The organism is Methylobacterium sp. AC433, assembly GCF_979253015.1.
This window is the reverse complement of the sequence record NZ_CEEDBN010000002.1, coordinates 330,820-387,202: the sequence shown is the minus strand read 5'-3', so window position 1 is coordinate 387,202 and position 56,383 is coordinate 330,820. Positions and strand designations below refer to the sequence as shown.

The following is a 56,383-nucleotide window of genomic DNA, read 5'->3' as shown; positions in this document are numbered from 1 at the left end:
CCGCCTACGACCGCGCGAAGGCGACGCTCGTCGCGGCGCGCACCCAGGTCGGCGCCCTGGCCGCCCAGAAGGCGGGCGCCGAGGCCAGCCTCGCCACCGGCAAGGCGCAGGTGGCGCAGGCCGAGCTCAACCTCGGCTACACCACCGTGACGGCGGCCCAGCCGGGCCGGGTCGTGCAGCTCTCGGGCGCCAAGGGTCAGTTCGCCCAGGCCGGGCAGACGCTGTCGACCTTCGTGCCCGACGACATCTGGGTGATCGCGAACTACAAGGAGACGCAGATCACCGACATGCGGCCGGGCCAGCACGCCGACATCGAGATCGACGCCTACCCGGAGCGCAAGATCACCGGGCACGTGGATTCCGTGCAGCCCGGCTCCGGCACCGCCTTCAGCCTGCTCCCGGCCCAGAACGCCACCGGCAACTACGTGAAGGTGGTCCAGCGCATCCCGGTGAAGATCGTCGTCGACCAGTGGCCGACCGACGTCGCCATCGGACCCGGCATGTCGATCGTGCCCCGGGTCCACGTCCGGTGAGCGCCTCTGCGGCGGGGGCGGGGGACGCGCAGGGCGCCTCCGCGAAGGCGCCGGGCGGGCACAATCCCTGGGCCATCGCCCTCGTCGTCTCGCTGGCGACCTTCATGGAGGTGCTCGACACCACCATCGCCAACGTGGCCCTGCGCTACATCTCAGGCGGCCTCGCGGTCGGCCCCGACGAGGCCGCCTGGGTGGTGACGAGTTACCTCGTCGCCAACGCCATCGTGCTCACGGCCTCGAGCTTCCTCGCCAAGCGATTCGGTCGCAAGGCCTTCTTCATGTGGAGCATCGCGCTCTTCACCGTGGCCTCGGTGCTGTGCGGCTTCGCCTGGAACCTCGAATCGCTCCTGGTCTTCCGGGTCCTCCAGGGCCTGGGCGGTGGCGGCATGGCGCCGCTGGCCCAGTCGATCCTGGCCGATTCGTTTCCGCCGGCGAAGCGGGGCCAGGCCTTCGCCCTCTACGGCCTCGCCGTGGTGGTGGCGCCCGTGATCGGGCCGACCCTCGGCGGCTGGCTCTCCGACAACGTCTCCTGGCACTGGTGCTTCCTCATCAACGGCCCGATCGGCCTGCTCGCGCTCGGACTGATGCACGTGCTGCTGGAGGATCCGCCGGGAGCGGTGGCGGAGCGCCGGCGCCTGCGCCGCGAGGGCGTGCGCTTCGACCTGATCGGCTTCCTCCTCGTCGCCACCTTCCTCGGGTCGCTCGAGGTCGTCCTCGACGAGGGCCAGCGCAAGGACTGGTTCGGCTCGACCTTCATCATCGTGTTCGCGGTGATCTGCGTCGTCGCCTTCGTGGCGATGATCCCCTGGGAGCTGACCCGGAAGAACCCGGTGGTGGATCTCCGGCTCCTGGGCAGCCGCCAGTTCGGGGCGTGCTTCCTCGTGATGATGGCCACCGGCGCGATCCTGATCGCCACGACGCAGTTCGTGCCGCAGCTGGTGCAGGAATATTACGGCTACACCGCCACGCTGGCGGGCCTCGTCCTGGCGCCGGGGGGCCTCGTCACCGTCTTCATGATGCTGGTGATCGGCCGCATCTCGGGCAAGGTCCAGCCGAAATACCTGATCGCTCTCGGCGCCGCGATCGTCTCCGCGGCGATGTACGACCTCACCCGGCTCTACGGCGACACCAGCTTCTGGTTCTTCGCCTGGTCGCGCATCTACATCGGCATCGGCCTGCCGATGATCTTCATCTCCATCACCGCGGCCTCCTACGAGGGCATCGACAAGTCGCAGACCGACCAGGCCTCGGCGCTGATCAACGTCGCCCGCAACGTCGGCGGCTCGATGGGCGTGTGCCTCGCCCAGAACGTGCTGGCCTACCGGCAGCAATTCCACCAGAGCCGGCTCGGCGAGAGCATCTCCAGCGCCAACCCGAACTACCAGGAGACCCTGCGGGCGGCGACGCAGTACTTCCAGGCCCATGGGGCGTCCGGCGTCGAGGCGCAGAACCAGGCCATGGCCTGGATCGGCCAGCAGCTCCAGACCCAGGTGGCGTACTGGGGCTACATCGACGTGTTCTGGTCGCTCTGCCTCGTCTCGGGGGCGGCGGTGCCGCTCGCGATGATCCTCAGCAAGGTCAAGCTCGGCGGCGGCGCGCCGGCCGGGCACTGAGTCACTCGGCCGGGGTGGTCGCCTCGGTGACCTGGACGCGCCCGGCCTGCGCCGGGACGGGGGCCGCGTCGGTCCCGATCTCCGTGAGGGTGACCTCCGACTTCAGCTCCGGCGCCGCGAGGGCGGCGACGCCCTCGTACCTGTCGAGGCGGCGGTCGATCATCCCGCCGATCTTCTCGCGGACCTCGGCGACGGTGAGGCTGCGGCGGCCCTTGCCGGCCTTCTCGGTGAACAGGCCGCGGTTCGCCTTGGCCGCGGCCTTGAAGACCTGCTTGGCGACCTGGCCCGGCTTCTCGGCGGTGAGCTCGAGGAAGCGGCCGGCGCTGGCGGTGCCGAGGAAATGCGCGAAGTAGAGCTCGGCGGTGGAGAGGTCCCGGCCGATGCGCTGCTCGATCCGGCCCTTGTCGCGGTTGATGAGCTCGCCCGCCATCAGGGCGGCCACGTAGGGGTCCTGGCGCAGGCGGAGCACGCGGGTGCGCATCGCCTCGTCGGCGATCGTGATGGCGCTGCCGCGCCCCTTCACCGCTCCGGCTTCCTCGGCGAGGCCGTGACGGGCGCCGTAGGTGCGGATGAGTTCGAGCCAGGTGCCCGACAGGAACTGGAACAGGCCCTCGGCGGAGGAGGTGGACGCCTTCACCGTGGTGGAGAAGCTCGACTCCTTGTCGGCCAGCGCCATCATGTAGACCGGGTCGACGCCCGTCTCGGTGGCGGCGCGAAGAATGGTGTCGACGATCTCGCGCGGGACGGCCATGTCGCCGAAGCGCAGGCGCTCGGCGCCGGAGGCGTCGCGGCTCGGGGCGAGGGAGGCGAGGTCGCTCTCGATGAGCGACAGGGTCGCGGGCTCCTGCTCGACCACCGGAACCCCGGCCCAGTCGGACGCGTTAGGGACCTCGGGGATAGGCGCGGACTGATCCCGGACGAGCGCCTGCGCCGTCAGGGCGCGCTCGTCGATCCGGTCATGGGCCGCCGCGGCGGGCGCCAGGGCGTTCTGCGGCAGGGCGCCGCCCAGGAGCGCGCCCGTCACGAGGGTCGCGAGGGTGCGGCGGCGAAGGGTGGCGAAGGTCCGGCGCGTCCGGCGCTCGGTCCGTGGCAGCCACGCCACGGTCTGGTCTACGTCGAAGGTCTCGTTGGGCACGAGACGGCTCACGTCGTCGGCGCAGAGCGCCGGCTCCGGGAAAACCCCCATCATTGGTCCTTGTTCGTGCCGCTGCCTTCGTCGGGCGCGGCTTCGTTGTCGTTCAGCGAGGGGACGTCTCGCCGGTCGCTGTGACCAGAATGGGACAGCTCCGTGATTCAACGATGGCAGGCTTAACGATGGGTTAAGCCATTGTATTTACGAAATTTTAACGCTTCGTTCGGACGCCGTTCAGGCGCACCGCGTCAAAAAGGCGTTCTGGCCAGGGTTGGAACGCAACCCCGGAAGCCCAGTTAGTGAGGGCTGAGCGGAACGGCCCCCAGGTTGGGACAGGCACCCGTTCGCCTGAAGAAGGAAGCCGTTTTCCAATGAGCATGCAGACCGGTCGCCGAGTCGGCGTTGCGTTCGTTGGCATGGGAGGCGCTGTCGCCACCACCGCCATCGCAGGCATCGAGATGATCAAATCCGGCTCGAACCGCCTCGATGGCCTGCCCCTCGCGGGCGTCTCCGTCCCGGGCATGGCCGATTACAAGGACCTCGTGTTCGGCGGATGGGACCTGAACGACGATGACCTCGGCTCCGCCGCCACCGGTCACGGCGTCCTCACCGCCCAGGACATCGAGAACGGCGCCCAGGTCCTGAAGGGCATCAAGCCCTGGCCGGCCGTCGGCAGCGCCAAGTTCTGCAAGAACATCGAGGGTGCCAACCGCATCGTCGCCAAGGACCACCGCGAGGCGGTCTCGGTCATCGCCAACGACCTCCGGCGCTTCAAGGCCGAGAGCAACCTCGACGAAGTCGTGGTGATCAACCTCGCCTCCACCGAGCGCTGGCCCAACCTCTCCGACCCGACCCTGAACTCGACGGCCGCCTTCGAGAAGGGGCTGGACAGCAGCGACGAGTCGATCAGCCCGGCGATGCTCTACGCCTATGCGGCGATCAAGAGCGGCGTGCCCTACGCGAACTTCACCCCGAGCGTGGCCGCCGACGTGCCGGCCCTGCTGGAACTCGCCAAGGAGATGAACGTCCCCGTGGCGGGCAAGGACGGCAAGACCGGCCAGACCATGATGAAGACGGTGCTGGCCCCGGCGCTCAAGGCCCGCGCCCTGCACGTGGATGGCTGGTTCTCGACCAACATCCTCGGCAACCGCGACGGACTCGCCCTGAACGACAAGGACTCGCTTCAGTCCAAGCTGAACACCAAGGGCACGGTGCTCGACTCGATCCTCGGCTACCCGGTCGAGGACCATCTCGTGCACATCCACTATTACCGGCCGCGCGGTGACGACAAGGAAGCCTGGGACAACATCGACGTCACCGGGTTCCTGGGTCAGCGGATGCAGATCAAGGTCAACTTCCTCTGCAAGGACTCGATCCTGGCCGCCCCCCTCGTCATCGAGATCGCCCGCGTCCTCGATCTGGCCAAGAAGCGCGGCGACGGCGGCCCCCAGGAGCAGCTCTCGAGCTTCTTCAAGGCCCCGATGGTGAAGAACGGCCACGGCCCCGAGCACGATTTCGGCAAGCAGCAGACCATGCTGCTCGATTGGCTCGGCGGCACGCACTGATGTCGTCGCGGACGGAGGGCGCCGGTCCCGCGGCCCCGCTGGCGCTTCGCGCCCTCCTCGTCGAGGTCAACGACCTCAAGCGCGTGCACTCCGCCGGGCGGACCGGCTCCATCGCCGAGCGCCTGTTCGCGCAGGGCTGGGGTGCCCTCACCGGGGGTGCCGCGCCCGAGGCCGTCGCCCTCGACATCACCGCCAAGGCGCTCGCCGCCGCCCGCCTCTGCGATCTCGACGCCGCGTTCCTAGCCGCCGCCGGGCTCGACGAGCGGACGACGGTCGACATCCTGGTCTCGGGCTTCGATGCCGTCACCGACAGCGTCGAGCCCAGTCTGCGGGACCGGTTGCGGGCGGCCCTGCGCCGGCCGGCGACGTTCGTGCACGGTCCCCTGCCCGGCTTCGTGGCCGCCCTGGCGCATCAGCCCCGCGCGGGCGTCACCTGCCCCGGCAAGCCCCGGATCCTGCTGGAGCCGCCGGAGAACCACGCCGAGCATTGCCTGATGGTGGCGGTCTACGGCGTCGTGCTCAGCCCGTTCTACCGGGCCGATCCGACCCTGGTCTTCCTCGCCGCCATGGCGCACCACTTCCACAACGCGGCCATGCCGGATGCCGGCTTCACAGGCGAGATGCTGCTCGGCGACCACCTCCTGCCGATCATGGCGCGCACCACGCAATGGGCCCTCGACGAGCTCGATCCGGCCCTGCGCGAGACGGTGGAGCGGGCACGCGCCGTCCTGCCCGACGACGCCACGGCGGAGGGCCGGGCCTTCCATGCCGCCGACTGCATCGACCGCGTGCTCCAGATCGCCCAGCACCTGCGGGCCGCGACCCTGACCATGGGCACCGTCCTCGACGAGATGGAGCTCGTGCATGCGGGCCCGGTGAAGGGCTTCCACGACCGCGTGCTCAAGGACATGCAGATCCCGTGAACTCACCTCGCGACCGCGCGGGCGCCCCGTCATGATCCCCTTCGATCTTCGCTCGCCGGAGACCGGCGAGCCCCTCAAGGCCGACACCGCGCACTCGCTCCGCGAGGCCCAGAGCGGTGCGCGCTGGCCGGTGATCGACGGCATTCCCTACCTGCGGACCAACCGCGCCGACCTCGTCGCGCAGACGCTCAAGCTGCTGGATTCCGGCCAGGCGGATCTCGCCCTCGAAGGGCTCCTCGCCGACCAGGACGATTGGTGGACCGGCCCGCCGGCCGACCCCCTCGCGCTGCACGAACTCGTGCGCGAGCGGGACAGGCGCACGCTGCGCGACGCGGTCCGGCTTCTCGGCTGGGGCCGGGTCGGCGACTACTTCCTGCATCGCTGGACCGATCCGACGTTCCTGGCCGGCCTCACCCTCCTCGAGGCGCACTGGAACGACCCGATCTGCGTCTTCGAGTTCGCCTGCGGCATCGGCCACTACCTGCGCGAATTCCAGATGCGCGGCGTCAAGGTGGCGGGCGTGGACGTCGTCTTCGCCAAGCTCTGGGTCGCCCGGCACTGGGTGGTCGGCAAATCGGCGCAGCTCGTCTGCTTCGACGCCAACTCGCCCCATTGGCCGATCCCGGACGCGCCGATCGACCTCGTCGTCTGCAACGACGCCTTCTACTTCCTCGACCGCAAGGCCGAGGTGCTGGAAAACCTGCGCCAGAACGCCGGCGACGACGGCTGGCTCGCCCTCAGCCACATCCACAACAGCGACTGCCCGGGCTTCTCGGCGGGGCGTGCCGTCTCGGCGGCCGAGATCGACGAGCTCTTCCCCGACGGCCTCGTCTACGACGACGACGACCTGACCAGGGCGATGCTGGACCGGCGCGCGCCCTCCCCCCGCAAGCCCCTGGATCTGACGCGCTGCGAGGCCTTCTCGGTGGTGGCGGGTCCCGGCATGCGCCCGGCCCCCCGCCCCGTGATCGACGGCATCACCGTGCCGCGCCCCGGCCGGATGCTCCGTCTCAACCCGCTCTACGTCGCCGAGGGGAATGACCGGCACGCGATCCGCTGGCCGTCCGAGCGATACGAGGCGGAATATGCGGGGCGGGCCACCTATCCGCCCACCTTCACCGGGCCGGGCACCCTGGACTGGAAGGGCGACCTCGACGCGCCCGAGGCCGACCGGGTCCGCGACCGGACCTATGTCGACCTGCCGGAGCGCTGGTGATGGCCCCGCCGGATCGGGCGCCCGTCGCCTGGGGCATCGTCGGCTACGGCTGGGTCGCACGCGACTACATGGCGCCGGGCATCCGCGCGGCGGGGCACCGGCTGGTCGCCGTCGCCGATCCGGGCGAGGCCTCGCGCGCGGCGGCGCAGGCCGAGGGCGCCCGGGCCTATGCGCGGCTCGCCGACCTCGTGAACGACCCGGAGGTCGAGGCGGTCTACGTCGCCACGCCGAACCACCTGCACCGGGAGGCGATCGAGGCGCTGGCCGGCTCCGGCAAGGCGATCCTGTGCGAGAAGCCGATGGCGGCCTCCCTCGACGATGCCGAGGCGATGGTGGCGGCCCTGGCGCGCGGCGACACCTTCTACGGCACCGCCTTCGACCAGCGCCATCATCCGGCCCACCGGGCCATGCGGGCCTTCATCCGCGCGGGCGGGCTCGGCACCGTCACGGCGATCCGCATCGTCTATGCCTGCTGGCTGCCGCGCACCTGGACCTCGTTCAGCGGCCAGGACAACTGGCGGATCGATCCGGCCAAGGCCGGCGGCGGCGCCCTGATGGATCTCGCGCCGCACGGCCTCGACCTCGTCGACTTCCTCCTCGACGAATCGATCCACGATCTCGCCGCCCTGACCCAGACCCGGGCGCAGGACTACGCCGTCGACGACGGCGCCCTCCTGATCGGCCGCACGCCCTCCGGCATCCTCGCCAACCTGCACGTCGCCTACAATTGCCCGGACGCCCTGCCGCGGCGGCGCCTCGAAGTGACCGGCACGAAGGGCCTGCTCACGGCGGTCGACACGATGGGCCAGGTGGCCGGCGGCACCCTGTCGTTCACCGACGGGTCAACCGGCATATCGGACACTCTGCCCTTCGACGGGGAGGCCTCGCCCTTCCTCGAACAGGTGAAGGCCTTCGGCTCGGCGCTGCGCCGGCCGGCGGAGCGCGACGCCTACAGCGCGACGCGCGACCTTCACACCATGCGCTTGCTGGCCCGCGCCTACGCCGCGTTGCCCTGAGGAACGGAACACCACGACCGTGAACGAGCAGGACCAGGACGACCGCGCCCGCCACAGCCGGATCAAGGCGCCGCGCGCCTACACCCACGGCGCCCCCCGCCGGATCGAGGGCCTGCCGGCCGCCCTACCCGAGCCGGTGCGCGCCTATCTCGACATCCTGCCGGAGGGCCGCATCGTCGGCTTCCCCCTGGCGCCCCTCGACCGCACCGGCATCCCGGTCTGGTTCGTGTCCCTGTTCCTCGACGACCCGTTCTTCGTCGGCGCCATGCCGAGCGGGATCGGCTACGGCGCCACGGACGACGAGGCCATCATCGGCGCGGTGGCGGAGATCGCCGAGAACCTGATGCCGTCCCTCGCGGTGATGCCGCGCAGGAAGGAGCGCGCCAGCTACGACGACCTCGTGCGGGTCTACGGCGCCGGCGCGGTCGCCGATCCGCTGACGCTCTGCCTGCCGGCCGGCAGCCCGGTGGACCGCGCCACCACCCTCGAATGGACGCCGGCCATCCGCGCCCGCACCGGCGAGACGGTGCTCATGCCGCTCGACATCGCCGCCACCGACTATTTCGAGCTGTCGGAGGGCTACAAGCCCTTCACCAACCTCATCACCAACGGTCTCGGCGCCGGGCCGGACGTGGACTTCGCCCTGGGCCACGGCCTGCTCGAACTCCTGCAGCGGGACGGCAACGGCCTGCTGTTCCGCGCCCTCGACCAGGGGGTGACGCTCGACCTCTCGGAGGGGCTCGGCCCCGAGACGCGCGGCATGCTCGACCGGCTGGACTCCCTCGGGATCAAGGCCCTGCCGAAATTCGCCACCGACCAGTTCGGCCTGACCAACCTCTACGTCGTCGGCTACGACCGCAATCTCGCCGACACGCCGGTGCCGATCGCGCTCTCGGCCTGCGGCGAGGCCTGCGACCCGGACCGCGAGCGGGCGCTGCGCAAGGCGCTCCTCGAATTCCAGGCCGCCCGCGTGCGCAAGGCCTTCGGCCATGGCCCGCTGGCCTTCGCCGAGCGGGTCACGCCCCCGGGCTACGTCAAGGCCTTCATCGACAAGGCGCTGCCGAGCCTCGATCTCGAGGAGAGCCGCGCCCTGAAGGCGATGCTCGAATGGATCGTGCAGCCGCCGGAGGGCATCGCCGCCACCTTGCGCGACACGGTCTATTCCGAGCGCTCCACCAAGCGGTTCACCGACCTGCCGACCACGGCGGCGGCGGACGGCCATGCCCGCGGCCGGATCGCCCGCGAGCGCCTGGAGCAGGCCGGCTTCGACGTCCTCTACGTCGATTGCTCGCCGCCCGGCGGCCGCGTCGGCGTGGTCAAGGCGATCGTGCCGGGGCTCGAGGTCGAGACCATGAGCTATCACCGCATCGGCGAGCGCAATGCGCGCAAGCTCATCGAGCGCGATCACCCCCTGATCCGATTCGGCGAAGCGACCGACACCCTGAAGCCCGTGCGCCTCACCCCCGAGGCGATCGAGCGCTTCGGCGGGCAGCCGCTGTTCGACACCGCGCTCGCCGACCGGATCGTCGGCTCGCACTACCCGCTCTACCGCGAGCCGGAATCGCACCACGCGCCGTTCCGTCTGGCGCAGCAGGGACGCGCCGCATGAGCCTGCGCTTCGCCTACAACACCAACGGCACCGCCAACCACCGCCTCGACGACGCGATCGACCTCATCGCGGAGGCCGGCTACCAGGGCGTGGCGCTGACCCTCGACATCCACCACCTCGACCCCTTCGCCGAGAACTGGCTGCAGGAGGCGCAGCGGGTGTCGAGCCGGCTGCAGCGCCTGGGCCTCGGCTCGGTGATCGAGACCGGCGCGCGCTTCCTCCTCGACCCCAAGGCCAAGCACGAGCCGACCCTGGTGAGCGGCGACGCCTCCGGCCGGGTCCGCCGGATCGGCTTCCTCAAGCGGGCGATCGACATCGCGGCGATCCTGCATTCCGAGGCGGTCTCGTTCTGGGCCGGCGTGCCGAAGCCCGGCATCGATGCCGGGGAGGCCCGGGGCTGGCTGCGCGAGGGGCTGACCGAAATCGTCGCCTACGCCGCCGAGCAGAAGGTGGTCGCCTGCCTGGAGCCCGAGCCCGGCATGCTGATCGAGACCCTGGACGACTACGCCGCCCTCGACATGCCCGGCCTGAAGCTCGCCCTCGACACCGGCCACTGCCTCGTCACCGGCGAGCGCGACCCGGCCGATGCGGTCGCCGAATTCGCCGACCGCATCGGCACCGTGGCCATCGAGGACATGGCGCGGGGCGTCCACATCCACCTGCCCTTCGGCGAGGGCGACATGGACGTGCCGGGCGTGCTCGCCGCCCTCGACGCGATCCGGTTCGACCGGCTGGTCTGCGTCGAGCTCTCGCGCGAGAGCCACCGGGCCGACCTGATGGTGCCGGCCTCGCTGAGATACCTGCGCGACTGCCGCAATCCGAACCCGGGAGCCTCCGCGTGAGGATCTGCTTCGTCTCGCGCCGCTACTTCCCGGCGATCTCCGGCATGAGCGTCTATGCGCAGAACCTCCTGCGCGAGCTCGTCGAGGCCGGCCACGACGTGACGATGATCTCCCAGTACCGCGGCGACGCCTTCGGCACCCGCGTCTACGGCGGCGGCCCGCCGCCCGCCGTGCCGGGCGTCACCGTCATCGGCCTGGAGCAGCTCGGCGAGCAGGAGAGCGGCGATTTCGAGCGCGACATCGACACGATGGTGGCGACGATCGAGGCCGAGCACGCCCGGAAGCCCTTCGACCTCCTGCACGCGCAGTACGGCTATCCCACGGGCTGGGCGACGCTGCTGGCCTCGCGCCGGATCGGCGTGCCGAACGTGGTCTCGATCCAGGGCGGCGACGGCCACTGGGTCGGCTCGTGCTGCGAGACGCACCGAGTCGCCATGTGCGAGGTGCTGGCCCATGCCAACGCCCTGCTGATCGGCGGCGCCTCCTTCGTCGAGGAGGTCTGCGACCGGCTCGGCTCGGACCCGGCGCGCTTCACCATCGTGCCGGGCGCCGTCGACACCGCCCGCTTCACCCCCGGGCCCGGCGACCATCCCGGCCCGGTGCGGCTGTTCTACCACGGCCGGGTCGACCGCCGGAAAGGCGTGCTCGACTTCATCGACGCCCTCGCGCTGCTGCGCGCCCGCGCCATCCCGTTCGCGGCCATCATCTCCGGCATCGGGCCGGACGTGGATTCGTCGAAGGCCCGCGCGGCGGAACTGAACTTCGCGGAGGCCGAGATCCGCTTCACCGGCTACGCCGACTACGACACCGTGCCGGACCTCTACCGGGCGGCGGACGTCTTCGTGTCGCCGACCTACGCGGAAGGGTTCTCCAACACCATCCTGGAGGCGATGGCGGCCGGCCTCGCCGTGGTCTCGACCCACTCGGTCGGCGTCTCCGACTGCCTGCGTGACGGCGAGAACGGCCTCCTGGTCCAGCCGGGCGACGTGCCGGCCCTGGCCGACGCCCTCGCCCGGGTGATCGAGGACGTGCCCCTGCGGCGGCGCCTCGCCGCGGACGGCCTGGCCGAGTGCCGCCGGGTCTATTCCTGGCGCGCGGTCGGCCGGCAGATCATGGACGTCTACGCCGCCGTGGCCCCGGTGCGGCCCGCCACCGACTTCCCGACGGTGCTGCCGCACGATCCGTCCTGCCGCTTCCGCGCCGAACCGCATCTGCTCTGAGCCGATGCCGACCGCGCTCGCCCTGTCGCCCCATCTCGACGACGCCGCCTTTTCCTGCGGCGGCCTCCTCCACGCCCTCGGCGCGGCGGGCTGGGACGTGGCGACCGCCACGGTGTTCGCCGGCTCGGTGGCGAACCCGACCGGCTTCGCCCTCGCCTGCCAGACCGACAAGGGGCTGGGACCCGAGGTCGACTACATGGATCTGCGCCGGGCCGAGGATGCGGCGGCGATCGGGGCCCTCGGGCTGGCGCCCCCGCGCCACCTGCCCTTCCGCGAGGCGCCCCATCGCGGCTACGCCTCGGCAGCCGAGCTCTTTCGCGATGTCCGGGCCGATGACGGGATCGTGCCCGACCTCACCGGCGCGTTCCGGGCGCTCCTGTCCGAGACGGCGCCCGACCTGATCCTGGCGCCCCAGGCCATCGGCGGCCATGTCGACCACGTCCAGGTGGTGCGCGCCCTCGATGCGGCCGGACCCACGGCGCCGATCCTGTGGTGGCGCGACTTTCCCTACACCGTGCGCGACCAGAGCCCGAAGGAGCCCCTGCGCGCGCGCTTCGCCGACCTGCCGGAGGCGGAGATCCGCTGCGGCCCCGAGGGGCGCGCGGCCAAGGCCGCGGCCTGCGCCGCCTACGCGACGCAGCTCGGATTCCAGTTCGGCGGCCCGGAGGGCCTCGCCCGGCGCCTGGCGCAGGAGGGCGGCGTCGAGCGCTTCCGCCGGCAGGGCAGCCTGCCGGACAGCCTGGGCCGCCGCTTCGCCGATGCCGGCTGAGGCGCCGCCCGCCGAACCGAAGAGCCTGCGCGACCCGGGCGTCCTCGTCGCGCGCAAGGCCCTGCTGGACGATCCCCACATCGCTCCGATCCGCGCCCTCGCCCGGCAGATCGCGCAGGCCAGCGGCGCCGAGGTTCCCGATCCCGATCCCCTCGACGGCGGCATCGAGGCCCGCCTGCTGCTCCTCTTGGAGACACCGGGGCCGAGCATCCGCGGCACCGGCTTCGTCTCGCGCGACAACCCCACGGGGACCGCCGCCAACCTGTTCCGCTTCCTCGCCGAGGCCGGGATCGCCCGCCGCGACAGCCTGATCTGGAACACGATCCCGTGGGTGATCCACGCGCCCGGCGCCTTGAACCGCGCCCCGCGCCGGTCCGAGGTGACGCAGGCTTTGCCCTGCCTGGCACCGCTCCTCGCCTGCCTGCCGCGGCTCCGGGTCGTCGTGCTGTCCGGGCGGGTCGCCGGCCTGGCGCGGAATGCGCTGGAGACCCTGCGGCCGGACCTCACGGTGATCGCGGTGCCGCATCCGAGCCCGACCTATGTCTGCACCGCGCCGAGCGTCGCCGAGCGCATCCGGGCGGGCCTGGGCGAGGCGCAGGCTTGCATCGCCGGTGGGCATTGCGCCTCTCTCGCTGGCAATTGCCGGCCGATGCTCCTAAATGCGGGCGACGGGCCGTGGTCCGGCACAAGCTCGGGTTGACCCATGCCGCCGATGCGGCCGTGCGCGGGGAGCCCAGCGGAGGCGGACGCCGACACGATGAACTTTGCGAGACAGCAGAAGCAGATCGAGACGGCCGAGGCGCTCGCGCCCGAGGCGTCTCCGATCGACGCGGCGGAGGCGGCACCGCCGAAATCCGGCCTGCGCGGACGCTACGCCTGGCTCGGCACCATCGCCAGCCTCGCCATCCTGGCCGGCTCGCTCTTCGTCCTGTGGAAGCTGGTCCAGACCGTCACCTGGGCCGAGATGCACGCCGCCTTCACCGGCGCCTCGGCCGAACAGCTCACCTTCGCCTTCCTGTTCGTGGGGCTGAGCTACCTCTTCCTCACCTGCTACGACGCCCTGGCGCTCCGGCAGCTGAAGCTGAAGGTGCCCTATCGAACGACGGCCCTGGCCTCGTTCACCAGCTACGCCGTCAGCTTCACCCTCGGTTTCCCCCTCCTGACGGCCGGGACGATCCGCTACTGGATCTACTCCGGCAAGGGCCTGGGACCGGCCAAGATCGCTGCCCTGACGGTGATCGCCGGCTTCACCTTCTGGCTTGGGATGGGCGTGGTCCTCGGCCTCAGCCTCATCGTCGAGGCGGGCCAGCTCGCCGCCCTCACCTTCACCAGCATCGCCTTGAACCAGGGCGTCGGCTTCGGGGCGCTCCTCGCCGTCGTGGCCTACCTGCTCTGGGTCTCGCTGAAGCGCCGCCACGTGCGGGTGAAGAGCTGGCGGCTCGAACTGCCCGGCGCCTCGGTCTCCCTGAGCCAGATGGTGGTGGGCATCGGCGACGTCTGCGCGGCGGCGGCCACGCTCTACGTGCTCCTGCCGGCGGGCATCTCCATCGGCTTCACCACCTTCGTGGCGATCTACGTCCTGGCGGCCATGCTGGGCATCGCCTCGAACGCGCCGGGCGGCATCGGGGTGTTCGAGGCGACGATCCTGCTCGCGCTGTCGAGCCTGCCCCGCGACCAGGTGCTCGGATCGCTGCTGCTGTTCCGGGTCTGCTACTACCTCGTGCCCTTTGTCATCGCACTGGTCATGTTGACCGTGTACGAGGTCGTCAAGCGCAGCCGGGGCGCCAGGACCTCGGGCGCGCCGTAGAGCCGGGAGGGTTCGCATGGCACGGGGCGCGCGCCGATCATCCTGGACCGCCGCCGCCGTCGCGACCCTGGGCCTCGGCGTGTTCGCCGCCGGCCGGGGCACCCTCGACGGCCCGATGATCGCGGCCTCCCTCGTCGTCCTCTGCCTCGGCGGCCTCATCGGCAGCCTCGGCCGCACCCGCATCGTGCGCACGCCCGAGAGCCCCGGGACCAGCCGCCACTCGGTGGCGGAGGCCTTGCTCGCCCACATTCCCGACCCCGTCATCCTGGTCGATCGCCGCGCGGTGGTGATCGAGGTGAACCCCGCGGCCCGCGCCCTGCTGCCGGCCCTGAAGCTGCGCCACCCGCTCTCCTTCGCCCTGCGCGCACCGGACGTCCTCGACGGGATCGAGGAAGTGCTGCGCACCGGCGCCGCGCTCAAGACCCTCTACACCACGCGCGTGCCCACCGAGCGCGCCTTCGAGGTGCAGATCGGCGCCCTGCCGATGCCGGACGGGGTCGTGGGCGGGCAGCCCAACGTCGTCCTGTTCCTGCGCGACCTCACCTCGGCGCGGCGCCTGGAGGCGATGCGGGTCGATTTCGTTGCCAATGCCAGCCACGAGCTGCGCACGCCGCTGGCTTCGCTCCTCGGCTTCATCGAGACGCTGCAGGGCCCGGCCCGCAACGATCCGCCGGCGCGCGAGCGCTTCCTCGGCATCATGAAGACCCAGGCGCAGCGGATGGCGCGCCTCGTGGACGACCTCCTGTCCCTGTCGCGGATCGAGCTGCGCGAGCACGTCCCGCCGACGCGGCCCGTCGACCTGACCCGGATCGCGCGGCAGATGGTGGACACGCAGGGGCCGCTGGCCCGCGACCGCGGGGTCGCCCTGAGCGTCGCGGCCGAGGGCGCCTTTCCCGTCCTCGGCGAGCGCGACGAGCTGCTGCGCGTGGTCGAGAACCTGATCGAGAACGCGGTGAAGTACGGCGGCAGCGGGGGGCGCGTGGAGGTCGCGCTTCGCCGCCAGACCGATGCCGCGAGCGGGCGGGCGGGCGTCGAACTCGCCGTGCGCGACTACGGGCCGGGCATCGCGGCCGAGCACATCCCGCGCCTGACCGAGCGGTTCTACCGGGTCGACGTCGCCTCGAGCCGCGACCAGGGCGGGACCGGCCTCGGCCTCGCCATCGTCAAGCACATCGTCAACCGGCACCGGGGCCGCCTGATCATCGAGAGCGTGCCCGACGAGGGCACCACCGTGCGGGCGATCTTTCCGGAATTCGAGACCACCGAGACCCGGGAAGCCCTGGCCGAGCCGGCGTGACGGCGGGCCGCTACCGGAACGGCGGCTCGTCGAAGCTGCGCAGCTTGCGCGAATGCAGGCCGTGGCGTTCGGCGCGCAGGTTGTCGAGGGCGGCGAGCCCGATGAGCAGGTGCTCGGCCACCGCGCGCTCGTAGAACGCGTTGGCCGCGCCCGGCAGCTTGATCTCACCGTGGAGCGGCTTGTCGGAGACGCAGAGCAGGGTGCCGTAGGGCACCCGCAGGCGGTAGCCCTGGGCCGCGATGGTGCCGCTCTCCATGTCGACGCCGATGGCGCGGGAGAGGTTGATGCGCCGCCGCTCCTGGCTGAAGCGGAGCTCCCAGTTGCGGTCGTCGTAGGTGACGACCGTGCCCGTCCGGAGCCGGCGCTTGAGGGCCTCGCTCTTCTCGCCGGTGACGTGGGCGGCCGCCGCCTGGAGGGCGAGCTGCACCTCGGCCAGCGCCGGCACCGGCACGTCGGGGGGCACCAACTCGTCGAGGATGCGGTCGCGGCGCAGGTAGCCGTGGGCGAGGACGTAGTCGCCGATGGTCTGCGACTGGCGCAGGCCGCCGCAATGGCCGACCATCAGCCAGCAATGCGGGCGCAGGACCGCGAGGTGGTCGGTGATCGTCTTCGCGTTGGAGGGACCGACGCCGATGTTCACCAGGGTGGTGCCCTGCTGGCTGCCGTCGGGTCCGCGCGCCACGAGGTGGTAGGCCGGCATCTGGTACTTGTGCCAGGGCGAGGCGGCGATCAGCGCCGCCGGATCGACGGTGGCGGCATCCGCCCGCGAGACGGTGACGCCGCCCGGAAGGATCATCCGCTCGAAGCCTTCGTCGCCGCGCTTCAGGCGCTCGAGGCCGTGGCGGATGAAGCCGTCGACGTAGCGATGGTAGTTCGTCAGCAGGATCCAGGGCTGCACGTCGCCCCAGTCGCTGCCCGTGTAGTGCACGAGGCGGCGCAGCGAGTAGTCGGTGCGGATCCCGTCGAAGAGGGCGAGCGGGCGCGGCGCGTCGGGCACGTCGTGCCAGAGCCCGTCCGCGATCTCGTCGCCCACCACCGAGAGCAGCGGCACGGGGAAGTAGGTGGCGAGGTCCCGCGGGGTGACGCCGCTGCGTCCGAGATCGGCGCCCGGCTCGATGACGTAGGGATAGGGGATCTCCTGGGCGCTGAGGCCGACCTCGAGGGTGACGGCGTAGTCCCGCACCAGGGGGCGCAGCTGCTCCAGCAGGTAGCCGCGGAAATGCGCGGGCTGGGTCACGGTGGTGGCGTAGGCCCCCGGCGCCTGGAGCTTGGCCGTGGCCCGCGAGACCTGCGGCATCGGCCCGGCGGGCTGGTAGGTGACGCGCAGCTCCGGATAGCGGAACTGCAGCCGCTCCGTCGCGTCCGGCGGCGGCCCGCCGTCGAGGTAGCGCGCGAGGGCCGAACGCAGCGCCTCGATCGCCCCCGCATGCAGGGCCGCCAGGCGGTCCACGGCGGTCTCGGGGTCGGAGACGGACTCCATCGGTCGCAACTCGTCGCGGATCACGGTGCCTCCTGGCCAAGTCCTCTGTCCCCAGCGTCTTACACCTCGGGAACCGGAGAGGCGAACCCGTGCGATCGGGGGCGTCCGGGGAGTCGCGCGGCGCCGGCCCTCCCGAATTCCCTGTCGGAATTGTCCCTCGGTTCCGATCCAGCCATTCCACTGCGCCTATGATTCCCTTAACATATGCGAGGCATCCATTCCGTCCCACGAAAACGAAGACTGGGTCCACGGACTGGCATAAGCGACGACGACAGGGGAAACACAGCGTCGATGCTCACCGTCATGGGTTGTTTCATTGCCGAGAATGACCCGTGGCTGATGGCGCTTGCCGCGATCATTTGCATCCTGGCCGCGACGTCTACGATCGCGCTCCTGCATCACGCGCGGCAGACTCGGGTCGGCTGGCGCGGCGGATGGGTCGCGGTCGCGGCGGTCGCCGGCGGCTCGGGCATCTGGGCCACGCATTTCCTCAGCATGCTGGCCTTCGATCCCGGCCTCGTCGCGGCCTACGCGGTCGGCCTGACCGTGCTGTCGCTGGTGCTCGCCATCCTGGTGAGCGGGGCCGGCCTCGCGACCGCGGTGTTCTGGGGCGCCCGCGGCGCCCCGCTGGCGGGCGGCGCCATCGTCGGGCTCGGCATCGCGGCGATGCACTACACCGGCATGGCGGCCTACCAGGTCGCCGGCCGCATGGACTGGCATCCCGGCCTGGTCGCGCTCTCCATCGTCGCCGGCATCGGGCTCGCCATGGCCGCCCTCGGGGTTGGGCTGACCAGCCGGCGGGCGCCCGGCCGCATCGTCGGCGCGGCCCTCCTCGCCGGTGCGATCTGGGCCCACCATGTCCTCGGCATGACCGCCCTGACGATGGTGCCGGACCCGCGCGTACTGGTTCCCGAGGAGACGGTGCCGCCGCTCTGGCTCGCCCTGCCGGTCGGGCTCGCGAGCCTCACCATCCTCGCCATGGCCTGTACCGCCCTGGTGCTCGATCTGCGCGAGCGCCAGCGTGCGGTCTATCGCGGACGCCTCCTCAGCCTCGCCAATGCCGCCGTGGAAGGCCTCGTGATCTGCCAGGACGGCGTCATCGTCAGCGCGAACGACAGCTTCGCCGCCCTGACGGGCACGGAGGCGCGAAGCCTCGACGGCGTGCCCCTGTCGCGCTTCATCCCGGATGCCGGGACGCTGCGGAGCCTGGAGGCGGGACGCGACGAGGCGGTCGAGGGCACCCTGTACCGGCTCGACGGGGCCGGCCTGCCGGTGGAGCTGATCATGCGGCCCGTCGCCTATGGACGCACGCCACACGTCGCCCTCGCGGTGCGCGACCTGACCACGCGTCGCCGGGCCGAGCGCCAGATCCAGTTCCTCGTCGGGCACGACCCGCTCACCGGCCTGCCCAACCGGCAGCACTTCCATTCGGGCCTGGACCAGGGCCTCCGGCGCGCCGCCGCCTCCGGAGGCCGCCTCGCCCTGCTCCACATCAACCTCGACGGGTTCAAGGAGATCAACGACCTGTTCGGCAACGCCATCGGCGACGGGTCGCTGGTGCGGGTCGCCCGGCTCCTCGGCGGCCTCCTCGACGCGACGCAGATGGTCGCGCGCATCGGCGGCGACGAGTTCGCGGTGCTGACGCCCTGCTCCCACGCGGTGGCAGCGGGGCGCCTCGCTGAGGAGATCCGGGCCACCCTCCAGGCGGCGGCCGAGAGCGCGGCCCAGGGCGAGCCGGTCCCGGCGGCCACGATCGGAATCGCGGTGTTTCCCGACGACGCCCGCGACCGCAACGATCTCCTCAACGCGGCCGACACCGCCCTTCTCCTCGCCAAGGCGGAGGGACGGGGAAGCTACCGCTTCTTCGAGGCCTCGGTCGGCCAGGACGTGCGCGAGCGCCGCCTCCTCGAGAAGCAGCTGCGCCGCGCCCTGGCGGAGGACCAGCTGCGCCTCGTCTACCAGCCGCAGATCGAGACCCGCACCGGGGCGGTGCTCGGCTTCGAAGTCCTCCTGCGCTGGCACCAGCCCGCCCGCGGCTTCGTCTCGCCGGCGGTGTTCATCCCCATCGCCGAGGAGAGCGGGCTGATCCGGGAGATCGGCGCCTGGGTGCTGCGGGAGGCCTGCCGCGAGGCCGCCCGCTGGGAGGCCCCGCTGAGCGTCGCGGTGAACGTCTCGGGCGTGCAGGTCCACGATGCGGGCTTCGCGCCCGCGGTCCAGGCGATCCTGGCCGAGACCGGCCTCGACCCCGCGCGCCTCGAACTCGAGATCACCGAGACCGCCCTGATCCGCGATCCCGACCGGGCGCGGACCAACCTGCGCCAGCTGAAGGCCCTGGGTCTGCGCATCGCCATGGACGATTTCGGAACCGGCTACTCGTCGCTCTCGAACCTGCGGATGTTCCCGTTCGACACCATCAAGATCGACGGCTCCTTCATCGCGGCGGTCGACTCGAACCCGCAGGCGGCCGCCATCGTGCGCTCGGTGCTCGGACTCGGGGCGGGCCTCGGCCTGCCGGTCATCGCCGAAGGCGTCGAGACGGCCGAGGAGCTCGCCTTCCTGGTTGCCGAGAAGTGCCATGCCGCGCAGGGCTACTTCATCGGCCGGCCCGGGCCGATCGCCGGGTTCGAGCAGCATACGGGCCGGGCGCGCCGACGGTCTCCGGTCGCCGCCTGACCCGCGCGGGCCGGCTTGCTCCCGCACGCGGCTTGCCCGAAACGGGAGGCCCGGCGCCTCGGCCCGCGCCGGAGGAGAGAGGCCGCCCATGCACGACGAGACCGGACATCGCCCCGGCGAGGCGGCGATCCCGCTGCCCGAGACCTTCGATGCCGGGCTGTACTTCATCGGCCGCATCCGCACCCCCTGGGCGACCCGCGGCGAATGCCCGAAGAACGGCCTGAAGACCGACGCGATCTGCACGCTCAGCGTCGACGCGCCCTTCTCCCGGGCGCTCCAGAACGTCGAGGGCGCGAGCCACCTCATCGTGCTCTACTGGATGGACGAGGCCGCCCGGGACCTCGCGATCCAGCGCCCCCGCCACGCGGAGGGCGGCCGGGGCACCTTCTCCCTGCGCTCGCCGGTGCGCCCGAACCCCATCGCCCTGTCGGTGGTCGAGCTCCTCGAGCGGGACGGGGCGAGCCTGCGGGTGCGCGGCCTCGATTGCCGCGACGGCACCCCGCTCCTCGACATCAAGCCCTACTTCGCGACGACGGATTCACGCCCCGGCGCCACGGTGGACCGGGCCGGGACGGCGCCGCGCTGACGCGACGCCCCGGGGCTCGCGGATCACCCAGCGGGCGCCGGCGCCTCGGCGCCGTGGACCTGCCCGTCCGCGCCGTGGACCTTGCGCGGGGTGCCCTTCGGCGGCGCCTTGATCCGGTACCAGCCGACATAGAGGGCGGGCAGGAAGAACAGCGTCAGGAAAGTGGCAGCCAGGATGCCGCCGATCATGGCGTAGGCCATCGGTCCCCAGAACACCTCGCGGGCGATGGGGATCAGGCCGAGGCTGGCCGCGGCGGCCGTGAGCAGGATCGGGCGCATGCGGTGGCAGGTGGCGTCCACTACCGCGTCCCAGGGGGGGAGGCCGTCGCGCTCGTACTCGTCGATCTGGGTCACCAGGATCACCGAGTTGCGCACGATGATGCCGATCAGGGCCAGCACGCCGAGGATCGCCACGAAGCCCATCGGCTTGTTGAAGGTGAGTAGCGCGATCGCCACGCCGATCAGCCCCAGCGGCGCGACGCTCGCCACCAGGAAGAGCTTCTGGAAGCTCTGGAGCTGGATCATCAGGAACATCGCCATGGTGAGCAGCATCACCGGCGCCACGGCCGCGATCGGCCCCTGGCCCTTGGCGCTCTCCTCCACGGCGCCGCCCACCGCCAGGACGTAGCCGTCCGGCAGGCTCTTGCGGAACGCGGTGATCGTCTCGTCGAGTTGGCTCACCACCGTGGCGGGCTGGGTGTCGTCCGAGATCGAGGCACGCACCGTGATGGTGGGCAGGCGGTCGCGGCGCCAGACGATGGGCTGCTCCAGCTCGTAACCGATGGTCGCGAAGGCCAGCAGCGGCACCACGCTGCCGTTGGCCAGCGGCACCTGCAGGCTCTGGAGGGTGTCGAGGGAGTTGCGCTCCACCGCCTGCGCGCGGGCGACCACGTTGACGAGGTAGATCGAGTCCCGGACCTGGGTGATCGACCGGCCGCCGACGATGCCGTTGAGGAGCCCGGCGATGTCCTCCGAGGTCACGCCGAGCTGGCGCGCCTTGTCCTGGATGATGTCGACCTTGAGCACCTTGCCGGGCTCGTTCCAGTCGAAGGTCGGCACGTCGAGATGCGGGTTGGCGCCGACGATGTTGCCGAGGGTGAGCGCATGGGTCCGCAGGGTCTGCAGGTCGGGGCCGCTGAGGCGGTACTGCACCGGGCGCCCGACCGGCGGTCCGAGATCGAGGGAGTGGATGAGGAAGTCGGTGCCGACGAACTTCTCGCGGGCGAGCTTGTCGAGCTTCAGCTTCGTGCGCTCGCGGGCCTCGATCGACTTCGTCTCGATGACGATCTGGCCGAAGAAGGCGTTGCCGAGCTGCTGGTCGAGGGGCAGGTAGAAGCGCACCGCGCCCTGGCCCACGTAGGACGACCAGCGCACGATCTCGGGGTCGCCCACCAGGGTCGCCTCGAAGCGGTCCATCTGGCCCTTCGTCTCGGCGATGCTGGCGTTCTGCGGCAGCGTCATGTCGACGAGGAGCTCGGGCCGGTCGGAGGCCGGGAAGAACTGCTGCTGCACGAAGCCCATGCCGACGACCGAGGCGCCGAGCATGCCGACGCAGACGATCACGGTGGTCCAGCGCCAGCGCATGGCGCCCAGCAGCATGCCGGTGAAGATCCGCATCGACCGGCTCGGGGCGTCGTGATCCTTGTGCTTCATCTGTTTCGGCAGGAGCTTCACGCCGATGAGGGGGGCGAACAGCACCGCCACCACCCAGGAGACGAGGAGCGAGGCCGCGATGACGACGAAGAGCGAGTAGGTGTACTCGCCCGCCGACGAGCCGTTGAAGCCGATGGGCAGGAAGCCCGCCACGGTCACCAGGGTGCCGGTGAGCATCGGGAAGGCGGTGGAGGTGTAGGCGAAGGTCGCCGCCTTCTTGAGGCTGTCGCCCACCTCCAGGCGCGCGACCATCATCTCCACCGTGATCATGGCGTCGTCGACGAGGAGGCCCAGCGCGATGATGAGGGCGCCGAGCGAGATGCGCTGGAGCGTCACTCCCATGATCTGCATGACCACGAACACGATGGCGAGCACGAGCGGGATCGAGAGCGAGACCACGAGGCCGGCGCGCCAGCCCAGGCTGATGAAGCTCACCGCCAGCACGATCACCACGGCCTCCACCAGCGCCTTGGTGAAGCCGCCCACCGCCTCCTCGACGATCTTGGGCTGGTCCGAGACGAGGTGGATGCCGACGCCCACCGGCAGTTCGCCCTCGAGCTTGCGCATGCGCTCCTTCAGGTCGTGGCCGAAGGTGAGCAGGTTGCCCGAGGGCTGCATCGCGATGGCGAGGCCGATGGCCGGCTGGCCGTTGAAGCGGAACAGGTCGGTCGGCGGGTCGGTGAAGCCGCGTGAGATCTCGGCGACGTCGGAGAGGCGGAAGAAGCGGTCGTTCACCCGCAGGTTCACGGCGCGCAGGCTCTCCTCGTTGACGAACTGGCCGCCGACCCGGACGGAGACCCGCTCCGGCCCCGCCTGGATCACTCCGGAGGGCGCGATGGCGTTCTGCGACTGCAGGGTGCGGATGACCGAGTTGGTGTCGAGGCCGAGGCCGGCGAGCTTGCGGGTGGAGAAGTCGAGGTAGATGACCTCGTCCTGAGCGCCGAGGAGCTGCATCTTGCCCGCGCTCGGCACCTTCTTCACCTCGGCGCGGACGCGCTCGACGTAGTCGCGCAGCTGCCGCGGCGTCACGCCGTCGGCCGTGAAGGCGTAGACGTTGCCGAAGACGTCGCCGAACTCGTCGTTGAAGAACGGACCCTGGATCCCCTGCGGGAAGGTGTTCTGGATGTCGCCGATGCGCTTGCGGACCTGGTAGAAGATCGCCGGGATGGTCTTGGGCGGCGTCGTCTCGCGCAGCTGCACGAAGACGGTGGCCTGACCGGGCGTGGTGTAGCTGCGGCTGAAATCGACGGCATCGATCTGCTGCACCTCCTTCTCGATCCGCTCGGTGACCTGATCGAGGGTGTCGCCGATGGTGGCGCCGGGCCAGCGCGCCTGCACGATCATGGTCTTGATCGCGAAGGGCGGGTCCTCCTCGCGCCCGAGGCGCTCATAGGCCAGGAACCCGGCCACCACCGAGATCAGCATCAGGAACCAGACGAAGGAGCGGTGCTCCAGCGCCCATTCGGAGAGATTGAAGTTCTTCACGGGATTGCTCTCGCCTCACCGGGGTGGCGGCTGATGATGGACGGCGTCGGGCGCGCGGGTCAGGGCGCCTGGTCGGGCAGACGCACGGCCTGCCCGTCCTTGAGCGAGTGGACGCCGGCCACGACCACGCGGTCGCCGGCATCCAGGCCCGCGCCGATGCTGACGCGCTCGGCGTCCCGGCGCGTGACGGTGACGGGCCGCTTGAGCACGCTCTTCCCGTCCGGCGCGACGACCCAGACCGCATCGCGGCCCTCCTCCGTCAGCACGACGGTGGCGGGCAGGTCGATATGGGGCGGCTCGGCCCGCGCCAGGGTGACCGTGAGGGTCGAGCCCAGGCGGAAGGCCTCGGAGGGCCTGATCAGGGTCATGCGGACGCGCCGGGTGCGCGTGGTCTGGTCGGCGAAGGGCGCGATCTCGCGCACCCGCGCCGTCGCCGTCACGTCCGGGGCGCTCTGCAGCGACACCGTGAACTGGGCGTCGGTCGGCATCGTGCCGACGAGTTCCTCGGGAATGTCGACCACGGCCTCGCGCTCCTCGGGCCGCGCCAGGGTCGCGACGGCCTGGCCGGCGCTGAGGACCTGGCCGACTTCGGCGCTGCGCACCGTGACGACGCCGTCGAAATCCGCGTTCAGCTCGGTATAGCCCATCTGGTCCCGCGCCCGCTGCAGGCTCGCCTCGGCTTGGGAGACCCGGGCCTGGGCGGTGTCGCGGCTCGCCACGGCGGTATCGAGCTGGGCCTGGGCGACGTTGCCGCCGGCGAGCAGCCGGCGGCGGCGCGCTTCCGTGGCGCTGGCGTTCTCGGCCTGCGCCTTGGCGTCGGCGAGATCGGCCTCCGCGCGGGTCAGGGCGAAGCGCGTCACCACCGGATCGAGGGCGGCGATGCGCTGGCCCTTCTGTACGATGTCGCCGACCGTGACGTCGCGGGCGATCATGCGGCCGGCGATCTGGAAGCCGATCTCCGACTGGTAGCGCGGCGCCACCACGCCCGCGAAGGGGCCGAAGACCTGGGCGGTGACCGGCTTGACGACGCGGACCAGCACCGGCCGCACCGGGGGCGGCGGGGCGGCCTCCTGAGCGGCCTGGCAGGCGCCGAGCGGGACGACGAGCGCGAGGGCGCGCAGGCTCGGGCGGATCATCGCGTCGCCTCCAGGGTCTCGGCGACGGCGACGGCCTGCCCCGGACGAAGGAGCTGGATCCCCGCGATGACGACCTCCTCGCCGGGCTCGACCCCGCCCTTCAGCGCGATGGTGTTGGGTCCGTAGCGCTCGATCGTGACGGAGCGGGGCGCGACGGTGCCGCTGGCGGGATCGCGCACCCAGACAGCCGGGCCGTTCTCCCAGCGATACAGGGCCGACCAGGGCAGCACGATCGCTTGGCGCGGCCGGAACTTGCCGGTGCCGATGACCACCGCGCCGAGGCTCATGGCCTTGGGCGTCTCGTCCAGCCCGACCTTGACCCGCACGGTCCCGGAGGCGGCGTCGACGCTGGGGGAGATCTCGCGCACCCGGCCGGTCGCCTTGACCCGCGGATCGGCCTGCAGCGTCACGTCGACGGTCTTGCTTCCGGGTGGGGCTGCGAGCACCGCCTCGAAGATGTTGAAGACGGCGTCGCGCGGGCCGTCCTGGGCCATCGCCAGGACGGTCTGGCCGGTCTGCACCACCTGTCCGACCTCGAAGGTCCGGCTGAGAACGATGCCGTCCACGCCGGCCTTCAGGTCCGTGTAGGAGAACTGCTCCTCGGCAGTGCCCAGGGCCGCCTTGGCGGAATCCACCGAGGCCTGCGTGGTGCGCAGCTGCTGCTCGGCGTCGTCGTAGCTCGGGCGGGTGGTGTAGCCGCTGGCCATGAGCTGCTCCTGGCGCTTGAAGTTCAGCTTGGCCTGGGTCAGCAGCGCCTCGGCCGAGGTGAGCGCGGCCTGGGCGTTGTTGAGATTGGCGCGCTGCTCCTGCGGGTCGAGCTTGGCCAGCACCTGATCGGCGGTGACGTGGTCGCCGACCTCCACGAGGCGCTTGGCGATCTTGCCGTTGGTCCGAAAGGCGACGTTGACCTGGGATTGCGCCTGGATGTCGCCGGTGAAGATCAGGTCGGAGGCGATCGTGGTGGCGCGGGCCACCGCGGTGCGCACCACCGCGACGGCGGGGCTCGCCGGCCTGGTCGCCGCCTTGGCATCCCCTTCGGCACCCCGAGCGGAGGGGACCGGGGCGGAACAGGCCATGAGCACCAGGGCCAGGCCCCCGCACCCGCGCGGCCCCATGGTCAGCCAACCCACCATCACGTCCTCGAACTCGGAAGCCCCCGCCTCGCGCCACACTTACCGGCAATCTTACCGACCGTCCAGACGGTTGTTTTTTTCGCCGAACCGTCTTCCCGGCTCGCGCGTTCCCCGGTATCCCATTGAAGTTATCGGTCTTCTCGCAGGTTCAGGCGGCGGATCCTCCTCCCTCGAAAGCGCTGGCGGCCTGGCTGGATTGTCCATGATGAAGGCGCGTACCCGCCGCGAAGACCGACCCCTGGTGATCCTCGACGCCGCCGAACGGCTGATTCGGCGCATGGGCACGCGCACCCTCACCATCGACGCCGTCGCGGCCGAGGCCTCCCTCAGCAAGGGCGGCGTCCTGCACCACTATGCCTCGAAGGACGCGCTGATCTCGGCGCTGGCCGAGCGCAAGCTGCGGGAGATCCGCGAGAGCGTGGCGGCCCACGAAGCCGAACAGGGATCGGGCGCGGCCGCCCTCCCCCTCGCGCTGATCGCCCATGCGCGCCAGATCTATGCCGACGAGGACGGCTTTCCGCGCGCGCTCCTGCTGGCCTCCGCAGAGAGTCCCGAGGCCTTCGCCGGCTTCAACGCCTTCCTGACGCAGCGGCTCGCCCAGATGGAGGACGTGGCCTGCTGCCCGGGTGCCGGGGCGATGCTGACCTTCGCCACCCTGGGGCTTCTGCTGACCCGGACGCTGGGATTCCACTGCCTGGAGGGACCGGAACTGGAGAAGCTGTTCGATGCCATGGAGCACGCCGCCAAGAGCCTGCCGAAGCCGGGCGCACCGGCCTGAACGCGGTGGCCCGCGCGTGCATGACCGGGGGTGAGCGGCACCGACACCGCTTTCGCATCGCGACGATCGCCGTCGCCGGCTGCCGGTCCGACAGCGTGACCGATGTCACCGGGGCGGGGCGCAAGCCCGCCGGCTCGGGGCGGCCCGTTCGGTGCGGGACCGGACGGTCGCTGTACGAGTCGGCGCGGCGGCGCTATGCCATGGCCATGCCAGCCGGCCTCCCCAAATCGATCCACCGAACAGCCGAGATGCCGAAGCGGAGCGATCGATCCGGATCGCACGGCGCGTGACCCATTCCCTGGCATTCCTCGACGCGGGCAGCGTCACCGGCGTCGAGATCCGGACGCACGACTGGACCGGAACGCCGCTCGGCCCGCCGGAGGCTTGGCCACCGGCCCTGCGCAACACGCTGGCCCTGATGCTCGCCTGTCCCCGGCCGATGTTCCTGGCCTGGGGGCCCGACCTGCTCTGCTTCTACAACGACCCCTACCGTCCGATCCTGGGCTATCGCCTGCCGCACGCCCTCGGCCGTCCGTTCCGCGAGGTCTGGGGCAGCATCTGGGACGAGATCGGCCCGCTGGTCGAGGCCACCCTCGCCGGCGAGTCCCGCACCCTCACCGACATGAAGCTAGACCTCGCGCGGGCGGGCCGGGCGGAGGAGAGCTGGTGGTCCTTCACCTACTCGCCGGTCTACGACGATGCCGGTGCGGTCAACGGATTGTTCTGCGTCACGGCGGAGACGACCGACCGTGTGCTCGGCGAGGCGGCCCTGCGCGAGAGCGAGGATCATTACCGGCACGCGGTCGAGCTGAATCCCCAGGTCCCCTGGACCTGCGATCCCGCCGGCAACATCACCTCCTACGCGACGCGCTGGCTGACCCTGACGGGACAGGCCCCCGGCGAGCCCCTGGGCGACGGCTGGACCCGGGCGATCCATTCCGAGGACCTGCCGCGGACCGTCGCCGTGTTCGGCGCCTGCCTCGCCTCCGGGGAGCCGGTGGACGTCGATTACCGCATCCGCCTCGCCACGGGCGAGTATCGCTGGATGCGCGCCCGGGCCTACCCGCGGCGCGCCGAGGACGGCACGATCCTGCGCTGGTACGGCGTGGTCGAGGACATCCACGACCGCAAGCGGGCCGAGATGCGCCTGCAGCGGCGCGAGGAGCAGCTGCGGCTGGCCACGGAGGCGGCGGAGGTCGGAACCTGGGATCTCGATCCGGTCGCGGACACGCTGATCTGGTCGGACCGGACGAAGGCGATGTTCGGCCTCCCCCCGGAAACGCCGGTGACCCTCGACGACTTCGAGGCCGGCCTGCACCCGGAGGACCTCGCGGCCACCCGTGCGGCCTTCGCCTCGGCCCTCGATCCGGCCCTGCGCGCCAGCTACGACGTGGAGTACCGCACCGTCGGCCGCCACGACGGGGTGGTGCGCTGGGTGGCGGCGAAGGGCCGGGGCGTGTTCGACGAGACCGGGCGCTGCGTCCGGGCGCTCGGCACGGTCATCGACATCACGGCGCGCAAGGCCGCCGAGGGCCACCTGCTCTTCCAGATCGCCCTCGGGGACCGCCTGCGGAGGGCGGCCACGCCGCTGGAGATCACGATGATCGCCGCGGCCAGCCTCGGCGCGCATCTCGGCGCCGGACGGGCCGGCTACGGACATCTCCGGAACGGGGGCGATGTCATCGCGGTCGAGCGCGACTGGAGCGACGGCCGGATGGCGTCGCTCGCCGGCGAGGCCCGGGTGATCGAGGCCTTCGGGCCCGCATTGGTCGCGGAACTGCGGCAGGGGCGGACCCTGGTGGTCGCGGATTGTCGGACGGATCCCCGGACCGCGCAGTCGGGGTTCCAGGACAGCTGGGACAGCATCGGCACGCGGGCGCTGATCGTGGCTCCGATGATGCGCGGCGAGGAATCCGGCGTCGTGTCCCTCGGCGGCGTGTTCTACGTGCACGCCGCCGCGCCGCGCCGCTGGACCGACGCGGAGGTGCGGCTGACCACGGAGGTCGCGGCGCGGACCTGGTCGGCCCATGCGCAGGCGGAGGCGGAGGCCGCCCTGCGGGAGCTGAACGCGACCCTCGAGGAGCGCGTGGCCGGGCGCACGGCGGAGCTGGAGCAGACCCACGAGGCCCTGCGCCAGGCGCAGAAGATGGAGGCGGTGGGCCAGCTCACCGGCGGGGTCGCCCACGACTTCAACAACCTTCTCACCATCATCCGCTCCTCCGTCGATTTCCTGCGCAGGCCGGACCTGCCCGAGGCGCGCCGGAGTCGCTATCTCGACGCGGTGTCCGAGACCGTAGACCGGGCCGCCCGGCTGACCGGGCAATTGCTCGCCTTCGCGCGGCGGCAGGCGCTCAAGCCCGAGGTGTTCGATGTCCGGGCGCGGCTCGTGCTCGTCGCGGAGCTGCTGGAGACGGTGACGGGCGCCCGCATCCGCATCGTCACCGAGCTGCCCGACGAGACCTGTCACATCCGCGCCGATCTCGGCCAGTTCGAGACCGCCCTGATCAACATGGCCGTCAATGCCCGCGACGCCATGGAGGAGCGGGGCACCCTGACCATCCGGCTCGAATGCCGTGCCTCCCTGCCGCACCCGCGCAAGCCCGGCGGCAGCGCCGGCCGGTTCGCGGCGATCTCCCTCACCGACACGGGGAGCGGAATCCCGGCGGACCATCTCGACCGGATCTTCGAGCCCTTCTTCACCACCAAGGCGGTGGGCAAGGGCACCGGCCTCGGATTGTCCCAGGTCTTCGGCTTCGCCAAGCAGTCGGGCGGCGACATCGCGGTGACGAGCACGGTGGGCGCCGGAACGACCTTCACGCTCTACCTGCCGGCCGTCGCGGCGCATCAATCGGCGCCGACGGTCTCCGCCGTCGAGCGCCCCGCCGTGTCCGGGGACGGGCTGCGCGTGCTCCTCGTCGAGGACAACCTGGAGGTCGGACGCTTCGCGCGCCAGATCCTGGAGGATTTCGGTTACCTGCCGACCTGGCACACCGATGCCGAGAGCGCGCTGGCGGACATCGAGGGCGCTGCCGCGCCCTTCGACATCGTGGTCTCGGACGTGGTCATGCCCGGCATGGGGGGCGTCGCCCTGGCGCAGGAGCTGCGGCGGCGCCGGCCGGACCTGCCGGTGCTGCTCGCCTCCGGATACAGCCACATCCTCGCCCAGGAGGACGCGCACGGCTTCGAGCTCCTGCACAAGCCCTATTCCGCCGAGCAGCTCGGACAGATGATCAACCGGATCGTCGCGCGGCACGCGGCGCTGCCGGATTCCTAGCGGCGGCCCGGACCGACCGGATCGCCAGGGCCGTCGGTCAGGTCGCCCGCTCGGCCATGGCGGAGAAGACCAGGGCGTGGCGGGCCGCGAGGGCGTCGATGTCGGTGGAGTAGCCGCCGCCGATGACCCCGACGAACGGAATGCCGCGCCGGTGCGCCTCGCCGACGACGAAGCGGTCGCGGGCCAGCAGGCCCGCATCGGTGAGGTCGAGGCGCCCGAGCCGGTCGTCGCGGTGGGGATCGACCCCGGCATTGTAGAACACGATGTCGGGGCGCAGCGCGTCGAGCAGCGGCCCGACATGGGCGGCCAGCACCGCGAGGTATCCGGCATCGTCGACCCCGTCGGGCAGCCCGACATCCCGGTCGCCGGCGATCTTGCGCGTCGGATAGTTCTTCTCGGCATGGATCGACAGGGTGAAGAGGTCGGGCGTCCCGCTCAGGCAATCGGCGGTGCCGTCGCCCTGGTGGACGTCGCAATCGACCACCAGCGCGCGCGCGACGGTGCCCTCCGCGTGCAGGGTGCGGGCGGCCACCGCGACGTCGTTGAAGATGCAGAAGCCGGCACCGGTCTCGCGCCGGGCATGGTGGCTGCCGCCGGCGGTGCTCCCGGCGAGGCCGTGGGCCAGGGCGAGGCGGGCCGCCAGCAGGGTGCCGCCCACCGAGGCGCAGGAACGGGCGACGACGGAGGCGCCCACCGGCAGGCCGATGTTGCGCTCGATCTCGCGCGAGACGTCGAGGGCGAGCACGGCCTCCACGTAGGCGCGGTCATGGGCGGCGGCGAGAAGGTCGGCCCCGGCGGGCTCGGGCCGGGCGAAGCCGTCCGGGGCCAGCCCCTGCTCGGCCAGGAGCTCGGCCAGGCGCCCGTACTTGCGCATGGGAAAGCGGTGTCCCTCCGGCAGGGTCGCCTCGTAGGCCGGATGGAAGACGATGGGCAGGCTCATGTGGACGGGTTCATCGTGATGCGCTCAGGCCAGATCCGCGATCAGCCGCTCCGCCAGGGCGAGCCCGCTGTCGTAGGCGGCCTCGATCCGCGGCCCGAGGCAGCCGTCGCCGGCATAGCCGAGGCGCTGGGCCGGATCGTAGAGGCAGGGCGCGCCGCAGGTCTCCTCGACGAAGGCGTAGCGCCAGCGATGGGCGCGGGCCTGGAGGGGCGTGACGGGGCCGCCGAAGAGCTCGCCGATGGCCGCGAGGAGGCTCGCCCGCACCGCCTCGGGGGTTTCCTCGAGATGGGCCTTCGACCAGGCGGGCGTGGCGTGGATGGTGTAGGCCGGCGGCGCCTCCGGGCGTCCGGGCTTCACGCCCTCGCGGAACAGCGCGGCGATGGGTCCGGTCGCGGGGCGCAGGACGTCGCCCGGGACGGACGGCTCCGCCTCGCAGGCCAGCATCAATGACCAGCAGGGCGCGTAGCGCGCCCGCTCGACGCCGGGCAGCGCGCACCCGCTCGCCGCGAGGAGGCGCAGGGCCTGCGGGCCGGGCACCGTCAGGACCACCGCGTCGAACACCCGGTCCGCGCCCACCTCTGCTTCCGCTTCCGCTTCCGCCAGGGCGACCCGCCAGCCGTGCTCCGTCCGGGCCAGCGCGGTGACGGTCCGGCCAGCGCGGACGTCGAGGCCGGCGAGAAGGTCGCGCACCGGCGCGGTCATGTCGGGCACGGCCGTGACGGTGCCGTCCGTGTCGAAGTGCGCCACGAGGCCGCGGGACTTCCAGTCGTCGAGGCGGCGGCGGAAGGCGGGGCCGTGCGCCCGCATCACCTGCGCGCCGTGGTCGAAGCTGAGGCCGGTCTCGCGGTCTCGGCGGTTCGCCATGCGACCGCCGGGCTGCCGGCCCTTGTCGAACAGCGCGACGGAGAGGCCGGCCTCGTGGAGCCGGCGCGCCGCGCTCGCCCCCGCCATCCCGGCCCCCACGATCGCCACCTGCGCCGGTCCCGCCACGCACGTCCCCCCTCGTCGTCCGAGGCTGTCATACGACTGAAGCAGCGCGGCTGTTAGGGGCGCTGTGCAGCCGGAGACGCGACGCGGTGTCCAACCCGCGCCCGGCCGCGTTCTTGGAGCCTCGCGAGCGGGAGACGTCGCGAATGTGGGATCAGGCGTTGCGGGAGCTGTCGGAGCCGGGCGCCGCCGTTGCCCTGGGACTGTGCGTCGCCCTGACGCTGGTCAACCTCGTCGGCATCACGGTGGCGGCCCTGCGGATCGGACGGCGCAACGGCGCGTCGGTCTTCCCGAAGGACGCCCCGGTCTCCCTGGTGCGGCCGGTCTGCGGCATCGAGGCCTTCAGCGAGGAATTGCTGACCCGCGGCTTCCAGCTGGCCCATCCCCGTTACGAGCTGATCTTCTGCGTGGCCGACGGGGCCGATCCCATCGTCCCCCTCCTGGAGCGCCTAATGGCGGCCCATCCGCGGGTGCCCGCCCGCCTGATCGTCGGCGACGAGCGGATCAGCGACAACCCCAAGCTCAACAACTGCGTGCGTGGCTGGGAGGCGGCCCGTCACGACTGGGTGGTGCTCGCCGACTCGAACGTCGCGATGCCGCCGGACTACCTGCAGCAATTGCAGGCGGCCTGGCGCCCCGATACCGGCCTCGTCTGCTCGACGCCGATCGGCGCGCGTCCCTCCGGCCTGTTCGCCGCGGTGGAATGCGCCTTCCTCAACACCCTGCAGGCGCGCTGGCAATATACCGGCGAGGCCCTCGGCCTCGGCTTCGCCCAGGGCAAGAGCATGCTCTGGCACAAGCCCTTCCTGGAGGCGCGCGGCGGCATCCGGGCGCTGGCGGCCGAGATCGCCGAGGATGCGGCGGCGACCAAGCTCGTGCGCGCGGCGGGCGCCCGGGTCCACCTCGTGGCCGCTCCCTTCGACCAGCCCCTCGGACGCCGTACGCTGTCCGAAATCTGGTCGCGGCAACTGCGCTGGGCGCGGCTCCGGCGGGTCACCTTCCCGCTGTTCTTCGCCCCCGAGATCGGCTGCGGGCCGCTCCTGCCCTTCGCCCTCGCCCTCGCGGCCGCGCCCTCCCTCACCCTGGCGGTCCTTCTCCTGGGGCTCACGGGACTGTGGTACGGGGCCGAAATCGTCCTGGCCGCCCGGGCGCGCTGGTACCGGCATCCCCGGCTCCTCCTCGCCTTCCTGATCCGCGACGCGCTGATCCCGTTCCTCTGGATCGGCGCCTGGATGCGCGGCGCCATCGTCTGGCGCGGCAATCCGATGGACATCCGGACGAAGGCGCCCGAGCCGGCTGGCCGCAAACCCTGGCGCCGCCTGCGGCCGCGCGCCAGCGCCGCCTGATCGCGGCGCCGGGCGGACCGTCCTCGGCTTCCCCTGCGCCCTCCTCACGCGGCGGCGCCGGGGTGTGGCGGAGACCTGCTTCGTCACCTCGATCCCGATGACCCGACCGCGCCGCGCGAGCCTCCTCGCCGTGAGAGACCCGGCGCCTTCCGGAGCGGCCCGAAATCGGGTTCGGGCGGGAGCGGGCTTCGGCCTGGCGGCACGCTCCATTTCCAAAACGAGACCGGCGATCCAGAATGCCGAGAGCGCCAAACGGGCCAGCACATCTCCCGGAGCCACGACCGCCATGAGCGACGGACCGATCAAGGGACCCGCCTCCTACTTCCCGTCAATCGAGAAGACATACGGGCGACCGGTGGCGGAATGGCAGGAACTGCTGCGAAAGCGGCTTCCCGCCAAGCACATGGACTTGGTCGCCATGCTCAAGACCGATTATTCGATGGGCCATGGCCATGCCAATGCGCTCGTGGCGCACACCCTGGCGGCCCTTAAGGGGTAGGCGATCGACGGTCGCGACCGCGGCTGCGACGGCCGGCCTCCGGACTCGGCGTGTCGGCGAGCCGATGGTCCGCGAACCGCCTCGACGGACGCTCGCGCCAGGCCCGGAGTGCCGATGTCAGCCCAACCCTGATGCCACCCATGAGAATCGCGATCCTCGAAGCCGGCACCCCGCCGGAGCGGCTCGCCGGCCGCTATCCGGGCTATGGCCGGATGACGGCCGACCGCCTCGGTTCCGGGCACGATCTCACGGTGTTTTCGGTCAATCGCGGCGACTGGCCCGCCGATCCGGACGCCTTCGACGCCACCCTCGTCACCGGTTCGCCCGCGGGGGTCTACGATTCTCTGCCCTGGATCGGCACGCTGATCGCGTACCTGCGCGGCCTCGATCCGGAGAAGCCCCTCGTGGGGATCTGCTTCGGGCATCAGGTCATGGCGACCGCCTTCGGCGGGCGGGTCGAGAAGTCGGACAAGGGCTGGGGGATCGGCCTGCATGCCTATCGCATCGCGCGCGCGGCGGATTGGATGGACGCGGATCCGGAGGTCGCCGCGCCCGCCATCCACCAGGACCAGGTGATCGAGGCGCCGCCGGCGAGCCGGACGCTGGCGGGCAACGGCTTCACGCCGCACGGCATCCTCGCCTATTCCGACCGGCGCGCCGTCTCGTTCCAGTTCCATCCGGAATTCGAACGCGACTACGCCCGCGCCCTCATCGCGGGCCACCGCCCGGGCGCACTCGACGAGGCCCTGCGCGCGCGGGCCCTCGCCTCCCTCGATGCGCCGAGCGACGGCGCGCGGGTCGGCGAATGGATCCGGCGCTTCCTCGCGGAGCGATCCCGGCCGGGCTAGGCGAATCCCCGCACGTCGATCTAGCCTCGGGCGAATCGGATCGCGGGAGTCCCCCCATGCAGCGCAGCGCTCAGTTCTCCATCGCCCCCGACAAGCTCTGGCAATCGATCAATCCGTGGACGTTCTACCAGCAGGGCGCGCAGGTCGGCCTGGTCAACATCGACCTCGGCCACACGCCGAATCCCGAACTGGAACAGAAGATCCTCGACGACGTGGGCAGCTACGGCCGCCAACTGGGTCGGATCGGCGATGCACTCGAGGTTCTGCTGCGCCACATCCGTCTGGATCACCTCACCCCCGCGGAGGAGGATGCCCTCCTGATCCTGCGCGGGCAGCTCGCGGAAGTCCGGCGGGTCAAGGAGCGCCAGGGGGCAGCGAGCCGCGACTGACGATCAGGCGTAGGGAAGGAGAGATGGTGCGGGCGGTCGGAATCGAACCGACACTCCTTGCGGAACCGGATTTTGAGTCCGGCGCGTCTACCAGTTCCACCACGCCCGCAGCGTTCGCGTCATCGCACACCTTCCCGGATTCGGCCAGTGGCGTTTTCTTCGCACTGCGATATGCGGGCGCTCGCCAGGGACGGCCACGTATGATCAAAGGGCTCGGCCCTGCCTTCCCGCCTTCCAGCCTTCCCGGACCCTTCATGATCCGTCGCCTCTACGAGTGGATCCTCGCGCTCGCGGGCAAGCCCTTCGCGCCCTACGCCCTCGGGGCCGTGGCCTTCGCCGAGAGCTCGTTCTTCCCGGTGCCACCGGACGTGATGCTGGTGCCCATGGCCGTGAGCCGGCCGGACCGGGTCTGGTTCTACGCCCTCATCACCACGCTGGCCTCCGTCGCCGGCGGCCTCGTCGGCTACGCCATCGGGGCCCTGCTCTTCGACTCGGTCGGGCAATGGGTGTTCCGGGTCTACGGCCTCTCCGACAAGGCCGAGACCTTCCAGGCCTCCTATGCCCAGTACGGGCACTGGGTGATCCTGCTGAAGGGCCTGACGCCGATCCCGTTCAAGCTCGTGACCATCACCTCGGGCTTCGCCCATTACGACCTGTTCTGGTTCGTGGTGCTGTCGCTGCTGACGCGGGGCGCCCGATTCTTCATCCTGGCGGGACTTCTCGGCCGCTACGGCGTTCAGATCCGGGGGGTGCTCGACCGGCACCTCAACGTGGTGGCGGCGATCTCCGTCGCGGTGATCGTCCTCGGCTTCGTGCTGTTCAAGGTGCTCCTGTAGACAAGGTGCTTTTCTGGCATGGACTACGCTTCGCTCCTGCGCCTGCGCCGCGCCGCCCTTCTCGTCCTCGTCGGGTCCGTGTTGACGCTCGCGGGAGCCTGGACCTTCCAGTGGGGCCTCGGCTACGTGCCGTGCAAGCTCTGCCTGCAGGAGCGGATTCCCTACTACGCGGCGGTTCCGCTGGCCCTGCTCGGCCTGTTCCTGCCGACCTGGAGCGCGCGCCTCGTCCTCGGCCTCGCCGCCCTCGGCCTGCTCTACGGGGCCGGCCTGAGCGTCTATCACGCCGGTGCGGAATGGAGCCTGTGGGCCGGTCCCACCGATTGCGGCGGCGGCACGGGTGCCAACCCGGCCGATGTCGGCGATTTCCTGAACGCTCTCCAGACCACGCGGGTGGCCGATTGCTCCACCGCGGCGTGGCGCCTGTTCGGCATTTCCCTCGCGGGCTGGAACGCGCTCATCGCCTTCCTGCTCGCGTCGATCGCCGGCACCGCCGCGCTGAAGCGCTGAGGCTCAGTGTCGGTCGTCGGAGGCCGGCGGCAGGGGCGCAACCGCGATTCCCTCGTCGACGAGGGCACGGACCTCTTCCAGGCTCGCCTCGCCGTAGATCGCGCGGGTCTCGGTCTCGCCGTAGTGGATCCGGCGCGCCTCCTCGGGGAAGCGCGTGCCGACGTCGTCGGCGTTGCGCGTCGCCTCCTCGCGCAGGGCGCGCATCACGGCGCGCAGGCGCCGCTCGGGCTCGGTGGGCGCCAGGTGCGGCATGGGCTGCGGGGCGACGGCGGGGAGGTTCGCCTTCGACGCCGCCTCGGCCGGCGGCGGCAGGGCACGGCCCCCGCGATCCGTGCGGGCGACGGAGGGCGCCATCATGCTCTTGCCGACCTGGGCCGAGCCGCAGACCGGACAGGCCACGAGGCCGCGCGCGGCCTGCGCATCGAAGGAATCGCTCGACGGGAACCAGCTCTCGAAGCTGTGCCCGGCCTCGCAGACGAGGGTGTAGCGGATCATGGGACCAGAGGTTTCGCGACGGTAGCGCGGGCGGGATCAGGCGGGGCCGCCCACCCGCTCGATCGTGAAGGGCCGGGCGTGCTGCAGGGTCGGGATGCGGGCGCGGGCATCGGCGACGCGGGAGAGGTCGATCTCGGCCAGGATCACGCCCGGCTCGGCGCCGTTCGCATCGGCCAGGACCCGGCCCCAGGGATCGACGATGAGGGAATGGCCGTAGGTGTCGCGCCCGTCCTCGTGGTGCCCGCCCTGCGCCGCCGAGATCATGAACGAGCCGGTCTCGATGGCGCGGGCCCGGTGCAGCACGTGCCAATGGGCCTCGCCCGTCTGCTTGGTGAAGCAGGCCGGGGCGGTCAGGATGGTGGCGCCCGCCTCGGCCAGTGCCCGGTACAGGGCGGGGAAGCGGATGTCGTAGCAGATGGCGAGGCCGATGGGCGCCCATGGCGTGTCGGCGACGACCGCGCAGGCACCCCCGGTATAGGTCGCGGACTCGCGCCAGCGCTCGCCGTTCGGCAGGTCGACGTCGTAGAGGTGAAGCTTGTCGTAGGAGGCCGTGATCGCGCCCTCGGCATCGATCAGGAAGGCGCGGTTGGCGACCTTGTCGCCGTTGCGCACGGCGAGCGACCCGATCTGCAGCACGATGCCGCGCTCGCGCGCGACCTCGCGCAGGGCCGCCAGCGTGGGGTCTTCGTCCTGCGACGTCACCTTCTCGAACAGGCTCGCCTTGCTGCGCTCCACCAGGGAGGTCATCTCGGGCGTCTGGACGTAGTGCGCCCCGGCGCTCGCCGCCTCGCGCACCAGCGCCACAGCCGCGTCGCGGTTGACGAGGGGATCGCGGCCCGAGCGCATCTGGACGCAGGCGGCGGTGAAGGTGGGTGCGTCGCTCATGCGGCGACCAGCGCGTCGAGCTTGCCGGCACCATTGAGGGCGTAGAGATCGTCGCAGCCGCCCACATGGGCGTCACCCACGAAGATCTGCGGCACGCTCGTGCGACCGCCGGCACGCTGGACCATGGCGGTGCGCGAGCCGGCCGCCTTCTCGACGTCGATCTCGGTGAAAGCGATGCCCTTGTCGCGCAGCAGGCTCTTGGCCGCCGAGCAGTACGGGCACCACGCGGTTGTATAGATCGTGACCGGCTTCATCGTCGTCGCGCCCCATCCCAATCCCATCAGCATATAGGCGAGCCGGCGGGCTCTTCCTACTGCCTCGATTCGGCGGGGGCGGCGGGCGTTACGCTCAGGCGGCCAGGAGCTTCTCGACCTCGTTGACGAGATCACGCAGGTGGAACGGCTTCGACAGCACCTTGGCGTCCTTCGGAGCCTTCGAATCAGGGTTCAGGGCCACGGCGGCGAAGCCCGTGATGAACATCACCTTGATGTCGGGGTCGAGCTCAGTGGCGCGCCGCGCCAGCTCGATCCCGTCCATCTCGGGCATCACGATATCGGTGAGGAGCAGCTCGAAGGGCTCCTCGCGCAGGCGATTATAGGCCGAGAGGCCGTTGTCGAACGACAGGACGTCGTAGCCCGCGTTCTGCAGCGCCTTGGCCAGGAAGCGGCGCATGTCGTTGTCGTCTTCCGCCAGGAGGATCTTCATCGAGCAGCGTCCCGTACCTTTGATTCGATGTGTTCTTTCCACAAAGCACCGGCTTGGTAAACAGAACGTTGCCGGCCCGCCCGGGGCAGGTGTCCCACGGCACCACCGGGGGCCTCCCGAGGCGCCCGTGATGCTGGACAGGCCAGTCGGCAAAACGCAAAGTGAGAGGATGCGTTGTCCCGTCCGCACCGAGGCGCCCGCGCCGCGATGACAGAGCCGTTCCAGACCCCCGACGCGACCGGAGCGGCCGCCTTCGATCCACCCTTCACGGTGGACGAGCCGACGGCGCACACCCTCCCCTTCGTCTTCAACACGCCGCATTCCGGCGCGGTCTACCCGCCGGCCTTCCTCGCCGCCTCGCGCCTCGACGGGCTCGCACTGCGGCGCTCGGAGGACGCGCATGTCGACCGGCTGTTCGCACCGGTGGTCGACCTCGGGGCGCCCTTGATGCGGGCGCATTTCCCCCGGGCCTTCCTCGACGTGAACCGCGAGCCCTACGAACTCGACCCGCGCATGTTCGACGGGCGCCTGCCGGCCTTCGCCAACACCCGCTCCATGCGGGTGGCCGGGGGCCTCGGCACCATCCCGCGCCTCGTCGCCGACGGGCAGGAGATCTATCGCGGACGCCTGCCGGTGGAGGCCGCGGTCGAGCGGATCGAGACCCTTTACAAGCCCTATCACCGCACCCTGCGCGGCCTCGTCCAGCGCACGGCGCGCCAGTTCGGTCACGCCATCCTGATCGACTGCCACTCGATGCCCTCGTCGAGCCTCGGGCGCGACGAGGCGGCGCGGGCCGACATCGTCCTGGGCGACCGCTTCGGCACCGCCTGCGCGCCGATCCTGATCGACGCCTTTGAGCACCATCTGCGCGCCCGCGGCTATCGCGTCCTGCGCAACAAGCCCTACGCGGGCGGCTTCATCACCGAGCATTACGGCGAGCCGAACGTCGAGCGGCACGCCCTGCAGATCGAGATCAACCGGGGCCTCTACATGAACGAGGCGACCCTCGCGATCACCCCGGGCTTCTCGGAACTGGTCTGGCACCTGCGCAGCGTCGTGGGCGCCGTCGCCGCCGAGGTCCAGGGCCTCGCCCCCTCCCGGATGGCCGCCGAGTAGGCGCGTTCGACAAGAAAGTTTTGGGTGCGGCCCGAAAAGATTTTCCGGCCGCTTGCGCGAAAGTGACGGTTTTGCCGGCCCCTTCGCGGCCAAGTCCGGTTAGGAGTAGCCCAGACCGGGCGCGTACCTATAATGCAGGCACGCTGCCGCCGCACGAGCCAGAGCCCATGACGTCTCGCATCCCCGACTTCGCGACCGTTCCCTACGCGGCCGATGCCGTTCCGGCCCCGGTGCCGCCGACGGGCGAGCCCTGGATGACGCCGGAAGGCATTCCGGTGAAGGGCGTCTACGGACCGGAGGACCGCGACGGCATCGAGTTCCTCGACACCTATCCGGGCGTGGCGCCCTACCTGCGCGGCCCCTACCCGACGATGTACGTGACCCAGCCCTGGACGATCCGGCAATATGCCGGCTTCTCAACGGCCGAGGATTCGAACGCGTTCTACCGGCGCAACCTCGCCGCCGGGCAGAAGGGCCTGTCGGTGGCCTTCGACCTCGCCACCCACCGCGGCTACGATTCCGACCACCCCCGCGTCTCGGGCGATGTCGGCATGGCAGGCGTCGCGATCGATTCGATCTACGACATGCGGACGCTGTTCTCGGGCATCCCGCTCGACGAGATGACCGTGTCGATGACGATGAACGGCGCGGTGCTGCCGATCCTCGCCCTCTACATCGTCGCGGCCGAGGAGCAGGGCGTGCCGCCGGAGAAGCTCGCCGGCACGATCCAGAACGACATCCTCAAGGAGTTCATGGTCCGCAACACCTACATCTACCCGCCTGCGGGCTCGATGCGGATCATCGGTGACATCTTCGCCTACACGTCGAAGAACATGCCGAAGTTCAATTCCATCTCGATCTCCGGCTACCACATGCAGGAGGCCGGGGCGACGAACGACCTCGAGCTCGCCTACACGCTCGCCGACGGGGTCGAGTACATCAAGGCGGGTCTCGCCGCCGGCCTGACCATCGACCAGTTCGCCCCGCGCCTGTCGTTCTTCTGGGCGATCTCGACGAACTTCTTCATGGAGATCGCCAAGATGCGGGCCGCGCGCCTGATCTGGGCCAAGCTCGTCAAGGAGTTCGAGCCGAAGAGCGACAAGTCGCTGCCGCTTCGCACCCACAGCCAGACCTCGGGCTGGTCGCTGACCGCGCAGGACGTGTTCAACAACGTCACCCGCACCTGCATCGAGGCGATGGCGGCCACCCAAGGGGGCACCCAGTCCCTCCACACCAACGCGCTGGACGAGGCCCTGGCCCTGCCCACCGACTTCTCGGCCCGCATCGCCCGCAACACCCAGCTCTTCCTGCAGCAGGAGAGCGGCACCACCCGCATCGTCGATCCGTGGGGCGGCTCCTACTACGTGGAGAAGCTGACGCAGGACATCGTCGCCCGCGCCTGGGAGCACCTGCGCGAGGTCGACGAGCTCGGGGGCATGGCCAAGGCCATCGAGGCCGGCATCCCGAAGCTGCGCATCGAAGAGGCGGCCGCCCGCGCCCAGGCGCGGATCGATTCCGGCCGCCAGACCATCGTGGGCGTCAACAAGTACAAGCCCGACGACGACCGCGCCATCGAACTGATGCGCGTCGACAACGGCAACGTCCGCACCCTGCAGATCGACAAGCTGAAGCGCCTGCGCGCCGAGCGCAACCAGTCCGACGTCGACGCCGCGCTGAGCGCGCTGACAGCCGCCGCGCAGGGCCAGGGCAACCTCCTCGAACTCGCCGTGAACGCGGCGCGGGCCAAGGCCACGGTGGGCGAGATCTCGGATGCCCTGGAGAAGGCCTGGGGCCGTCACCGGGCCGAGATCCGCTCGATCTCGGGCGTCTACAAGCGGGAGGTGGGTGGCATGTCGCCGGTGGTCGAGACCGTTCGCAAGCTCGTGGAGACTTTCGAGGAGAACGACGGGCGCCGCCCGCGCATCCTCGTCGCCAAGATGGGCCAGGACGGTCACGACCGCGGCCAGAAGGTCATCGCCTCCGCCTTCGCCGATCTCGGCTTCGACGTGGATATCGGGCCGCTCTTCGCGACCCCCGCCGAGGCCGCACGGCAGGCGGTGGAGAACGACGTCCACATCGTCGGCGTCTCATCGCTCGCCGCCGGCCACCTGACACTGGTGCCCGAGCTGAAGGCGGCGCTGACGGAGCAGGGCCGCGGCGACGTGATGATCGTCATCGGCGGCGTGATCCCGCCCGGCGACTACGACGCGCTCCATGCCGCCGGGGCCTCGGCGATCTTCCCGCCCGGCACCGTCATCGCGGAGGCCGCCGTGAAGCTGATCGAGGAGCTCAACGGCCGCCTCGGCTACGCGGCACGCCAGGCCGCGGAGTAAAGCCCTCCGGCGGGCAGCCCCGGCCGTCCGCCGTTGCACCCGGACGACAGGTCCGGCGCCTGGAAACGCGCGTTAACCAGCCGGTTACCATGACGACCTAGCGCCTGCGTCGAGTGCGGCGCGCGTCTGCGCCGACCGGGCGCGGACCATGATCGTCATCGAGTGGGCTCGGATCGGCTGGGCCGCGGCAAACCCTCATCTCGACCTCTTCGGAACCCTCGGCCTGCTCCTGGGCTTCGCCGCCGGAATCATGCCGAACCGGCGCGGAATGCTCCTGGCTTCGGCCGGTTGCACCACCGCCTTCGGCCTGCACTACCTGCATCTCGGCGCTCTCACCGGCACGGCGATGTGCGCCATCGCCCTGCTGCAGAACCTCGTCTCGGCACGGGCGATCGGGCCCGGGGGCCGCGCCGCCTGGGTGACCCCGCTCTTCGCCGCAACGACCCTGGTCGCGGCCGGGGTGACCCTCGCGACCTGGAGCGGGCGGCCCTCGGCCTGTGCCGGGCTCGGCGCCCTCCTGGCGACGGTCGCGCGACTGCAGGGCGATCCGCAGCACATGCGGCGGCTCTTCCTCGGCGCCAGCCTGTGCTGGGCCGTCCATAACGGCCTCGTCGGCTCGGTCTTCGGGCTCACCTGCGACCTGCTCACCCTCTCGGGTCTGATCCTCTCGCTGATCCGGCATCGGCGGCGGCACCCGGTCTCCCAGGCGCTTCCCGCCGCCTGAGGTCAGGCCGCGGCGGGCTGCTCCGCCCGTCCGCGATAGGACAGGGCCTCGGCCAGATGGATGCGGCGGACGCAGGCCTCGCCGTCGAGGTCGGCCAGGGTGCGGGCGACGCGCAGGGTCCGATGGAAGCCGCGCGCCGAGAGCCGCATGGTCTCCGCGGCCGAGCGGATCAGGGCGGCGCCCTCCGGGTCCGGCGCGGCCACCGCCTCGATCACCGGGGGTGGGCAGGTGGCGTTGGTGAACGAGCGCTCCGGATCGTAGGCGGCGTAGCGCGCGGTCTGCAGCGCGCGGGCGGCCGCGACGCGGGCCGCCGTCTCGGCCGACCCCTCCGGGGGCGGCGGCAGGATCAGGTCGGCGGCCGTCACCGCGCCGACCTCGATGCGCAGGTCGATGCGGTCGAGGAGCGGGCCGGAGATGCGCGCGCCGTACTGGGCGACGCAGCGCTCGTTCGGGCCTTTCCGGCAGGCGTAGCCCGGCTCCAGAGCCTGTCCGCAGCGGCACGGATTCATCGCCGCCACGAGCTGGAATCGGGCCGGATAGGTCACCCGATGGTTGGCCCGCGCGATCATGATCGTCCCGGTCTCCATCGGCTGGCGCAGCGAATCGAGCACCTGGGGCGTGAACTCCGGCAATTCGTCGAGGAACAGCACGCCGCCATGGGCCAGCGAGGCCTCCCCCGGGCGGGCGTTGATGCCGCCGCCGACCAGGGCCGCCATGGAGGCGGAATGGTGCGGCTGCCGGAAGGGGCGCCGGTTCGAGAGCGCGCCGCCCTTCAGCTCGCCCGCCACCGACTGGATCATCGAGACTTCGAGGAGTTCGCGCGGGGCCAGCGGCGGCAGGATCGAGGGCAGGCGCGCGGCGAGCATCGACTTGCCCGCCCCGGGCGGTCCGTTCATCAAGAGGTTGTGACCGCCGGCCGCGGCGATCTCCAGGGCGCGCTTGGCCCCCTCCTGGCCCTTGATGTCGCGCAGGTCCGGCAGGGCGGCGCCCGGCCCGGCCACCGCCGGCTCCGGCCGGGCCATGACCTGCGTGCCCTTGAAGTGGTTGGCGAGCTGGATCAGCGAACGCGGCGCCAGCACGTCGAGGTCGCCGCCGGCCCAGGCGGCCTCCGGCCCGGTGGCGGCCGGACAGATCAGGCCGAGGCCGCGTTCGTTGGCGGCCATGGCGGCGGGCAGGACGCCGGAGACGGCCGTGATCGTCCCGTCGAGGGCGAGCTCACCGAGCACGCAGTAGCCCGCGAGCGCATCGGCCGGCAGGGCGCCGATCGCCCCCATCACCGCCAGGGCGATGGGCAGGTCGTAATGCGACCCCTCCTTCGGCAGGTCGGCCGGGGCGAGGTTCACGGTGATCCGCTTGGCCGGCAGGGCGAGGCCGGAAGCGATCAGCGCCGAGCGCACCCGCTCGCGGGATTCCGCCACAGCCTTGTCGGCGAGGCCCACCACCGTGAAGGCGACGATGCCGGGCGCGATCTGGACCTGGACGTCGACGGCCCGCGCTTCGATGCCCTCGAAGGCCACGGTGGCGACGCGAGTGACCATTCTGGACCGCTCCTGGAGCGCGAAGACCCTGCGACCCTAGGCGGCACCGCGCGGCCGCACAACCGAAAGGCGCAGACATCCCGGGATTTCGGCAGGAACCTCACCTTCGCTGAGTGGTTCGGGAGAGGTCAGAAACAATCCTCGGACACCAGGGAGACACCATGTCGCTCAAGATCACCGGCCTCGCCACCCTCGCTCTCGGCCTCGCCTTCACCGGCTCGGCCTTCGCCGACCGGAAGCCGACCCCGGAGGAGCAGACCAAGATCGAGGCCGTGCTGAAGCAGGAAGGCTTCACCAAGTGGAAGAAGATCGAGGTCGAGGACGACGAGATCGAGGTCGATGACGCCATCGACGCCAGCGGCAAGCAGTTCGACCTGGAACTCGACCCCAAGACCTTCGCCATCGTGAAGCGCAAGGCCGAGTAGTCTTCAAAGCGGAGCCGTCTCGCGGCTCTCCGGCGCGGCGGGCGCCGCGCCGGAATCTCAGCCCTTCCGGGTGAAGTAGGTGCCGGCCGGCGCGGCCGAGCCGGCACCGCTCGGATTGAGCGCCCGCCATTGTGTCAGGACGGCATCGCCGCCCCGGCGCATCTCGAACAGATCCGTCCCGACCTCGTAGAGACGCGTGCCGTAGGCGTTCACGGTGCGGCCGTCACCGAAGGTGTGGAAGGCGACGGCGACGCTCTCGGCCGTGCCGCTCGCCTTGCAGACGATGGTCTCGTCGGTCTGGAAGCCCTCGATCCGCAACAGGCAGTCCCGGTTGCCCCGCCCCGGGGCGATGTCGAGCTGGTAGGTGACGACGATCGGCGATCCGCCGACGGTGCGGCCCCCATCGTGCTCGTAGAGGTAGCGGCCCGCCCAGGCCCTCGGAGCTTCGGGCGCCGCGGCGGCGGTTGCCGCCGTGAGAGCCGCCATCAGACAGACCGGGGCCATCAGCCCTTCGCTAAACCGCCGCGTCATCGGCGCCTCCCTCTTCGTCGATACAGACAGACCGCCGAGGCTGGCGCAGGGATCGGGCGATTTGCGGGCACGCCGAAGCCGGCCCTGCGGCAAGCCCGCTCCTTCGTGCCTCGAGTCCGCTTGCATCCGCCGCGCGCGGCGGCCATATAGCGCTCGGGAGGTTGGCGAGGGACGTTTCACTCGCCAACCGGGTCAGGTCCGGAAGGAAGCAGCCCTAACGAGACCGAGCGGGTCTTCGTCCAGCCTCCCACCTCGATCGATGCCTCGGGCTCGCGTGGCGGCACCCTCCGACCGGAGCCGCACCAACCGAGCCAAGGCGGCATGGACGCGACCTCCGGTCTACCGAGCGATGCCGGGTTCCTGCCCGGCCTTCCCGAGCCCGCGCCGGCCGCGACGCCCTACCGGGTGCTCGCCCGCAAGTACCGGCCCCAGAACTTCGACGACCTGATCGGCCAGGGCGCCATGGTGCGTACCCTCGCCAACGCCTTCGCGGCCAACCGCATTCCGCAGGCCTGGATGCTCACCGGGGTGCGCGGCGTCGGCAAGACCACCACCGCCCGCATCCTCGCCCGCGGCCTGAACTACCTCCGCGACGGGCACCCCGACACGGGGCCCACCATCGCGATGCCGGAGCTCGGCCGGCACTGCCAGGCCATCATGGAATCCCGGCACATGGACGTGCTGGAGATGGATGCCGCCTCGCATACCGGCATCGACGACGTCCGCGGCATCATCGACGGCATCCGCTATTCGCCGGTCTCGGCCCGCTACAAGGTCTACATCGTCGACGAGGTCCACATGCTCTCCGAGAAGGCGTTCAACGCCTTCCTGAAGACACTGGAGGAGCCGCCGCCGCACGCCAAGTTCGTCTTCGCCACCACCGAGATCCGCAAGGTGCCGGTGACAATCCTGTCCCGGTGCCAGCGGTTCGACCTGCGCCGCGTCGAGGCCGAGACCCTGGTCGGGCACCTCGGCCGCATCTGCGCCGCCGAGGGCGTCGAGGCCGATGCGGAGGCGCTGGCGGCCATAACCCGGGCGGCCGAGGGCTCCGTGCGCGACGCGCTCTCGCTCCTCGACCAGGCGATCGCCCACGGGGCCGGCCTCGTCAGCGCCCAGAGCGTGCGCGACATGCTGGGCCTGGCCGATCGCGGCCGCATCGTCGACCTGTTCGAGGCGGTGATGCGCGGCGACATCCCGGCATCCTTCGCCGAGGTGCGCGGACAGTACGAGGCCGGCGCCGACCCCGCCGTGATCCTCTCCGACCTCGCGAGCTTCACGCACCTCGTCACCCGCCTGAAGCTGGTACCGGACGAGGCCGCCGCCGACCCGACCCTAAGCGAGGCGGAGCGGTCGCGCGGTGGCGATTTCGCGGGGAAACTCTCCGTCCGGGTGCTGTCGCGGGCCTGGCAGATACTCCTGAAGGCGATCCCCGAGGTGCAGACGGCCACCCGCCCCCTGGCGGCGGCCGAGATGGCGCTGGTGCGCCTCGCCTACGCGGCCGATCTTCCGACGCCGGACGAGGCCCTGCGCCAGATGAAGGCGCAGGCGCTGGCCGCCCCGGGCGCGGCGACGTCCGGCGGCGCGCCCGCGGCCCCGTCGCCCGGCCCGGTGGTGGCCGAGGGCCGCCCGGCCCTGCCACCGATCCCGACCTTCTCCGCCGAGGCGCCTCCGCCGCGCCCCGCCCTCGCGATGGCGGTCCAGGGCGGCGGCTCCCGGCCCGCCCTGGCGAGCGTGAGCCCGGCCCCGGCCCCCCAACCCGAGGGGCCGCGCCTCACCCGCTTCACCGACGTGGTCGCCCTGGCGGATGCCAAGCGCGACATCGGCCTGAAGATGGCCCTCGAGCGCGAGGTCCACCTCGTGCGCTTCGAGGAGGGCCGCATCGAGTTCCGTCTCGCCGAGGGCGGGCGCCAGAGCATCGCCAACGACCTCGCCCGTGCCCTCGACGCCTGGACCGGGCGGCGCTGGATCGTCGCCCTCTCCAAGGAGGACGGTGAGCCGACCCTCGACGCCACCGCACGCGCCGCCACCGAGACCCGACACCAGAACGCCGCCGCCCATCCCCTCGTCCGCGAGGTCCTGGCCCGGTTCCCGGGCGCACAGATCGTCGACGTGCGCGACAAGGCGCCCGAGGCGTCGCCCGCCATCGAGGCCGCGCCCACCGGCGAGGCCGAGACCGACGAGCCCGACGACGAGGCATAGTCCCCGGGGCTCGCCGCCCCAGATGTGAATCCACCCGGTTCCGGAACGACAGAGAGGGCAGACCCGATGCGCGACCTCATGGGCATCATGAAGCAGGCCCAGGCCATGCAGGAGAAGATGGCTTCCCTGCAGGACGAGCTCGACACCGTCGAAGTGTCCGGCGCCTCCGGCGGCGGCGCCGTGCGGGTGACGATGACGGCCAAGGGCCTGGTGAAAGGCGTTCAGCTCGATCCGGCCCTGCTCGTGGCCGACGAGCGCGAGATCCTCGAAGATCTCATCGTGGCGGCCGTCAACGACGCCCGCGGCAAGGCCGAACAGGTTGCGGCCGAGCGGATGGCCGAACTCACCAAGGGTCTGCCGATTCCGCCGGGCATGAAACTGTTCTGAACGCGTCAACCCGGCAATTCGGCAACATCGATCACAATTAGGTCGTCGAAGCGTTGCCATAACCCGGGCGGAGTGGAACGTTGGGTCTCCGACGTCCTCCCTCCGGCCGGATCATGAATTTTGATTCGCACTATCCTCAGGTCACAGGTGCGCAGCCGCTGGCTCTACCGGGACGCCTGAGGGACATCGCGCCCCTGATGGTGGGATTCCTGCTGCTGATCGCCATGGTCGCGGCGACCGCCAGCCTCGTGGCGACGCAGGATGCGAACCGCGCCGAGTTGCGCCGCAGCGTCCGCATCCGCGACGCGATCTTTACCCTGTATTCCGGCATCCAGGATGCGGAGACCGGACAACGCGGCTACCTCCTCTCGGGCGACGAGGCCTACCTCAAGCTCTACGAGGACGCGGTCGCGAGCACGCCCGGCCGCCTGTCCACCATCGCGGAGGCAGTGGCGCAAAACCCCGGGATGGCGGCGATCATCGCCCGCCTCAGCCGGGCCGCCGAGGCCAAGCTCGCCGAATTGCGGGAGACCGTCGCCCTGCGACGCGCCGGACAGGCCGAGGCCGCCCTGGCCCGGATGCGCTCCGGAGAGGGCAAGCACCTGATGGACGAGGTCCGCGCGCTCTTCGGAGAAGCGCAGGCGGACAATTACAGCCGCCTGATCAGCCGTCAGGAACAGGCTGGCGAGTCGGCGCGGCAGGTCCAGTTCGCCGTCGCGGGGGCCGTCGTCCTGGTGGTCGTCCTCGGCGGCTACGTGGTGAGCGACGCGAGCCGGCGTCACCAGCGCACCCTTCGCGCCCATGCGGCCCTGCAGGAGGCGAACACCTCACTGATCGAGGCCGCCGCCACGCGCGACATGCTCGAGGAGCGCCTGCGGCAATCCCAGAAGATGGAGGCCCTCGGCCAGCTCACCGGCGGCCTCGCGCACGACTTCAACAACATGCTGGCGATCATCATCGGCAATCTCAGCCTCCTCAAGCGCCGGCTGGAGCGGGGTGAGCGCGCGGTGGAGCGCTACGCGGACCAGGCGCTCAAGGGGGCGGACCGGGCCGCGACCCTGACGCACCGGCTGCTGGCCTTCGCCCGCAAGCAGCCGCTGGCGCCGGAGGCCATCGCGTGCAACCGGCTCATCGGCGCGATGTCGGACCTGCTGCGCCGCAGCCTCGGCGAAACCATCCGCATCGAGACCGTGACGACCCCCGACCTCTGGACCACGAAGGCCGACGCCAACCAGCTCGAGAACGCGATCCTCAACCTCGCGGTCAATGCCCGCGACGCGATGCCGAAGGGCGGCCGGCTCATCATCGAGACCGACAACGTTCACCTCGACGAGGCCTATGCGGCCCGGAATCCGGGCGTCCCGGCCGGCCAGTACGTCCTCGTGGCGTTGACCGACGGCGGCAGCGGCATGGCGCCCGACGTCGCCGCCAAGGCGTTCGACCCGTTCTTCACGACGAAGCCCGCGGGCCAGGGCACGGGGCTCGGGCTCAGTCAGGTCTACGGCTTCGTCCGCCAGTCCGGCGGGCACGTGGCGATCTATTCCGAACCCGGCCGCGGCACGACGGTGCGGCTCTACCTGCCGCGCCATCTCGGCGATGCCGCCGAGACGGCGCACGCCACGCCGACGATGCTCCCGGAGGGCTCGCCCCGCGAGGTGATCCTGGTGGTCGAGGACGAGGACGGCGTGCGCCACCTCGCCGTCGAGGCGCTGCGCGACCTGCGCTACACCGTGATCCACGCGGAAGGCGCCAAGGACGCCCTGCAGATGCTCGACACGCATCCCGAGATCGCGCTGCTCTTCACCGATGTGGTCATGCCGGAGGTCAATGGCCGCGAACTCGCCGAGGCTGTCCACGAGCGTCGGCCCGACCTGCCGGTGCTCTTCACGACCGGCTATACCCGCAACGCCATCGTGCATAACGGACTCGTCGATGCCGACGTGCAGTTGCTGGCCAAGCCCTACACCCTGGAGGAGCTGGCTCTCAAGGTGCGCCAGGCGATGGTGCACGAAGCGGCCTGAGGACGCCCGCACGGCCCGTCCCAGCCCTTCGGACGACCGAACCCATGGGCGGAGAACCGATCTGCCCTGTCTTCAACCGGTCTGCAGCCGATAGCCCCGCATTTCACGGATCGGAGTCTCTGTGTCTTAACGGATGCGCATGCCTTCTGAATGCATGGATGAGCATCGCAACGCCGTTCGAGCCCTGACGTATCTCTCCGGTCGTGTTGCCCTGGACGCGGCATCGGCCGAGACGACGCCCTGCCTCGTGCGCAACCTGTCGCCCATCGGGGCCCGCGTCGCCTTCTGCACGACGGTCGAGGTTCCGGACAGCTTCGACCTCTTCATCGATCCGGGCGACAATGCCTACCGGGCGCACCGGATCTGGTCCAAGGGGAACGAAGTCGGCGTCCTCTTCCGCGAAGCGCGGGCGAACGCCCCGGAAGTCCTGTGCGACGATGCCCTCGGCGACGATGGCCTCGACGACGATCGTCTGCACGACGCAGATCCTGCGGGCGGCGCGATCCGGAAACCGTAGCGCCCGCATCGCGTCTTGTGCCGGGACGCGGACGCCCTGCGCCGCGCCCCGGACGGCCGGCGGTCAGGCGGCCGCGGAGAGCACCGGCTCGGCGGCGCGGACATCCGCGTCGACATGGTCGGCGAAGCGCTTGAAGTTCTCCTGGAACATGGTGACGAGGCGCGTCGCGGTCTCGTGGAAGGCCGCCTTGTTGGTCCAGGTCTCGATCGGCGACAGCACCTCGGTCTCGACCCCCGGCACCGCGACGGGCACCTGGAAGCCGAAATAGGGGTCGCGGCGGAACTCGACATTCGCGAGCGAACCGTCGAGGGCGGCCGTGAGCAGACGGCGGGTGACCCGGATCGGCATGCGGCGCCCGGTGCCGACGCCGCCACCGGTCCAGCCGGTGTTGACGAGCCAGCAATCGACCTCGTGATGGGCGATCAGGTCACGCAGCAGGTTGCCGTAGATGCTGGGGTGGCGCGGCATGAACGGCGCACCGAAGCAGGTGGAGAACGTCGCCTCCGGTGCGGTCAGCCCGCGCTCCGTGCCGGCGACCTTCGCGGTGTAGCCGGAGAGGAAGTGGTACATCGCCTCGGCGCCGGTCAGCTTCGCGATCGGCGGCATGACCCCGAAGGCGTCGCAAGTCAGCATCACGATGTTCTTGGGATGGGCCGCCCGACCCGTGGCGCTCGCATTGGCGATGAAGTCGAGCGGGTAGGCGCAGCGGGTGTTCTCGGTGAGCGAGGCGTCGTCGAAATCCGGGACCCGGGTCTCGGGGTCGATCACCACGTTCTCCATCACCGTGCCGAAGCGCTCGGTGGTGGCGTAGATCTCAGGCTCGGCGTTGCGCGAGAGGCGGATGGTCTTGGCGTAGCAGCCGCCCTCGAAGTTGAAGATGCCGTCCTGGCTCCAGCCGTGCTCGTCATCGCCCAGAAGCTGGCGCGAGGAATCGTTGGAGAGCGTGGTCTTGCCGGTGCCGGACAGGCCGAAGAACAGGGCCGATTCACCGGCCTCGTCGAGGGCCGCGTTCGCCGAACAGTGCATCGGCATCACGCCGGCCTTCGGCAGGATGTAGTTGAGGTAGGTGAAGACCGACTTCTTCATCTCGCCGGCATAGGCCGAGCCGCCGATCAGGACGAGCTTGCGCGCGAAGTCGATGGCGATGACGGTCTTCGAGCGGCAGCCGTGCCGGTGCGGCTCGGCCTGGAAGCTCGGCAGGTCGATGATCGTCAGCTCGGGCACGTAGCTCGCGAGCGTGGCGCGGTCCGGCCGGATCAGCAGGTTGCGGATGAACAGCGAGTGCCAGGCGTATTCGGTGAAGACGCGGGCATTGACGCCATGGGTCGGATCGGCGCCGCCGCGCAGGTCCTGGGCGAAGAGCTCGCGCCCCTCGGCATGCGCGAGGAAGTCGGCATACAGGGTCTCGAACTGCTCGGGCGTGATCGCACCGTTGTTGTCCCACCAGATCTCGTTCTCGGTGGCGGCGTCGCGCACCACGAACTTGTCCTTGGGCGAGCGGCCGGTATGGGAGCCGGTGGTCGCCACGAAGGCGCCGCCGCGGGCCAGCTGGCCCTCGCCGCGGGCCAGGGCCTCCTCGTAGAGACGGGGAACGTCGAGGTTCCAGTGAACCGCCTTCAGGTTGCGCAGCCCGATCGCCTCGGAACCGTGCGCTGCGTTGAACTCGCCGATATTGGTCACGCTCATCTCTCCTCGGGCCCCTGATCGCGTCGCCGTCCCATGACAGGGAGCCGTATCGGCTCTCCAGATCGGTTCGCCTCCGGAGCGTCCGCGCGGTTGGTCAGGTCCACCGCGCGCAGGTTCACCGCTCCGGAACTGCGCCTCTCCTGCATAGAGCCGGATGATTTGCCGTCAATCCGCCTGTTGGCCGACAAAAAAACTTACATGAGCAGGATTACGGGCGAAGATGCATTTGAGGCGCTTCGGCACGGGAGCCTTTTTGGTGCGATTCGCCGCCGGAGGGGGCGAAAACGCGATGCGAAAACCCTATTTCAGGGACGTTCCGACGGGCCGGGCGCGATCGAACGCACCGGACCCGTGCCGCCGCACCACGTCATCCGCCCGCCTCCTACGCATTGTGCCGTGTGGGCACCTCAACCGTCACGAGAACTGTCGTCCATGGCACAAGCCGTCGCCGGTCCCGAGATCGAGCGCCTGATCCAGCTCCTGGCCCGCATGCCGGGCCTGGGCCCCCGTTCGGCCCGCCGGGCCGCCCTGCAGCTCATCAAGAAGCGCGAGGCGCTGCTGGCGCCGCTCGCCGACGCGATGCGGGTGGCCTCCGAGCGGATCGTGGTCTGCCACGCCTGCGGAAACGTCGACACCCGCGACCCCTGCACCATCTGCTGCGACGAGAGCCGCGACCCGGCCACCCTGGTGGTGGTGGAGGATGTCTCCGACCTCTGGGCCCTGGAGCGCTCCGGCGCCGTGACGGCGCGCTACCACGTCCTCGGCGGCGTGCTCTCCGCCCTCGACGGCGTGCGGCCCGAGCACCTCAACCTCGACAGTCTCGTGGCCCGTGCCGCCGACCCGGCGATGCGCGAGATCATCCTGGCGCTGAATGCGACCGTCGATGGCCAGACCACGGCCCACTACGTCACCGAATCCCTGAAGGCGCACGGCCTCAAGGTGACGCGCCTCGCCCACGGCGTCCCGGTCGGCGGTGAGCTCGACTACCTCGACGAGGGGACCCTCACCGCGGCGATCCGCAGCCGCACGCCGTTCTGAGCCCGGGGGGCACGGGTCCCGGGTATTTGACCCACTCCCGGCGCACCCGTATCTGCGGGGGCTCAGGCCGCCGCCCGCCCCGCATCCCGTTTCGAACCCGATCGCCCCATGACCATCCGCCCCCTCGTGATCCTGCCCGACGCGCGCCTGCGCCTTGCCTCCGAGCCGGTCGGTCCCGTGACCGACGAGATCCGCACGCTCGCCGCCGACATGCTGGAGACGATGTACGACGCCCCCGGCGTCGGCCTCGCGGCGATCCAGATCGGCGTGCCCAGGCGCGTCGTCACGATCGACACCTCGAAGGACGAGAACGACCGCCATCCGCAGGTCTTCCTCAACCCCGAGATCGTCTGGGCCTCGGAGGAGAAGCGGATCTACGACGAGGGCTGCCTGTCGATCCCGGAATTCTACGGCGAGGTCGAGCGGCCCGACCGGGTGCGCGTGCGGTTCCGCGACCTCCAGGGCGAGGAGCGGGAGATCGAGGCGGACGGCCTGCTCGCGACCTGCATCCAGCACGAGATCGACCATCTCGACGGCGTGCTGTTCATCGATCACCTGTCGAAGCTGAAGCGCGACCGGGTGGTGAAGAAGTTCGCCAAGGCGGCCAAGCGCGGCGACGTCTGAGGCCGGCCTCGGGGACCAAGAGCCATGCGCGTCGTCTTCATGGGCACGCCGGATTTCGCCGTGCCGACCCTGGCGCGCCTCGCCGCCGACGGCCACGCGATCGCCGCCGTCTACACCCGCGCGCCGGCCAAGGCCGGACGCGGCATGGCGCTCAAGCCCTCGCCCGTACAGGTCCTGGCCGAGAGCCTCGGCGCGCCCGTGCTCACGCCCGCCAGCCTGAAGGGACCGGAGGCCGCCGAGACCTTCGCCGGTCACGGGGCCGACGTCGGCGTCGTGGTGGCCTACGGCCTGCTCCTGCCGCAGGCGATCCTCGACCTGCCGCGCCACGGCTGCCTCAACCTGCACGGCTCGCTGCTGCCCCGCTGGCGCGGCGCCGCGCCCATCCAGCGCGCGGTGATGGCGGGGGACGCGGAGAGCGGTGTCGGCATCATGCGGATGGAGGCCGGCCTCGACACCGGTCCCGTGGCACTGGAAGAGCGCCTTCCGATCACGGACGGCATGACCGCGGGCCAGCTCCACGACGCGCTGATGCCGCTGGGCGCCGACCTGATGGCGCGCGCGCTCCGGGGGCTCGAGCGGGGCGGCCTGGCCTTCGCGCGCCAGGCCCAGGACGGCGTCGTCTACGCCCACAAGATCACCAACGAAGAGGCGCGCATCAACTGGACCCGGCCGGCCCGCGAGGTCGCCGACCACATCAACGGGCTGTCGCCCTTCCCCGGCGCCTTCTTCGAGGCGGATTTCGGCAAGGGACCGGAACGCGTGAAGGTCCTCTCGGCCGCGGCGGCTCCGGGCTCCGGAGTCCCCGCCACGCTCCTAGACACCGAGGGCACGATCGCCTGCGGCGACGGCGCCGTGCGCCTGGGTGCCCTGCGCCGCGCCGGCAAGGGCGGCGTCAGCAACGGCGCCGAGTTCGTGCGCGGCACCCACCGCGTGCCGGGCTCGCGGCTGGCATGACCGCTCCGGGCCGCGCCTGATGCCGCGCTACAAGCTCGTCATCGAGTACGACGGCAGCCCGTTCTGCGGCTGGCAGCGGCAGACCGCGCAGCCCTCCGTCCAGGCTGCGATCGAATCGGCGGTCAAGCGCTTCTCCGGTGAGATCGCGGGCCTCACCTGCGCCGGCCGCACCGATACCGGCGTCCATGCCACGCATCAGGTGGCGCATCTCGACCTCGCGCGGGCGTGGCGCACCGACGTGGTGCGCGACGCGCTCAACGCGCACCTTCGCCCGAACCCGGTGGCGATCCTCAGCGCGGAGATCGTCGGCGCCGACTTCAACGCCCGCCATTCCGCCACCCGCCGGCACTACCGCTACCGCATCCTCAACCGGCGCAGCCCGCCGGTGCTCAACCGCGCCCATGTCTGGCAGGTGCCCTGGCCCCTCGACGTCGCGCTGATGCGGGCCGCGGCCGCGCGCCTCCTCGGCCTGCACGACTTCACCGCCTTCCGGGCCGCCGAGTGCCAGGCGAAGAGCCCGCTCCGAACCCTCGATCAGCTCGACGTCGCCGCCATGCCGATGGCCCTGCACGACGAGATCGTGGTGGCGACCTCGGCCCGCGCCTTCCTGCACCATCAGGTCCGCTCGATGGTCGGCACCCTGATGCTCGCCGGCAGCGGCCGGCTCAGCGCCGACGACGTCGGTGACATCCTGGCCAGTCGGGACCGCAGTCGCTGCGGGCCGCTGGCGCCGGCCTGCGGGTTGACGCTGGTGGGCGTGGATTACGGCGATCACGCAACTTTGAGTTAATATTTTTTAACTTGGAGTTGATGAATTGTCGGGAAGTGGGATCATCCATCGTGTCCGGCGCGATCCGCGTCGGAAGCGATGGAAATTCTCGTGACGACGCTTCCCATTCATCTGTTCATCCTCGGTGCAACCGTCTTCGCGGCCTTGTCACCGATTCTCTTCATTGCGATCCGCGAAGCAGTGAAGCGCCAGAGACAGGAGGTCGTCCGAGACCTCGCGGCCGTCTTCGACATCGCAGGACCCTCGAGCCAACGACTGATCCCCTCGTTCGAATTCGTGAAGTACAAGTACTTCGTCGGCCGGCCGAAGGTTCTCGGAAAGAGCGGATCGATCGATGGGTCCGACGCATCTCTGGATGTCTTCGATCAGTCGCGGCACCGCGAGGATTTCACCACGATCGACTGGATCCTCGGCAGCGTCGCCTTCGGCCTGCTCGCGGGGGTGGCCGTGTTCCACAGCCTCTCGCTCCTCGTGACGCTGCTGTGCGCGAACTCGTCGAGCCTCATCGGTCTGGATGGCGGCATCTGTCCCAAGATCCAGGACAGGACCACGGTCTGGCTGTTCGGTGCCTGTGCCGCCTTCGCCGGCAGCTACCTCACGGCATTGCGGAACCTGTATCGGGCGATCAAGAACTTCGACCTCAGCCCGGCGACGATCGTCGGCGAGACGATCAAGATCGTGATCGGCATCGTCCTCGCGCCGATCCTGGTGATCGGCCTGCTGCGGGTCGCGGCAAGCGCGGCGGAGGGCCTTGCCAGGATCGATGAGCCGATGAGCTCGCCGCTGCTGCTGGCCCTGGCGGTCACCGGATGCTTCGTTGCCGGCATCATGCCCGATGTCGTGCTGCGCAACATCCTGCAGCGCGACAAGCTGAAGAACTTCAAGCGGGAGGAGTACGACGTCTACCGCGCCTTCAAGATCACCCCGGTGGAGATCATCGACGGGATCGACAGCGAGATCCGGGTCCGCCTCGACGACCACCATATTCATTCGACCCAGAACCTGGCGACCGCCAACCCGCTGATGCTGTTCGTGGAAACGCCCTACGGAGTCTACCAGATCATGGACTGGGTGGCGCAGGCGCAGCTCTGCTGCTCGGTCGGACGCGAGAAGGTGATCCGGCTCTGGCCCCTCGGCGTACGGACCCTGTTCGACCTCGAACGGCTCGCGGCCCCGAGCGCGGTGCGCAACGAGGCCCTGCTTCTCGAGGTCGGCCGCATCATCCTGGGTGGGAACCTGATCGACGGGGCACCGGACCGTCAGGCGGCGGTCGATCTCGTGGTCGCCAGCATCGAGCTGCGGCTCGACGACCCGCATGTCCAGC

Annotated in this window: 50 protein-coding genes, 1 tRNA gene and 1 other RNA gene (2 of these 52 running past the window's edge); 37 read left to right on the top strand and 15 right to left on the bottom strand. The window is 70.9% G+C overall.

Annotated features, from left to right (window positions below; translation table 11 throughout):
- Positions 1-533 carry the 3' portion of an HlyD family secretion protein gene (locus AC0IWM_RS05325; RefSeq protein ID WP_471753396.1) on the top strand. The gene continues 736 nt to the left of window position 1, outside the view, so the window shows 533 of its 1,269 coding nt (coding positions 737-1,269); its start codon lies off the left edge, out of view; its stop codon occupies positions 531-533.
- Complete coding sequence (locus AC0IWM_RS05320) at positions 530-2,146, top strand: DHA2 family efflux MFS transporter permease subunit (RefSeq protein ID WP_471753395.1); 1,617 nt, start codon at positions 530-532, stop codon at positions 2,144-2,146. The genes AC0IWM_RS05325 and AC0IWM_RS05320 overlap by 4 nt, the downstream gene beginning before the upstream one ends.
- A 1-nt stretch (position 2,147) precedes the next feature.
- Here AC0IWM_RS05320 and AC0IWM_RS05315 read toward each other — a convergent pair whose 3' ends face one another.
- Positions 2,148-3,335, bottom strand: a complete 1,188-nt coding sequence (locus AC0IWM_RS05315) for a transglycosylase SLT domain-containing protein (protein WP_471753394.1) — start codon at positions 3,333-3,335, stop codon at positions 2,148-2,150.
- A 314-nt stretch (positions 3,336-3,649) separates the two neighbouring features.
- On the opposite strand from AC0IWM_RS05315, the gene AC0IWM_RS05310 reads away from it, so the two are divergent.
- From AC0IWM_RS05310 to AC0IWM_RS05260, 11 genes are read left to right on the top strand one after another with little or no spacing between them, the layout of a single operon-like run.
- Positions 3,650-4,843 carry an inositol-3-phosphate synthase gene (locus AC0IWM_RS05310; protein WP_447676757.1) on the top strand — a complete coding sequence of 398 codons (1,194 nt, stop codon included), beginning with the start codon at positions 3,650-3,652 and terminating at the stop codon, positions 4,841-4,843.
- A complete protein-coding gene (locus AC0IWM_RS05305; protein ID WP_471753393.1) occupies positions 4,843-5,766 on the top strand; it encodes a hypothetical protein in 924 nt (307 codons plus the stop codon). Before AC0IWM_RS05310 ends, AC0IWM_RS05305 begins: the two co-directional genes overlap by 1 nt.
- Before the next feature lie 31 nt (positions 5,767-5,797).
- A complete protein-coding gene (locus tag AC0IWM_RS05300) occupies positions 5,798-6,982 on the top strand; it encodes a class I SAM-dependent methyltransferase (protein ID WP_471753392.1) in 1,185 nt (394 codons plus the stop codon).
- Positions 6,982-7,998, top strand: a complete 1,017-nt coding sequence (locus AC0IWM_RS05295) for a Gfo/Idh/MocA family protein (RefSeq protein WP_471753391.1) — start codon at positions 6,982-6,984, stop codon at positions 7,996-7,998. Before AC0IWM_RS05300 ends, AC0IWM_RS05295 begins: the two co-directional genes overlap by 1 nt.
- Before the next feature lie 19 nt (positions 7,999-8,017).
- Positions 8,018-9,607 (top strand): YcaO-like family protein, encoded by a 1,590-nt coding sequence (locus tag AC0IWM_RS05290; RefSeq protein WP_471753390.1) that lies wholly within the window; start codon positions 8,018-8,020, stop codon positions 9,605-9,607.
- Positions 9,604-10,449, top strand: coding sequence for a sugar phosphate isomerase/epimerase family protein (locus AC0IWM_RS05285; protein WP_471753389.1), 846 nt, complete (start codon positions 9,604-9,606; stop codon positions 10,447-10,449). Before AC0IWM_RS05290 ends, AC0IWM_RS05285 begins: the two co-directional genes overlap by 4 nt.
- A complete protein-coding gene (locus AC0IWM_RS05280) occupies positions 10,446-11,669 on the top strand; it encodes a glycosyltransferase family 4 protein (protein WP_471753388.1) in 1,224 nt (407 codons plus the stop codon). The genes AC0IWM_RS05285 and AC0IWM_RS05280 overlap by 4 nt, the downstream gene beginning before the upstream one ends.
- 4 nt (positions 11,670-11,673) lie before the next feature.
- On the top strand, positions 11,674-12,438 hold the full coding sequence (locus AC0IWM_RS05275; protein ID WP_471753387.1) for a PIG-L family deacetylase: 765 nt from the start codon (positions 11,674-11,676) through the stop codon (positions 12,436-12,438).
- On the top strand, positions 12,428-13,138 hold the full coding sequence (locus tag AC0IWM_RS05270; protein WP_471753386.1) for a uracil-DNA glycosylase: 711 nt from the start codon (positions 12,428-12,430) through the stop codon (positions 13,136-13,138). Before AC0IWM_RS05275 ends, AC0IWM_RS05270 begins: the two co-directional genes overlap by 11 nt.
- A gap of 57 nt (positions 13,139-13,195) precedes the next feature.
- Complete coding sequence (locus AC0IWM_RS05265; RefSeq protein WP_471753385.1) at positions 13,196-14,245, top strand: lysylphosphatidylglycerol synthase domain-containing protein; 1,050 nt, start codon at positions 13,196-13,198, stop codon at positions 14,243-14,245.
- Between the two features lie 16 nt (positions 14,246-14,261).
- A complete protein-coding gene (locus tag AC0IWM_RS05260; protein ID WP_471753384.1) occupies positions 14,262-15,542 on the top strand; it encodes an ATP-binding protein in 1,281 nt (426 codons plus the stop codon).
- 10 nt (positions 15,543-15,552) lie between these two features.
- Here the strand turns inward: AC0IWM_RS05260 and AC0IWM_RS05255 are convergent, their stop codons facing one another.
- The gene (locus AC0IWM_RS05255) at positions 15,553-17,046 is read right to left on the bottom strand and encodes an AMP nucleosidase (protein ID WP_471753383.1); all 1,494 of its coding nucleotides are present in this window, start codon (positions 17,044-17,046) and stop codon (positions 15,553-15,555) included.
- A 315-nt stretch (positions 17,047-17,361) separates the two neighbouring features.
- Between AC0IWM_RS05255 and AC0IWM_RS05250 the strand changes: the two genes are divergently transcribed.
- The gene (locus tag AC0IWM_RS05250; protein ID WP_471753382.1) at positions 17,362-19,695 is read left to right on the top strand and encodes a bifunctional diguanylate cyclase/phosphodiesterase; all 2,334 of its coding nucleotides are present in this window, start codon (positions 17,362-17,364) and stop codon (positions 19,693-19,695) included.
- Positions 19,696-19,783: 88 nt separating this feature from the next.
- The gene (gene tsaA / locus AC0IWM_RS05245) at positions 19,784-20,281 is read left to right on the top strand and encodes a tRNA (N6-threonylcarbamoyladenosine(37)-N6)-methyltransferase TrmO (RefSeq protein WP_471753381.1); all 498 of its coding nucleotides are present in this window, start codon (positions 19,784-19,786) and stop codon (positions 20,279-20,281) included.
- Between the two features lie 23 nt (positions 20,282-20,304).
- Here tsaA and AC0IWM_RS05240 read toward each other — a convergent pair whose 3' ends face one another.
- Genes AC0IWM_RS05240 through AC0IWM_RS05230 form a run of 3 tightly spaced genes read right to left on the bottom strand, consistent with a single transcriptional unit; the run spans position 20,305 to position 25,630 of the window.
- Positions 20,305-23,418: an efflux RND transporter permease subunit gene (locus AC0IWM_RS05240; protein WP_471753380.1), complete on the bottom strand. Its 3,114-nt coding sequence runs from the start codon at positions 23,416-23,418 to the stop codon at positions 20,305-20,307.
- 59 nt (positions 23,419-23,477) lie between these two features.
- The gene (locus AC0IWM_RS05235) at positions 23,478-24,554 is read right to left on the bottom strand and encodes an efflux RND transporter periplasmic adaptor subunit (protein ID WP_471753379.1); all 1,077 of its coding nucleotides are present in this window, start codon (positions 24,552-24,554) and stop codon (positions 23,478-23,480) included.
- On the bottom strand, positions 24,551-25,630 hold the full coding sequence (locus AC0IWM_RS05230; RefSeq protein WP_471753519.1) for an efflux RND transporter periplasmic adaptor subunit: 1,080 nt from the start codon (positions 25,628-25,630) through the stop codon (positions 24,551-24,553). Before AC0IWM_RS05230 ends, AC0IWM_RS05235 begins: the two co-directional genes overlap by 4 nt.
- 259 nt (positions 25,631-25,889) lie before the next feature.
- On the opposite strand from AC0IWM_RS05230, the gene AC0IWM_RS05225 reads away from it, so the two are divergent.
- Both AC0IWM_RS05225 and AC0IWM_RS05220 read left to right on the top strand, forming a co-directional pair.
- A complete protein-coding gene (locus AC0IWM_RS05225) occupies positions 25,890-26,465 on the top strand; it encodes a TetR/AcrR family transcriptional regulator (RefSeq protein WP_471753378.1) in 576 nt (191 codons plus the stop codon).
- 286 nt (positions 26,466-26,751) lie between these two features.
- Positions 26,752-29,739: a PAS domain-containing protein gene (locus tag AC0IWM_RS05220; protein ID WP_471753377.1), complete on the top strand. Its 2,988-nt coding sequence runs from the start codon at positions 26,752-26,754 to the stop codon at positions 29,737-29,739.
- 37 nt (positions 29,740-29,776) lie between these two features.
- Here AC0IWM_RS05220 and AC0IWM_RS05215 read toward each other — a convergent pair whose 3' ends face one another.
- The gene (locus AC0IWM_RS05215) at positions 29,777-30,679 is read right to left on the bottom strand and encodes a histone deacetylase family protein (protein WP_471753376.1); all 903 of its coding nucleotides are present in this window, start codon (positions 30,677-30,679) and stop codon (positions 29,777-29,779) included.
- A 24-nt stretch (positions 30,680-30,703) separates the two neighbouring features.
- Positions 30,704-31,669: an NAD(P)/FAD-dependent oxidoreductase gene (locus AC0IWM_RS05210; RefSeq protein WP_471753375.1), complete on the bottom strand. Its 966-nt coding sequence runs from the start codon at positions 31,667-31,669 to the stop codon at positions 30,704-30,706.
- A 158-nt stretch (positions 31,670-31,827) separates the two neighbouring features.
- On the opposite strand from AC0IWM_RS05210, the gene AC0IWM_RS05205 reads away from it, so the two are divergent.
- The 4 genes from AC0IWM_RS05205 (at position 31,828) to AC0IWM_RS05190 (ending at position 34,748) form a co-directional block, all read left to right on the top strand.
- A complete protein-coding gene (locus AC0IWM_RS05205) occupies positions 31,828-33,012 on the top strand; it encodes a ceramide glucosyltransferase (protein ID WP_471753374.1) in 1,185 nt (394 codons plus the stop codon).
- 286 nt (positions 33,013-33,298) lie between these two features.
- Positions 33,299-33,511: a DUF4287 domain-containing protein gene (locus AC0IWM_RS05200; RefSeq protein ID WP_471753373.1), complete on the top strand. Its 213-nt coding sequence runs from the start codon at positions 33,299-33,301 to the stop codon at positions 33,509-33,511.
- A 140-nt stretch (positions 33,512-33,651) separates the two neighbouring features.
- Positions 33,652-34,359, top strand: coding sequence for a glutamine amidotransferase-related protein (locus AC0IWM_RS05195; protein ID WP_471753372.1), 708 nt, complete (start codon positions 33,652-33,654; stop codon positions 34,357-34,359).
- Positions 34,360-34,415: 56 nt separating this feature from the next.
- Complete coding sequence (locus AC0IWM_RS05190; protein ID WP_471753371.1) at positions 34,416-34,748, top strand: hypothetical protein; 333 nt, start codon at positions 34,416-34,418, stop codon at positions 34,746-34,748.
- A 24-nt stretch (positions 34,749-34,772) separates the two neighbouring features.
- Here the strand turns inward: AC0IWM_RS05190 and AC0IWM_RS05185 are convergent.
- Positions 34,773-34,857 (bottom strand) — tRNA-Leu (locus AC0IWM_RS05185).
- Positions 34,858-35,002: 145 nt separating this feature from the next.
- Between AC0IWM_RS05185 and AC0IWM_RS05180 the strand changes: the two genes are divergently transcribed.
- Both AC0IWM_RS05180 and AC0IWM_RS05175 read left to right on the top strand, forming a co-directional pair.
- Positions 35,003-35,584: a YqaA family protein gene (locus AC0IWM_RS05180; protein ID WP_471753370.1), complete on the top strand. Its 582-nt coding sequence runs from the start codon at positions 35,003-35,005 to the stop codon at positions 35,582-35,584.
- 18 nt (positions 35,585-35,602) lie between these two features.
- Positions 35,603-36,091: a disulfide bond formation protein B gene (locus AC0IWM_RS05175; RefSeq protein ID WP_471753369.1), complete on the top strand. Its 489-nt coding sequence runs from the start codon at positions 35,603-35,605 to the stop codon at positions 36,089-36,091.
- A gap of 3 nt (positions 36,092-36,094) precedes the next feature.
- Here the strand turns inward: AC0IWM_RS05175 and AC0IWM_RS05170 are convergent, their stop codons facing one another.
- The 4 genes from AC0IWM_RS05170 to cpdR all read right to left on the bottom strand — a co-directional run bounded on the left by AC0IWM_RS05170 (position 36,095) and on the right by cpdR (position 38,176).
- Entirely contained in the window at positions 36,095-36,586 is a 492-nt protein-coding gene (locus AC0IWM_RS05170) for a DUF1178 family protein (RefSeq protein ID WP_471753368.1), read from the bottom strand.
- Positions 36,587-36,622: 36 nt separating this feature from the next.
- A complete protein-coding gene (locus tag AC0IWM_RS05165) occupies positions 36,623-37,471 on the bottom strand; it encodes a carbon-nitrogen hydrolase family protein (RefSeq protein WP_471753367.1) in 849 nt (282 codons plus the stop codon).
- Positions 37,468-37,725, bottom strand: coding sequence for a glutaredoxin 3 (gene grxC / locus AC0IWM_RS05160; protein ID WP_471753518.1), 258 nt, complete (start codon positions 37,723-37,725; stop codon positions 37,468-37,470). Before grxC ends, AC0IWM_RS05165 begins: the two co-directional genes overlap by 4 nt.
- A 94-nt stretch (positions 37,726-37,819) precedes the next feature.
- Positions 37,820-38,176 (bottom strand): cell cycle two-component system response regulator CpdR, encoded by a 357-nt coding sequence (cpdR, locus tag AC0IWM_RS05155; RefSeq protein ID WP_003603128.1) that lies wholly within the window; start codon positions 38,174-38,176, stop codon positions 37,820-37,822.
- Between the two features lie 207 nt (positions 38,177-38,383).
- On the opposite strand from cpdR, the gene AC0IWM_RS05150 reads away from it, so the two are divergent.
- The 3 genes from AC0IWM_RS05150 to AC0IWM_RS05140 all read left to right on the top strand — a co-directional run bounded on the left by AC0IWM_RS05150 (position 38,384) and on the right by AC0IWM_RS05140 (position 42,349).
- Positions 38,384-39,292 carry an N-formylglutamate amidohydrolase gene (locus AC0IWM_RS05150; protein WP_471753366.1) on the top strand — a complete coding sequence of 303 codons (909 nt, stop codon included), beginning with the start codon at positions 38,384-38,386 and terminating at the stop codon, positions 39,290-39,292.
- Positions 39,293-39,459: 167 nt separating this feature from the next.
- Positions 39,460-41,625, top strand: coding sequence for a methylmalonyl-CoA mutase (gene scpA, locus AC0IWM_RS05145; RefSeq protein ID WP_471753365.1), 2,166 nt, complete (start codon positions 39,460-39,462; stop codon positions 41,623-41,625).
- Between the two features lie 148 nt (positions 41,626-41,773).
- Positions 41,774-42,349 (top strand): YgjV family protein, encoded by a 576-nt coding sequence (locus AC0IWM_RS05140; RefSeq protein WP_471753364.1) that lies wholly within the window; start codon positions 41,774-41,776, stop codon positions 42,347-42,349.
- 2 nt (positions 42,350-42,351) lie between these two features.
- Here AC0IWM_RS05140 and AC0IWM_RS05135 read toward each other — a convergent pair whose 3' ends face one another.
- On the bottom strand, positions 42,352-43,887 hold the full coding sequence (locus tag AC0IWM_RS05135; RefSeq protein WP_471753363.1) for a YifB family Mg chelatase-like AAA ATPase: 1,536 nt from the start codon (positions 43,885-43,887) through the stop codon (positions 42,352-42,354).
- A gap of 161 nt (positions 43,888-44,048) precedes the next feature.
- On the opposite strand from AC0IWM_RS05135, the gene AC0IWM_RS05130 reads away from it, so the two are divergent.
- Positions 44,049-44,312 (top strand): PepSY domain-containing protein, encoded by a 264-nt coding sequence (locus AC0IWM_RS05130; protein WP_471753362.1) that lies wholly within the window; start codon positions 44,049-44,051, stop codon positions 44,310-44,312.
- A 57-nt stretch (positions 44,313-44,369) separates the two neighbouring features.
- On the opposite strand, the gene AC0IWM_RS05125 is transcribed toward AC0IWM_RS05130, so the two are convergent.
- Positions 44,370-44,843 carry a DUF5991 domain-containing protein gene (locus tag AC0IWM_RS05125; RefSeq protein ID WP_471753361.1) on the bottom strand — a complete coding sequence of 158 codons (474 nt, stop codon included), beginning with the start codon at positions 44,841-44,843 and terminating at the stop codon, positions 44,370-44,372.
- A 155-nt stretch (positions 44,844-44,998) separates the two neighbouring features.
- Here AC0IWM_RS05125 and ffs point away from each other — a divergent pair.
- The 5 genes from ffs (at position 44,999) to AC0IWM_RS05100 (ending at position 49,967) form a co-directional block, all read left to right on the top strand.
- An RNA gene (gene ffs / locus AC0IWM_RS05120) (signal recognition particle sRNA small type) lies at positions 44,999-45,095 on the top strand.
- A 69-nt stretch (positions 45,096-45,164) separates the two neighbouring features.
- On the top strand, positions 45,165-47,042 hold the full coding sequence (locus tag AC0IWM_RS05115; RefSeq protein WP_471753360.1) for a DNA polymerase III subunit gamma/tau: 1,878 nt from the start codon (positions 45,165-45,167) through the stop codon (positions 47,040-47,042).
- Between the two features lie 66 nt (positions 47,043-47,108).
- Positions 47,109-47,429 (top strand): YbaB/EbfC family nucleoid-associated protein, encoded by a 321-nt coding sequence (locus tag AC0IWM_RS05110; RefSeq protein WP_471753359.1) that lies wholly within the window; start codon positions 47,109-47,111, stop codon positions 47,427-47,429.
- 113 nt (positions 47,430-47,542) lie between these two features.
- Positions 47,543-49,450 carry a CHASE3 domain-containing protein gene (locus tag AC0IWM_RS05105; RefSeq protein ID WP_471753358.1) on the top strand — a complete coding sequence of 636 codons (1,908 nt, stop codon included), beginning with the start codon at positions 47,543-47,545 and terminating at the stop codon, positions 49,448-49,450.
- A 139-nt stretch (positions 49,451-49,589) separates the two neighbouring features.
- The gene (locus AC0IWM_RS05100) at positions 49,590-49,967 is read left to right on the top strand and encodes a hypothetical protein (RefSeq protein WP_471753357.1); all 378 of its coding nucleotides are present in this window, start codon (positions 49,590-49,592) and stop codon (positions 49,965-49,967) included.
- 63 nt (positions 49,968-50,030) lie between these two features.
- Here AC0IWM_RS05100 and AC0IWM_RS05095 read toward each other — a convergent pair whose 3' ends face one another.
- Positions 50,031-51,647: a phosphoenolpyruvate carboxykinase gene (locus tag AC0IWM_RS05095; RefSeq protein WP_471753517.1), complete on the bottom strand. Its 1,617-nt coding sequence runs from the start codon at positions 51,645-51,647 to the stop codon at positions 50,031-50,033.
- A gap of 438 nt (positions 51,648-52,085) precedes the next feature.
- On the opposite strand from AC0IWM_RS05095, the gene recR reads away from it, so the two are divergent.
- From recR to AC0IWM_RS05070, 5 genes are all read left to right on the top strand, one after another.
- On the top strand, positions 52,086-52,691 hold the full coding sequence (gene recR, locus AC0IWM_RS05090) for a recombination mediator RecR (protein ID WP_056466620.1): 606 nt from the start codon (positions 52,086-52,088) through the stop codon (positions 52,689-52,691).
- A gap of 108 nt (positions 52,692-52,799) precedes the next feature.
- Positions 52,800-53,315: a peptide deformylase gene (locus tag AC0IWM_RS05085; protein ID WP_056466617.1), complete on the top strand. Its 516-nt coding sequence runs from the start codon at positions 52,800-52,802 to the stop codon at positions 53,313-53,315.
- A 24-nt stretch (positions 53,316-53,339) separates the two neighbouring features.
- On the top strand, positions 53,340-54,269 hold the full coding sequence (gene fmt, locus AC0IWM_RS05080; protein ID WP_471753356.1) for a methionyl-tRNA formyltransferase: 930 nt from the start codon (positions 53,340-53,342) through the stop codon (positions 54,267-54,269).
- A 19-nt stretch (positions 54,270-54,288) separates the two neighbouring features.
- Entirely contained in the window at positions 54,289-55,059 is a 771-nt protein-coding gene (gene truA, locus AC0IWM_RS05075; protein ID WP_471753355.1) for a tRNA pseudouridine(38-40) synthase TruA, read from the top strand.
- A gap of 90 nt (positions 55,060-55,149) precedes the next feature.
- Positions 55,150-56,383: the 5' portion of a hypothetical protein gene (locus tag AC0IWM_RS05070; RefSeq protein WP_471753354.1), read on the top strand. Its footprint extends 125 nt past the window's final position; only the first 1,234 of its 1,359 coding nucleotides appear in the window; it begins with the start codon at positions 55,150-55,152; its stop codon lies off the right edge, out of view.

Excerpts from the sequence above, each read along its gene's own strand:
- AC0IWM_RS05165 (WP_471753367.1), bottom strand. The coding sequence starts at position 37,471 with ATGAGCGACGCACCCACCTTCACCGCCGCCTGCGTCCAGATGCGCTCG.
- AC0IWM_RS05270 (WP_471753386.1), top strand. The coding sequence starts at position 12,428 with ATGCCGGCTGAGGCGCCGCCCGCCGAACCGAAGAGCCTGCGCGACCCG.
- AC0IWM_RS05110 (WP_471753359.1), top strand. The coding sequence starts at position 47,109 with ATGCGCGACCTCATGGGCATCATGAAGCAGGCCCAGGCCATGCAGGAG.
- AC0IWM_RS05140 (WP_471753364.1), top strand. The coding sequence starts at position 41,774 with ATGATCGTCATCGAGTGGGCTCGGATCGGCTGGGCCGCGGCAAACCCT.
- AC0IWM_RS05315 (WP_471753394.1), bottom strand. The coding sequence starts at position 3,335 with ATGATGGGGGTTTTCCCGGAGCCGGCGCTCTGCGCCGACGACGTGAGC.
- AC0IWM_RS05130 (WP_471753362.1), top strand. The coding sequence starts at position 44,049 with ATGTCGCTCAAGATCACCGGCCTCGCCACCCTCGCTCTCGGCCTCGCC.
- cpdR (WP_003603128.1), bottom strand. The coding sequence starts at position 38,176 with ATGAAGATCCTCCTGGCGGAAGACGACAACGACATGCGCCGCTTCCTG.
- AC0IWM_RS05200 (WP_471753373.1), top strand. The coding sequence starts at position 33,299 with ATGAGCGACGGACCGATCAAGGGACCCGCCTCCTACTTCCCGTCAATC.
- AC0IWM_RS05305 (WP_471753393.1), top strand. The coding sequence starts at position 4,843 with ATGTCGTCGCGGACGGAGGGCGCCGGTCCCGCGGCCCCGCTGGCGCTT.
- AC0IWM_RS05275 (WP_471753387.1), top strand. The coding sequence starts at position 11,674 with ATGCCGACCGCGCTCGCCCTGTCGCCCCATCTCGACGACGCCGCCTTT.
- AC0IWM_RS05150 (WP_471753366.1), top strand. The coding sequence starts at position 38,384 with ATGACAGAGCCGTTCCAGACCCCCGACGCGACCGGAGCGGCCGCCTTC.
- grxC (WP_471753518.1), bottom strand. The coding sequence starts at position 37,725 with ATGAAGCCGGTCACGATCTATACAACCGCGTGGTGCCCGTACTGCTCG.
- AC0IWM_RS05300 (WP_471753392.1), top strand. The coding sequence starts at position 5,798 with ATGATCCCCTTCGATCTTCGCTCGCCGGAGACCGGCGAGCCCCTCAAG.
- AC0IWM_RS05215 (WP_471753376.1), bottom strand. The coding sequence starts at position 30,679 with ATGAGCCTGCCCATCGTCTTCCATCCGGCCTACGAGGCGACCCTGCCG.
- AC0IWM_RS05235 (WP_471753379.1), bottom strand. The coding sequence starts at position 24,554 with ATGATCCGCCCGAGCCTGCGCGCCCTCGCGCTCGTCGTCCCGCTCGGC.
- AC0IWM_RS05175 (WP_471753369.1), top strand. The coding sequence starts at position 35,603 with ATGGACTACGCTTCGCTCCTGCGCCTGCGCCGCGCCGCCCTTCTCGTC.
- AC0IWM_RS05230 (WP_471753519.1), bottom strand. The coding sequence starts at position 25,630 with ATGGCCTGTTCCGCCCCGGTCCCCTCCGCTCGGGGTGCCGAAGGGGAT.
- AC0IWM_RS05115 (WP_471753360.1), top strand. The coding sequence starts at position 45,165 with ATGGACGCGACCTCCGGTCTACCGAGCGATGCCGGGTTCCTGCCCGGC.
- AC0IWM_RS05105 (WP_471753358.1), top strand. The coding sequence starts at position 47,543 with ATGAATTTTGATTCGCACTATCCTCAGGTCACAGGTGCGCAGCCGCTG.
- AC0IWM_RS05310 (WP_447676757.1), top strand. The coding sequence starts at position 3,650 with ATGAGCATGCAGACCGGTCGCCGAGTCGGCGTTGCGTTCGTTGGCATG.
- AC0IWM_RS05100 (WP_471753357.1), top strand. The coding sequence starts at position 49,590 with ATGCCTTCTGAATGCATGGATGAGCATCGCAACGCCGTTCGAGCCCTG.
- AC0IWM_RS05190 (WP_471753371.1), top strand. The coding sequence starts at position 34,416 with ATGCAGCGCAGCGCTCAGTTCTCCATCGCCCCCGACAAGCTCTGGCAA.
- AC0IWM_RS05180 (WP_471753370.1), top strand. The coding sequence starts at position 35,003 with ATGATCCGTCGCCTCTACGAGTGGATCCTCGCGCTCGCGGGCAAGCCC.
- AC0IWM_RS05260 (WP_471753384.1), top strand. The coding sequence starts at position 14,262 with ATGGCACGGGGCGCGCGCCGATCATCCTGGACCGCCGCCGCCGTCGCG.
- recR (WP_056466620.1), top strand. The coding sequence starts at position 52,086 with ATGGCACAAGCCGTCGCCGGTCCCGAGATCGAGCGCCTGATCCAGCTC.
- AC0IWM_RS05285 (WP_471753389.1), top strand. The coding sequence starts at position 9,604 with ATGAGCCTGCGCTTCGCCTACAACACCAACGGCACCGCCAACCACCGC.
- AC0IWM_RS05295 (WP_471753391.1), top strand. The coding sequence starts at position 6,982 with ATGGCCCCGCCGGATCGGGCGCCCGTCGCCTGGGGCATCGTCGGCTAC.
- AC0IWM_RS05085 (WP_056466617.1), top strand. The coding sequence starts at position 52,800 with ATGACCATCCGCCCCCTCGTGATCCTGCCCGACGCGCGCCTGCGCCTT.
- truA (WP_471753355.1), top strand. The coding sequence starts at position 54,289 with ATGCCGCGCTACAAGCTCGTCATCGAGTACGACGGCAGCCCGTTCTGC.
- AC0IWM_RS05195 (WP_471753372.1), top strand. The coding sequence starts at position 33,652 with ATGAGAATCGCGATCCTCGAAGCCGGCACCCCGCCGGAGCGGCTCGCC.
- AC0IWM_RS05135 (WP_471753363.1), bottom strand. The coding sequence starts at position 43,887 with ATGGTCACTCGCGTCGCCACCGTGGCCTTCGAGGGCATCGAAGCGCGG.
- fmt (WP_471753356.1), top strand. The coding sequence starts at position 53,340 with ATGCGCGTCGTCTTCATGGGCACGCCGGATTTCGCCGTGCCGACCCTG.
- tsaA (WP_471753381.1), top strand. The coding sequence starts at position 19,784 with ATGCACGACGAGACCGGACATCGCCCCGGCGAGGCGGCGATCCCGCTG.
- AC0IWM_RS05265 (WP_471753385.1), top strand. The coding sequence starts at position 13,196 with ATGAACTTTGCGAGACAGCAGAAGCAGATCGAGACGGCCGAGGCGCTC.
- AC0IWM_RS05125 (WP_471753361.1), bottom strand. The coding sequence starts at position 44,843 with ATGACGCGGCGGTTTAGCGAAGGGCTGATGGCCCCGGTCTGTCTGATG.
- AC0IWM_RS05225 (WP_471753378.1), top strand. The coding sequence starts at position 25,890 with ATGATGAAGGCGCGTACCCGCCGCGAAGACCGACCCCTGGTGATCCTC.
- scpA (WP_471753365.1), top strand. The coding sequence starts at position 39,460 with ATGACGTCTCGCATCCCCGACTTCGCGACCGTTCCCTACGCGGCCGAT.
- AC0IWM_RS05250 (WP_471753382.1), top strand. The coding sequence starts at position 17,362 with ATGGCGCTTGCCGCGATCATTTGCATCCTGGCCGCGACGTCTACGATC.
- AC0IWM_RS05170 (WP_471753368.1), bottom strand. The coding sequence starts at position 36,586 with ATGATCCGCTACACCCTCGTCTGCGAGGCCGGGCACAGCTTCGAGAGC.